Below are 57,671 nucleotides of genomic sequence, written 5' to 3'. Positions count from 1 at the left end.
GAGACACCGAAATATTTCTTGAAGCTGGTGTAGAAGTAGTTCGATTTCTCTACGCCGCATCTCTCCAGAATTTCGTTGATCGGCACTTTCCTGTTTTCGAGATACTCTTTGATTTTCTCCATTCGGACCATCGTAATGTATTCGGCTACGGATCTGCCGGTTGCGTTCTTGAACAGCTTCCCGAGATAGACAGACGATAAGGAAAGCGATTCGGCGCAGCTGTTCAATGAGAGATTCTTGTCTGCAAAGGCGGCGTGGATATGGTCGATGGCGGCGTTCACGATGTCGTTCTTTTTCCGGTCCTTCGCGCTATCCTTCAGCGCGATGATCTCGTCAATCAGCTCGAAGAACGTGCGCTCGATTTCTTCGAACGTCTCGAATCCGGACACTTTGTTGAAGAAGCTGATTGAAATCGAATTGAATTTGGATTCCGAGCCTTCGACGATCCGGTTAAGGGAGTTGTAAATCGAGAAAAACAAATAAATGACCGACGTCAGGATATTGTCGTAGGAAGAATGCTCGATGGCCTTGATGATTTCCCGATAGTTATCCTTGGCAGCTTCGCCGCTTCCCAGCTTCAGGGAATCGATAAGCTGCTTTTCTTTGGACATCGGGAAGATGAAAGAGCCCGTATCCGTTTCTTTTAGCGTCTCCGGCGAAATGATGCTGCAGTGGCCCGTCTTGATTCGATACATAGACAGGTTGAACGCTTCGTCGTATGCGCCTTTAATGCGATCGGGTGATTCGATGACGAAACCGAGCGTTCCGGTTAACGAGAGGTTCAGAAGCTCCAGGACGCTCGCTTGGATTTTGCCGACGATGCCGTGGAATATATCCGACAGCTGCGACAACTGTTCCGGGGCTCCGCCGATATCCGCCAGAACGGTGAACTGATCGTGCGCCGTCTCGACGACTTCATTTCTGAAACGCTCCCCCGTAATTTCCCGCGCAATATTCGTAATTGCGTATTGATAGAGGGAACGGTCTTTATCGCTGTGCCGATCTACGTAGTCTTTATAGAAGTCGATTTTCAAGATGAACAAGTAAAGGCGATTTTGAAAATCCAAATCGATTTGAAGCTCTTGCTGTTTAGCGATCAGTTTGTCGGTAGACAAGTGAGCGCGGCCGGTTACGACGGTTTTCAAAAATTCGTTTTTTATGACGGGCGTCGTGTTCCTCTTCATATTTTCCAGTACTTGCGTTTTATCGATCATCCCCGTGAACGCCGTGGACAAGTAGCCCAATTCATCCATGTTTTTGGAAGGCGCGCTATCCGGTCCCAGCTTCTGGATGATACCCTTCGTAAGCGCTCCGATCGGCCTGTACAGTTTCTTTGAAGCGAGTACGGCGAACAATAGGCCAAGCAGCAAGACGATCAAACAAAAGATAAGGGTGATGATTCCGTTCTTCTTGGCGGCTGAGAATGCGGTGTCATACGGCGTCAGGCTAATGAATTTCCATTTAAGAACGTCGGAAGAAACATAAGAAATGACGTGTTTCTCCCGATTCATCCGATCGATGTACGTGCCCGTCGGCGCGGACGCGGTAAACACTTCTTGGAGGTAGTCCTCTTTCGAAACGTTTCTCATGAACATGTCGGATGAAGAGTGGCTGACGATATCTCCTTGATCGTCCAAAACGATAATTTCGTTGCCGAGCTTGTTCAGGGAAGAGATGGTCAGCCTGAGCCATTCGGCATCCACGTTTAACACGATGGCGCTGTCGAAATTCCCTTTGTAATCGTTGTTATCGAACAAAATATACGTGTACACGTTGGCGGTTCTCTTATCGGAGCCGCGCGGCACCGGAATTTTTCTCGGGATCGGGTTCAGGTTAAGCGAAGCAACTGTTCCTGCGTCGTTAATGAGTCGAATGATTTCCTTATCGTAGAAATTGGAGGCATCATAGAAAGAACTTGAATCGATAACGGTATTGATGTGGCGGTTATACACGTAGGTCGAGTAGATGTAAGTGTTGGGAATCGTGAACTCCTTCAACGTACGAATGGCGCCCAGAATGTTTAAGAAGTCTTCGTCTTGATTGTCGTTGCTGTAAGCGAAAGCTTTAATGGCATTGTTCAGCATCAACGATTGGCAAAACTTTTTCGAAATATTGTCCATATAGACGGAGCTGTAGCTGATATTCGATAAGAGGGTTTCGTTCATTCCTTTAACAGTGCTTACGATAGAAGAATTGTAGTTGTAATAGAGCAAAGATGAAAGCACCAAGATCAGCGACGTGATGCTGGCAACGAAGGTGAGAAGTAATTTTTTGTACATGCAGTCAGGGCCACCTTTGCCTAAAGTAAACGCTTTCTAAATTGTATCAAAACTGGGTTGGCCGAAACAGGTTTACAATTGGATTTCCCTCCGTTTCTTGTTTATTTAGAGAAAAACCCATTTTTCGTAGTTCGGACGGGCGGCGTTTGATGCGGCGGACGAAGCGGTTTTCGTTGACCTCCCCTTTTTTCTTTGTGGCTCTTATCTATAAATCGTTGTTTTGATCATTATTCATTGTTTTCAATAGCAGCGCGGAGAATTTATGATTGGGCTACAAAAAAGAAACGGAGGAGAAATGGCGATGGAAAGAGTTGCGAAGGCCTTGCAGCCGTCAAAAACAAAAACCGATAGAATAAGTCTAAATCGATGGCCGGTCATTGGTGAACTCATCAAAAACAAAACGATTTATATCATGATGCTTCCGGGGTTACTGTTTATCCTGCTTTTCTTCTACCTCCCGATGTTCGGAGCCGTGATCGCGTTTAAAGAATTCGATCCGATCAAAGGAATATGGGGCAGCAAGTGGGTCGGGTTAAGCAATTTCAAGTTCTTCTTTCAATCGGACGCGTTTTTTCAAGTGACGTTTAACACGCTCTTCTATAATGGGATTTTCCTCGTAACGGGGATCGGTCTCGGGTTAGTGGCCGCGATTCTGCTTAACGAAATCGGCAATCGGCATTTTGCCGGCGCGTACAAAAGCGCGATCTTGCTTCCCTTCTTCTTATCCTGGGTGGTCGGCAGCTATTTACTGTATGCGTTTCTGAGCACGGATAACGGAATTCTTAATAAAATGATCGTTCATTTTAGCGGGGAACCGATCGATTGGTATTTTGAACCGTCGTATTGGAGGTTTATCCTGCCGGCCGCTTATATTTGGAAGAACGTGGGGTATTTCGCGGTTTTCTTCGCAGCGGGGATTACGACGATCTCTCCGGAGTATTATGAGGCCGCTAAGATCGATGGCGCCAACAGATTTCAGCAAGCGCTTAAGATTACGGTACCCATGCTGACTCCGATTACGATTATTTTGGTGCTCCTGCAGGCGGGGAAAATCTTTTACGCGGCCTTTGGGGATTGGGGAATGTTTTATACCCTTCCGAAGGACCAGGGGATCTTGTTCAGCGCGACCAATGTCATCGATACTTACGTCTATCGCGCTTTGCGAGGGATGAATGACTTCGGCATGTCTTCCGCGATCGGATTCTATCAGAATTGCGTCGGATTTGTTCTCATTATGGTATCGAACTGGATCATTCGAATCTACGACCGCGACAGCGCTTTGTTCTAGGAGGCCAAAGATGAAGCAGCCCATTCTATTTAAATTATCCGTGAACGCGATCTTTCTGATCTACTCCGCCTTGTGCGTCATTCCGCTGATTGTCGTTCTTTCCATCTCGTTGTCTGATGAAGAGTCTATCTTTAGGACCGGCTATCACATTCTTCCGGTGGATTTCAGCTTCCAAGCTTATGAATATATCCTGTTCGGTTCATCGCCCATCTTGCAGGCGTACGGGGTCACGACGATCGCCACTTTGGCGGGAACGATTCTGCATCTGATCCTCTCGTCCATGCTTGCTTACGGACTCTCGCGAAAAGAAGTCAAGTATCGGCATATCGTCGCTTTTCTTGTGGTGTTCTGCATGCTGTTTAGCGGCGGACTTGTGCCCTGGTACATCCTGATCACGAAATACCTTCATCTCAAAAACACGTTGTTCGTGTTATTCGTCCCGTATCTCGTCTCTTCAATAAACGTGCTCATCATGAGGAATTTCTTCATCGGGATTCCGGATTCGATCATAGAGTCGGCTAGGATTGACGGGTCGGGCGAGTTTAACACGTTTATCAAGATGGTTGTCCCTTTATCGACGCCTGTATTCGCTACGATCGGGCTTATGACTGCGGTGTTTTTCTGGAACGATTGGTTTACGAGCGCTCTCTTCATCGAGGATGGCAGGCTGTATTCGCTCCAGTATCTCCTTCAGTCCATCATGAATAATATCGCATATTTGCAAGGTACTGCGTTCGGCGAGAAAATGGCAGTCACGATACCGAGCGAGACGGCCAGAATGGCCACATGCATCATGGCAGTAGGACCGATCGTGGTGGCATACCCCTTATTGCAGAGATATTTCGTCAAAGGGTTGACGCTAGGCGCCGTTAAAGCCTAAAGCGAGGCTATGCCGGGCATAGCGCCCGTTTAGCATACACATAAAAAAATGGAGGTCAGATCAGCAATGACGATTAAAAAGAAAGTGGCAGGCACAGTTCTAACGTCGCTTATATCCCTGGCTATTGTACTTACCGGATGCGGCAGCAACGGCGGCAACGGCACCAACGGCGGCAATTCGACGAATCAAGGCGCTAGCACGAACACAAGCGAAAATGCTGCGGAGCCGGCAGCTTCGGATTCCGCGTCGACTTCCGAGAACACGACGACTTCCGATAACGCAACGACGGAACCGGCGAAAGAGCTGGAGCCCGTTGAGCTGACTTATTATTTCCCGAATACGCCTCAGAAGGATATTCAATTGGTGGAAGATGAACTGAACCGCCTCGTGAAGCCAAAGATAAACGCAACGATCCATCTTAAACTCATCGATTGGGCTGCGTACGACGAGAAAATGAACGTCATGATGGCGTCAGGCGAACCGTACGACCTTGCCTTCACCGCTACATGGAGCAACAACTACTTCCAGAACGTCGCCAAGAACGCGTTCGTTCCGATGAATGATCTCATCGACCAATATGCGCCGGATCTTAGAACAGTCGTGCCGGATATTTTCTGGAAAGCGGTCACTGTCAAAGGCGAAGTGTACGCTGTACCGAACTTCCAACAAGCTACTGCCGGATATGGCTACCAGATTAAAAAATCGCTTGCGGACAAGTACAACCTCGATTGGAAGTCCGTGAAGAGCTTATCTGACCTGACTCCGTTTCTTGACGTCATCAAGAAAAACGAACCCGATCAAATCCCTTGGAACTGGTCAGACGCTTTCATGACAGGGCCTCCGATCTTCGGCATGGAAGCGCTCGGCGATGCGAAAACGCCAGGCTATATTTATTTGAACGATGGCGGCATGAAGGTCGTTAACCAGTACGAAACGCCGGAATTCAAAGCATACGTCACGCTGATGCGCGATTGGTTTAAGAAGGGCTATATCATGAAAGACGCGGCGACGAGGGACGCAAACGCGGACCTAAAAGCAGGCAAAGTCGCCATGCAGCTCGGTCAGATCGATCTGGACTCTCTCGACTTCCAAGAGGCTTACGGCTCCATGCCTGCGGGAAGGATGGCCATTCAGAATCCTGCAGCGGAATCCTACGACTTCAAATTCGTTCAACCGCTGCTTACGACGGATAAAGCAGCCGCGACCAATACGGCGATTTCCGTGACGTCCAAAAACAAAGAAAGAGCGATGATGTTCATCAATCTTCTGAACACCGACAAAGAAATCTATAACGTCTTGGATTGGGGCGTCGAAGGCAAGCACTACACGAAAATCGGCGATAACCAAATCGAATTGGCCAAAGACAGCGGCTACCTCCTATGGGCCGGTTGGGAGTTCGGCTATATGGGCAATGCCTATTACCTGTCGACCGATAAGCCTGAAGCTATTAAAGACGATAAAGGCAATCAATTGTGGATTAATCTGAACAAAAACGCGACTCCTTCCAATGCTCTAGGCTTCGTGTTCGACTTCACGCCGGTCAAGTCCGAGAAAGCGAACGTCGACGCGGTCATCGAAGAAATGTACAAAGCCTTGTCTTCGGGCTCCGTCGATCCGGACAAATATTTGCCTAAGTTCATCGATAAGCTCAAAGGCGCAGGCGCGGACAAAATCATTGCCGAGAAGCAGAAGCAGCTGGACGAATGGAAAGCGGCCAATAAGTAAGTGGAATAGGACGGAGAAAGGGAGCTTCCGCTCGGGAAGTTCCCTTTTTTACTACGAAAACAATGGCAGAATAGTCATCTTGGAGGAGAGGTTATCTCAATGAAGCCCATTACAGCGGTTTTGATCGGAGCCGGACAAAGAGGCGCAGGAGCTTATGCTCCCTATGCATTGAACCATTCTGAGGAAATAAAGTTCGTTGCCGTCGCGGACGCGGATACCGGGCGCCGGGAACGTTTTCGGCAAGAGCATAACCTCCCGGAACAAAGCTGTTACTCGGGCTGGGAAGAGCTGCTCGCGGGACCTCGACTCGCGGACGCCATTCTGATCTGTACGCAAGACAAAATGCACTTCGAGCCTACGCTTCAGGCTCTTGAGAAGGGATATCACGTCCTGCTGGAAAAGCCGATGTCGCCGGACCCGCTGGAGTGCTTCATTATGGGCGAATATGCCGAGCGGTTTAACCGGGTGCTTTCGATCTGCCATGTGCTCCGGTATACGGACTTTTTCGCGGAGATCAAGAAGCTCATTTCAGATGGCCGGATTGGCAAGCTCGTCTCGATCCAGCATACCGAAAACGTCGAACACCGGCACCAAGCACACAGCTTCGTAAGAGGCAATTGGAGCAACTCCGACGTTTCCAGCCCAATGATATTAGCTAAAAGCTGCCACGATATGGACATCTTGCAATGGTTGGTCGACGAGGAATGCGACAAAGTGTCTTCCTTCGGCTCGTTAACCTACTTCCGCGAAGAGAATGCGCCTGAAGGCGCGCCGTTACGCTGCTTGGACGGTTGCCCCGTACAAGATTCCTGCCCCTATTACGCACCTAAAATGTACATTGAAAGGGATGACTGGGCCGCCGCAATTCTACGTTCTATCGTCAGCAACGATACGAGTGACGAAGGCGTACTCGAAGCTTTAAAGGGGGGTCCTTACGGCCGATGCGTCTACCATTGCGATAACAATGTGGTCGACCATCAAGTCGTAAACCTGGAGTTTGCCAGCGGCGTAACCGTCGCGTTCACCATGAGTGCCTTCACGTTCGAAGGAGGCCGTTCGGTGAAGCTGATGGGGACGCTTGGGCAAATTCGGGCGGACATGGCGAAGAACGTCATCGAAGTGACGAGCTTCGTAACCCGGGAGACGGAAACGATTCGCCTCGATACCGAAATCACGGGGCATGGCGGGGGAGACACGAACATTATGCGCGATTTCGTCCGACTCGTTCAAAGCGACGGCAAGGAGAAAGGACGCACGGGTGCGAAGGAATCCGTGCAAAGCCATCTGATCGCCTTCGCCGCGGAGAAATCGAGGGTGGAAGGCCGTACGATAGCGATGAGCGACTATATTGCGGAGTTGAAAACGTTGGCAGTAACAAAAGTTTGACGCGTTAAGGAGCCCTCATATGAGGGCTCCTTGTTTCAAATCAATCGACTCTGCTTTCGATAATCCGTTGGAGAGACGCCGACGATCTGGCGGAACAGCTTGGTGAAGGCGTGAACGGAAGAAAAACCGTATCGTTCGGCGATCACCGTGACGGAATCGTTCGTACCGCTAAGATCGTTCCGGGCTTTATCGAGGCGCCGCCGGTTCCAATACCGCTTCGGCGTAAAGCCGGTGTGGGTGCTGAATAACGCATGGAAGTGGCCGCGGCTCAGACCGAGCGTCTCTGCCCACAGGTCGATATCGCCGTATTCTCCCCCGGCATTCATGTCCATGTATGCCTTAATCTTTGCGATACGCGGATCGGTTGCATCGTTCTTGCGCCGTGCGAGCTGATAGAGCTGATGAAGCAGCAATTGAAAATGGCCGTTAATGGCGAGACTCTCCGGGTAATTCTCGTGATGGAGTACGTTGTAATCGGTGGATACGGCTTCAAACAGTCCTTTCCAGTAGCCGTGCGCGTCCACGGTGAGACATTCGGGAATGCCCATGTCAAGCGGCTCATCAAGCATCTCGGGATCGTGTTTCTCAGCACTCAGGCACAGAAGGTCTCCGGTAACCATAGCCAGCGGCTTTGGCCGATACGACCATTCGAAGAACACGCACAGGAACGCAAAAGGAGGGCTGTCCGGATCGACTTCCCACGTATGCGAAATACCCGGCTTTAATGAGAACAGCGTGCCGGCCGGCAACCGGATACATGTGCCATCCTCGTAAAGCACGCGGGCACTGCCGGATTCGATAAAATAAAGGGAAGGGACGTAACAGATCCGGTAAGCAAACCTAGTTTCCGGCCGTATCGGTACCCGAATGGCGAATCGTACAAAAGGATAAATAGATGTCATTTCATTCATCCTGTTCAACTTTTATTTGTAATAAATCGTACAAACGGATCAATATCATACTTCTAGCTAAAGACGGAAAGTCCTCTTTCAGACATAATGAATCCAAGGAAGCGATTTCAATTCTAGGAGGGCAAATAAGAATGCCGGATACGAATTTCATCCCAACGCAGGAAGATGTAGATTTCTTCAAGACAAATGGATATTGGATCTCGCCGAAGATCATTGATGATGAGCGATTGGAGAGACTGCGCGATAGAATGGAGCGGGTGTATCAGGGGGAATTCGAAACCGGAACTGCGCCGGATGCCGTCTGGCGCCGCGAGACAAGTCGTCCCAACTCCCTTCGCAAGACCGACAATGCGAGCTTGGCCGACTTGACGATCCGTGCGTTAGCCCATGACTCGCAAATCGGACAAATTGCCGCAGCTCTGAAAGGAACGAATACGATTCGTTTCTGGGAGGATCAACTGTTGCTTAAACCGGCGCAATCCAGCGGAAACGCGGCGAACGTCGGCTGGCATCAGGATTATCATTACTGGGGCTGTTTTCAAAACCCGGAAACGATGATCACCGCATGGGTAGCTTACGATGATGTTGACGAGGAGAACGGCTGCATGCAAATGGTGCCGGGCAGCCACTATTGGGGGATTTTGAACGGAAACGACTTTTACGAGCAAAACATGCAAAAGCAGCTGCAGGATATGGCACCGGAAGGGCAAATCGCTCGAACCGTACCTATTATCATGAAAGCAGGTCAAATAAGCTTCCATCATAGTTTAACGATTCATGGAAGCGGTCCTAATGTATCCGACCGGGTACGCCGTTCGTCGGCACTTCATTATCTTACGGCAGAGACGCGCTATCGGGCGGGATTCGCCGATGAATACTCGGAAATCAAGAAATTCATCGCTGCCGGCGGAGTAGACGGAGACATCGTGCAAGGGGAGATGTTCCCGGTCGTTTATAGTAAAGCTTAGGCAGCAATCCAGGATAGAATTTGCCTCCGTCCAATCGGGGGCATTTTTATCTTCCTTTCTATAGCTTTGAAGCTATATCATATGACGATTTATATATTATACATGCTTGCTTTTACTCCCTATAATTAGTTCCAATCTGAGACTAGAGCTAAGAGGGGAATAGATATGAGCAGTACATTTTCCGAAAATAGAGTATTCGATGTTATAAGGCAAGCTCGCATCTTAGTCGTTGACGATAACGAGATTAGTTATATGCATGCTAAAACCATCCTCATGGAGATGGAAATGACGATTGATCCGGCGAAAAGTGAAGCTGAGGCCATAGAAATGGCTCTTCAGAAGCGCTATGATGCCATTCTGTTGGATTTGGACATGCCCGCCTTGGACGCGGGGACTGCTGCTAATCAATTACGACAACTGGATAACGGAAGACGAGTCCCTATTATCGCGATGACAACGAATCCAATAAGAGGAAAAGATAAACAGACGGAGAATATGGAGATGGATGCTTATCTATCGAAACCAATCGAGCCCATTAGGCTATTATGTGTGCTGCGGCGGGTGATTTTAAGCTCGAATTATCATCACTCGTATCATTCGGACGGGATTTTTGATCTATAGTTGATCGAGCGATATCGATTGAATACTACTCATGGGGGCAGTTGGTCAGGGTGCTTATTAACTGGTATATCCATTTACAAACAGGGGATTTGTGCAAAGTGATTTCCGCCACTAACCACATTTACAACGGGGAGATCGCAGTATTTAAAGGCGTGGAGTATTACTTTCAGTTGCCTTGCTATGTGTTTGAAAACGCTAAGTCGGACAAAATTATCGTTTCAAGTGGAAATGGCTTTGAAGTGCTGCCCTACAAAGGTAGTTTGCTGTTCTTGATTGACTTGGCATTGGATTTAAAAGATGAGAAATGGGTCGAGGAATTAGTTTATAAATTACAATATGAATCACAGCTTTAAAGGCACTGTCCCATAGGGACGGTGCTTTTTTCAATGATGGACACCGAAGGGTATTACGGACGAAAATACATACCTTCTAGGCTATAACATATAACGATTTAAGTATTATACAGGACTGAGCTTCATCACTATACTTAGGTAAAATCTTAAGACAGTCAGTCTCCATCACATCAGAGAAGCACTACACAGATAGAGGAGCAGATCACAATGCGCAGCTTGTTTAAGGCGGAAGACAAGGTATCCCGGTACAAGGTTGTTTTTGACCGGCCTCCACAGCAAGTGCCGGATGACAACATCGTCGATGGTCCGATCATCGGGAATGGAGAAGTGCGCGTCGTTGTCAGCGGCGAGCCGGAGCGACAGCGATTCTGGGTATCCCGCAACGATTTGCTGAAGTCGAAACGAATGATTCTCTCCGGAAGTGCTTGTTTGGTGGGTGGTGTGGATGACATCGAGTTATGGGCGCAATCCTGTCATGAATCGAATACGCAGCAAGGACTGGCAAACCGAGTCGACTGGGTTTCCCGGCAATATTCGGGTTGGGATCCGAATGGGTCTACTCAAGGCTGCCTAGCGGTACATGCTTTGACGGATACAGGCAATGCATTCATTCTACGGGAGAGGCGTCCTGCGATGATTGTCCTTTCCGCGCGCACCAACCATGATTCGGAGGATTGTTTGAACGAAGCGATTAGGTATGTGTCGAGAGCAAGCCAAGCATCTATCGCTTCTGCTCGAGAGGTGCACAATCAATGGTGGAGTGCGTTTTGGGAGAAATCCGCGACGGATATCGAGGACGTGCAGTTGGATCGACTTTGGTATGGATCCCATTACACAGCCGCTCAATTCGAGCACCTTCGTGCTTCCGGTGCGTTTCTTGTTTCCGGCGAATAGGCTCATGGAGAAATCCTTAATTGCCCTGAACTTGCGCTAAAAAAATGCTAACGAATCGCAGCGGCCTTATTTGATGTTTTATGCGTATATTGGAGCCGATTACTTCAATATAAGACCTCTGCGATTCGTTAGATTATCGAAGAGCCGAATTCATGCCCAATAAGGCCTCCTTGATTCGTTAGAATCAAGTAGACCGACCAGACCGAACCGAAATCCGATCGACAACAGCTGCAAAAGGATATGGCAGAGAATCGCAAGCGAGAAGGGGAAGAAGAACGAAAATAAGTCTGCAGCTTCATCAGCCGCAGACTTATTTTCGTTATCCCAGAACGCCGGTGTTCAGAATCTTAACCTTCACGTTCGGCTTAATGGTAAACTTCGGATACTGTTCTCGAAAATTCACCTCTTTATACAGGTTCGGATGATAGGCTGCCAGCTCGTGACTAATCTGAAAGTAATCGCAATTCGCCTTTTGCAATGTGGCAATGATGGCAGCTGCCTTCGAGGTGAGATCCGCGGCGATTGCTTTCTCCAGATCTGCGAGCATCTTGTTTGTATGTTTCTTGTCGTTAAATCCATCTTCGGCTAATGTGACGTCGAGCTTGAGCGAGATGTCAATCTCGCGAATGTCTTTCTCATTGTGAATCACATGGAGATCGTGCTTAATGTCCTGAACGAAAACCGTATAGACCTTACCTTCGATATGTCCGATGAGCGGCTGGTTTTTGCCCTTTGCTTCATGCATGAGGCAAGCTAATAGCGTTTCCTCGTTATTCAGATTAACCCCGGTATACTTCCCATCGCGAAACAGGGCGGTACCTGCAATACGTGCCTCGTCCCCGCTCGGTTCAAACAGGTTCAGAACGAAATCGTTTAAGAACCCCTCTCCTCCAAGGATATAGCGAAGCAGTTTGTTGGAAGGGATTCTTCCACGTTTCAGTTCACTGTCCAATAAGCCAACCAAATATTCCGGTACGGTCTGTTCTTTGATTTTCTTCTTCGACAACAACTTTGACAGGTCGCCGTTATACACCGCTAAATAGGCATATAACGGATTGGTTATAAATTGGCCGGTGGCATTCAAATAGTCAAGCGGTCGATCTTTGGCAAAGCGGGACGTGATGAGATAGAGCCTGGTCTCCTGTACAGTTAGGACACCTGGCATTTTGTGGTTGGTTTGTGTTACCGCGTCATAGAGGCTGTCGCCTGTAGAACTGACATAGATGCCGGATGGTTTGCCTCCTCCAAGATTGGCTTCCTTAAGCTTCGCAATAATAAAGCTCACATCGAGTTTTTTGCTATCCCCTACGTAATCGACTCCGACAACATCGACGAACAGCTGCTTCTTCAGCTGCACCTGATCCCAGCATCCCGTAAGCAGCAGGCAGATCATCAGTGCCGCAATCCCTTTCTTCATAGTTTGCTCCTCCCAACGCCCCGCAGCCCGGAAATAATGAGCAGAATGACGGGCAAAGCGACGACCATGATGACGGACAGTTGGTCTTGTATCGTTGCGAGCTGGCTAATAGCACTGCTTCTCTTCAAGAAAAAGCTGCCGATGAAACAGGCGCCGGTTATAACCAAGATCCAAACCTTCTGTTTGCCCAAGCCCCGTCCGCGAAGATGCATAAACGCTTTCGCCGCCATGAAGAAATATACATACACCGTATCCGAAACCATACACAAATAGAAGATCAGAAACAAGATATCTATGCTTTGCAAAATCTCAATCCGGTAGTTCTTGAGGATAAAAACGATCGGTTCGGGAATGAGCGTGAGCTGCTTTAAGCTGAACATCGTGGAGCAGATCAGGGAGACGGCAACATAATACAGGATTGTGCATGCGTTCGCGAGCGTCATCGTTAGAAGCAGCCTCTTCTTGCTCTTCGTCTTTACGTACGGGTAAGCGTAAAGTAACAGATCATAGCCGACATAGGCGGTGAATGCGGTGTACACGCCTTTCATAATCGGAGACCAGCCGCTGGGCAGAACGGGGAACAGGTTTCTTACGTCCATCCCGTAGAGCCCGCTAAAACCAATGAGCAGAAGACCTATGACAGGAATGATCATGAAAGATTGAGTGAGATTCGCCAGCCTCAGCAGCGAGGAAGTCGCCGCATAACCGGTGACGATCAGCAGCATCAGGACCAGCACCCACTTCGGCGTGAGTATAAACAGCCAGCGACTTAAAATCTCGACATAAAGCATGATCAGCAAATAGCCGGAAAGCGTGTAGTAGCATCCATATATCAGATTGACGCAAGCTCCAAGCGGTCTGCCGATAATGGAAGACGAATAAGCAAAGAAATTCCGCTTCGGATATCGGCTGCCGAGCCACCAAATCAGTATAATGCCGATCTGTGCAGTTAGTCCGGATAATAATACAGCTAACCAAGTATCATGCCCGGCAATGCTTGCTTCCACATGCGGCAAGGACAGCACTTCAAGCCCGATCTGGGTCATAAAGATGAGCGTGAACAGCTGTCTTCCGCTGATGGCTTCTTCTTTCATCATCGTTTCCATCCCCTTGGATTCCGCAACCTGACCGGGTTACCCGGCGCCGTATCTGCAGGCCTTTTGCGTAAATTCCAAATCGGCGCTCGAATCAATGTATCTTTGGCATCGCCAAAGGAGAACGGAGGCGTATAGTAAGGGTGGCCCATCGTTCCCAAGTGACAGAGGTGGATACAAATCAAGAAGAAGAAGAAGGCGAGCCCAAACAAGCCGAACTGCGCAGATATGAGCAGTGCCGGATAACTCAGCAGACGCATCGCGCTGCTCATTTCGTACGACGGTACGATAAAGGAGGCCAAGCCTGTTAAAGCTGCAACGATGACCATCGTATTGGAGACAAGATTGGATTGCACGACAACGGTCCCGATCACGATACCGCCAACGACGCCGATGGTTTGGCCGACGGGACTGGCCAAGCGAATCGTCGCCTCTCGTAATATTTCGAGCAAGAGCATCATGGCAAGCGCCTCGAATGCCGGAGGGAAGGCAACGTATTGCAGCGAGCTCTGCAGCGTATTGACGAAATTAATCGGCAGCAGCTGCGAATTAAAGGCACTGACTGATACATAAAAGCCAGGCAAACCAATGGCAATAAAGAAGCAGCAAATGCGCAATAGTCGAAAGATGGAGCCCAGTAACCAGCCAATTTGATAATCGTCCGCGCTTTGGAAGAACGACCAGAACGTTACCGGCAGAATAATCGTATCCGGTGAACCGGAGGCTGCGATAACTGCTTTGCCTTCCATGAGATATGCCCGTGCGCGGTCAGGCCGTTCCGTAATGAGCAGTTGAGGAAATACGCTGTACTTCGTATCCCGGACCAGCTCATCGAGGAATCCCGGCACTTCGACATAGTCGATGTCAATGCTTTGAAGTCTTCTGTCCAGCTCTTCTATAATCGCAGGTTTCGCAATGGATTTGATGTACATAACGGCTACTTTTGTCTGCGAAATCCGTCCCAGCGTATAGGTTTTGACGATAAAGTCCGTAGAGTTGATCAGCTTGCGCATGAGGTTCAGATTCGTATCTAAATTCTCAATGAAAGCTTCGTTCGCGCCGCGAAGAACCCGCTCATTGGTCGGAATATTGATGGAGCGCTCCTTCTTGAGATCCGCGCCGAGCAGATAAAGCTTGTCCTCTCCATTACGCTGCATCACGGTTTTACCATATATGATCGCTTGAACCGCATCCTCGAATTGCTCGGTTTCGGCATAATCGAGAATGGACACGACATCCTGAATCTTATCCTGTGGACGGAGGAGCAACGGTTTCAGTATAAATTCTTGAACGACGCCGGAATCAATTAACGTATCGAAATAAAACAACCGAAACTCCGATTTCCCGACGAACAACCGCTTTGATTGAAAGTCGCTTTGTTCGGCGAAGAGCTGCTTGAGATAGTTCTCGGTTTCTTCAACGGATGGGCTTAGCTTCACGAATTCCCCTCCTCACGCATCTTTTTTTCATAATTTCACCTACAAGTGGTAAAAGTATGCAATCGACAGGATTTGCGAAAGGGTATTTCGCCCTGTTTATCGAATTAACTCGTAATAGGGAAAAATTAACAACGGGCGCAAGGGTGACATGAATATGGCGAACAGCATTCTGTTTAAGATATTGCTTCCTGTTCTACTCGGCATTATTTCGTTTTCATCCATCTATTTAGAGCGGACGGACTACCCCCTGTTCATGATTGCTGCGGGTATTGCCGTGTTCCTATCCATTAATCTCATGCGGAATTCTACGAAGCAAATCTACATCCAATTGGCATGCTTAATTGTTTTTCATTGGTTGAGCGAGCTGAATTGGTGCTTGACTCTCTATGTGATCGAACTCATCCGACTTCTAACACGCAGTGAAAATATGAAAAGGAGTTACTTCCATGCGCTTCTGTTGATGGGCTTATATAGTCTGGTACGCTACACGTATTCGGAAATCAATGATTACTCCGTGTTAGTTACGTTATCTGACATTGCAAGCTCATTAGTGCTCGTGGCCATGGTTTGGATCATAAAAAGCAAACAAAAGGAAAAAGAGGAGCTGCAGAAAAAGAACGATGAGCTATTGCGAAGGGATGTTCTTACCGGGCTGCTTAATTACCATGAATTTCGCAATGCATTAAACCGAATGAAAGAGAACGGCGAATATTGCTTAATCATTATGAACTGTCAGGATTTGAGAGTCGTCAACATCCAGCACGGGTTTGAGAAAGCCAACAATGGGCTGAAGGATATTGCGGGGCAGTTAACCGTACATTTCGGTGCTTCGTGCGTATCCCGTTACGGCGGGAGTGAATTCGCAATCGCGATGGAGTTTGCCAATCGACAAGCAGCTGAAGATTACGTGAAGCATGTAATCGAAACGATAATCGAACATTCAACCCACTTAGATATCATTTACGCGTATGCTTTTTCGAATGGACGTTCGACGAACGAAACGATAGAGGATGTAGAAGATCAGCTGTTTCTTCAGAAGAAAGAGGCTTGGTTGAAAAGAGATGAACACTTTTTCCGTTCGGACAAGTTAAAGGTGATTGGCGAGCTGGCGGCGGGAATGGCCCACGAAATTCGTAACCCTCTGACAACGATAAAAGGGTTTCTGCAGCTGGCTTATCAGCACGGCTATAAGGATATCGATAAATACCACCCGATGATTATGGATGAAATCACGAGGGTTAGCGAGCTGACATCGGAGTTTCTGCAATTCTCCAAACCCAATCTCTCCCAAATGAAAACCGAATCGATCCGCTCCTGTATGGAAAGGGCGCTATCCATCATGGGAACGGAAATCGAGAGAGAGGGGCATGACCTCAGTGTCGATTATCCCGAACCTCCCTTATATGTGTTGATAGACAAAGATAAAATCGTGCAGGTACTCGTTAATTTGTTCAAAAACGCAATTGACGCGATGGACGATATCGGGAAGATCGGCGTTAAGATTTACGGAAGAGACAACGGCGTATTCATCGAATTGTCCGACACGGGAAAAGGGATGTCCGCAGATACAAGAGCAAAGCTGTTTGAACCATTCTATACGACAAAAGCCCACGGGACGGGGCTTGGTTTGTCCATATCGCATAAGATTGTCCAAGATCATGGCGGACGAATGGAAGTGGCGGAGACGAGCGCAGCGGGGACGGTATTTGCCATCATGCTGCCGGCCGCTTCGATTGAAACCGAATAATCGATACCAAAGTAACAGCTTCCGGTCATACCTGGAAGCTGTTACTTTGGTTTGTAAGCGATAGAATGTTTTCCAATCTAGAATAGAGGTAAACGGCAAGTATTGTCGTATTTTCAGATATGAAAGTTCGCAAGCTCTCACCTTCAAGCAAAGGCGGTCAAACATATGCTTCGCATGATGATTGTAGATGACGATCAATTTGAGCGAGATGGCGTTAAATTTCTTATTGAAGAATATGGACTGGATCTGGAAGTTTACGAAGCGAAGAGCGGGGAGCAAGCGCTGGCGTTCCTAACAGAGAATCCTATAGACATCTTGCTTACCGACATTAGGATGCATGAAATGGACGGGCTGCAGCTGGCGGAGAAAATCCGCGAGTTGAACCTGCCGATTAAAGTGATCTTTCTAAGCGCTTATGGGGAGTTTGAATATGCGCAGAAGGCCATTGATCTTAAAGCGAATAAGTACATTCTTAAACCGGTGCAGATCAGCGGTTTTCTGAAAGAGATATCGAAAGTGATGCAGCTCTGCGAGGAAGAGCGCAGGCTGTCGGAGCATCAAGAGCGTATTCTGGAGGTTCAGTCCAATGGCATGCGTTATGAAAGACAACGGTTGATTTCGAATTTGCTTAGATCTGACTCTGCCGAAGTTGGAGACTTATCGCTCATTAAGCTGGATGGAAGCAGTCAGCTGCGATTGATTCTAATCGACTCGAATACTCGAGTCTTTGACTTGCCTGATACGGAAGATTTTGAGAGAAGCCTGGCAGAGTTCCTGCCGCCGGCTTATGATGTCGTGCAGCTGAATGAATTTCAATGCTTGGTTTTTATTTCGGCGATCATGCCCGCAGATGAATCGAAGAATCATCTACTTGAGATCGGACAGCAAATCAGAAACCATATTAAAGCTCGGTTTAAGCAGGATGTTTTCATCATATTCAGCGGTGCAGTTGATGGCTTCGAACAGCTCCGCAGCGAATATAACCAGATGGAATCCATATTGGAAAACAAGTTTTTTCTGGCGCCGGGCAGCATCCAATTTACAAGTCATGCGTCGATTGAACGGGATACCATTATTGAGTTCTCCGACCAGATGCTCGAAGATATGACTGGTCATATCGGCCGGCAGGAGTTTACCGCGCTTCGGATGAAATTCGAACAATTTATTGAGGCGATGCAGTCAGGCGGGCATTTCTCAGCCGTCTACGTGAAATACATTTGTTCGGAGATTATGAAGAAGATTTATGATCTGGGCACGAAGAAATCGATTGCCGAGTTCCAAGAGAAGCTGGAGCAAATTTATCGGACGCCGCAACTCAATGAATTGAAAGCAATCGTAGACTCCTTTATCGATCAACAGGAGCAGCAGCATGTCCCTCCTGTAGACAACGTACGGAAGGTCATCGAGAATGTGATAGGCATTATCGAACAAGAGTATCACACCGATATTGCGCTTGAAGATTTAGCGGAGCGCGTGTTTTTGAATCCGAGTTACCTGAGTCATCTATTTAAAAAACATAAAGGGGTCAGCATTATCAAATACGTGACCGAGCATCGTCTCGAGGTAGCGAGTGACCTGATTAAGGATACGAACCGGAAGATGATTGAAATCAGCCAACAAGTAGGATACCCGAATTTCCCTTATTTCTGCACGTTGTTTAAAAACTATTATGGCGTAACGCCATCCCAATTTAGAGAGAGGTTAGGCTCATGAGCAACTATATATACCGCTCATTCAATAAATTGAGGTTTAAGCAAAAACTGTTTATGTCGTACCTGATCGTGATCTTAATACCGATCTCGATATTAGGGTTCTATTCTTACCATCAAAGCCGTTCGCTGCTCAATGACCAATCGATGGAAAGCATCAACAAGAACGTAAGCACCATCGCAGACAGCATCAACTATAAATTTGATCGCTACAATATGATGGTCAACCATATCATGTTCAACAATGTCATTCAGAAGATTCTGGAGAACAAGTATTATGAATTATCCAATCTCCGATCCGATTTAATCAACTACTTTAACCCGTACATCAATATGATTATGGCGCTGAACAAGGAGATTGAGCAGATTACGATTTATTCCGGAAATAAGATTCCGGAGTATGGCAACTACATCAGCTCGATTGAGAGGGTCAAAGATAAGGCTTGGTATCCGAAGGTAATGGAGCAGTCGAAGCCCCTGTGGCAGCTGGAGGGTAAGAGCTTGTACGTCGTCTCCAGATTCAACCAATTCGCCAATCATACTCAGGACAGTGTCGTGTACATGAAGGTGGCCAGCCAGGATCTGCAAGACAATTTGAAAGATTTAACGAACGACTTTGGCGTATTGCTTACGGACGCCAAGGAAAACGTACTATTCTACGACTATCATTCCATCTCGGATAAGGAAATAAGCACGGCGTCGATCCTCAAACAATCCGGGGAAATTGTGGACATCGACGGCATGAAGATGATCATGATCAAGAAGAAAATCCCGCAAATGGAGTGGGTTCTGCACGTATTCGTACCGGTGGAGGCCGTGACGAAGAAAGCCAACTCTATTCTTAACGCGACACTAATTGTCATTCTTGTTTGTTTAATCCTGCTCTTGTTTATCATTTATATGTTCTCGAATACGATGATTAAGCGAATTCTCATCCTCAATGGATTGATGAAGCGTGTGGAGATGGGAGATTTAGAGGTCGTGGTGAAGAATAACTACGGCGACGAAATCGGAGAGCTGACGAGCCGGTTTGGCCTTATGCTGCGCCAAATCCGGGAGCTCATTCAGGAGGCTTATAATAATAAGCTAATTCAGAAGGAAGCGGAATTAAAGGCGCTGCAGTACCAGATGAATCCGCATTTCTTATATAACACGCTCTCGTTTATCAATTGGAAGGCGATTCGAAGCAAATCGCACGAGATCAGCCATATGGTGACAACGCTCTCTACGTTCTACCGAACAGCACTGAATAAAGGCGATAAGCTCATCTCCATTCGCGACGAAATCACCAATATCAAGTCGTACATCGAAATCTTACAAGTGATGTACAACAATCGGTTCGATGTTCAATATGACATTGATGAAGAAGTGCATGCCTTCGAGATGATCAATTTGATCCTGCAGCCGCTCGCGGAGAATGCCATTATGCATGGCTTGAACAAGAGAAAATCGAGCGATGGTGGGCTGCTGCAGGTTGGTGCAAGACTGGGGAATGGGATTATTGTATTGACGGTAACCGATAATGGCCAGGGAATGTCGGAAGAGAAGAGGGAGCAGGTGTTTTCCATTCAGTCCGGCGGCTATGGGCTGCGAAATGTGAATGACCGGTTAAAGATGTTCTTCGGAGCAGAATATGGATTGTCGATCGAAAGCACAGAAGGACAAGGCACAACGATGATGGTTACGATTCCCATGTATCGAAGCGAGGCACCCGAATTGTTAGCTTAGTTTGAAGAAGCCTGTTCTCTATGGAGAGCAGGCTTTTTTATTTTCGGAAAGTGAAGTTCTCCAAAAAAAGTGAAGCATTTCAAAGATATTTGAAAATTACCGTTTTCCACGCAGATGATATAGTTAGTACATCGAAATGAAAGCGCTTCATGAGAGCGGAGAGGAGGCAGGTAGTGAACGATACTGTAGCAGCGGTCACAAGGCCGGAAGCCATAGAAACAGTGAAGAGAACTAAACGTGCGAGCAGGTTTAAAGGATACGGCGGTTTATTGATTATGATGATTCCGGGGATGCTGTATTTCTTAATCTTTCATTACTTACCCATGTATGGCGTAATTCTGGCCTTTAAAGATTTTAAAATGCTCGAAGGGATTCTGAACAGCCCATGGGTCGGGTTTAAACATTTTGATAAGGCTCTATCGGATGCGAACTTCTACAAGGTTCTCAAAAATACATTGATCATCAGCGTGTATAAATTGGTGTTTGGTTTCCCCGTGCCGATCGTATTCGCATTATTAGTCAATGAAATTCGAAGTGCCAGATTCAAGAAGATCGTACAAACCATCTCGTATTTGCCGCATTTTATCTCCTGGGTCGTATTATCGGGGATTTTCATTATGATTTTCTCCCTGGATGGTCCGGTCAATTTGATTATGAAGCTGCTGGGCATGGATCCGGTACTCTTCATGGCAGATGTCTCGTATTTCCGTACTATCCTAGTGATCACCTCCATATTCCAAGGCTTCGGATGGGGCTCTATCATTTATTTCGCGGCCATCTCGGGTATCGATCCGCAGCTCTATGAAGCTGCCATCATGGACGGAGCAGGCAGATTGAAGAGAATGATCTACATCACGATTCCGATGCTGATCCCGGTCATTTCGATTCTTCTCATCTTATCGATGGCGGGCATCCTGGATGCAGGCTTTGACCAAATCTTTAACATGTACAACGCGAAGGTATACGGAGTTGCCGACATTATTGATACATTCGTCTATCGCAAAGGATTAATTGATATGAACTACAGCTACTCTACGGCAGTCGGACTGTTCAAATCCGTTGTGGCGCTTATCCTCATCGTGAGTGTGAACTGGATCGTGAAGATGATTGGGGGCAAGGAGCACACGTTATGGTAAAACTATCCAAAAAGCGGGGATCCTTCGGCGATCAAGTGTTCAATGTCTCTTTGTACGTGATGATGTCTATCCTCATGCTCGTTACGCTATATCCGTTCTGGAGCCAAGTCGTTCTATCGTTTGAAGCCGGTTCGGCGGCTTATTCCACAGGGTTTCTATTGATTCCCTCCAAATTCACATTCGAGAGCTACAAGCTGGCTTTAGAATACAAGATGCTGTGGATCGGCTACGGGAATACCATTCTCCGGACAGTCAGTGCGGTCATCATTAGTATCACGGTCACATCGCTTACAGCCTACCCCTTATCGAAGAAGGGGCTTCCCTACAATCAGCTGTTTACATTAATCATCTTGTTCACCATGCTGTTTGGCGGCGGTTTAATTCCGAATTATTTGCTCATTAAGAAGCTGGGCTTGTACGACACCATGTGGGCGCTTATTCTGCCGGGCACGGTAAGTGCATTCAACGTTCTGATCATGAGAAACTTCTTCCGGTCGATTCCAGAGAGCTTGGAGGAATCTGCGAAGGTTGACGGTGCAGGCCATTTCCGCATCTTCAGCACCATTATTCTTCCACTATCTACGCCGGTGCTTGCGACGGTTGCGCTGTGGGTAGGCGTCGCACACTGGAATGCATGGTTCGACGGCATGATCTACATCTCTGATCCGAATAAGCAGGTGCTGCAGGTCATTCTCAGACGAATTATCGTAGAGAACAATGTGACCGACCTCAATGCGCTATTGCTCAAAATGCAGAATAAAACCTCGTTTACCGGTCGCCAGCTGCAAGCGACGATGATTATGTTCTCGATCATTCCGATGTTGATTGTGTATCCGTTCGTTCAGAAGTACTTTGCAAAAGGAATTATGATCGGTGCTATAAAAGGCTAAGGGCGGATCCCCCTTCAGCCTTCCTATAGATGACAAAATCATGAAAGGGCGGTCTAAATATGAACAAGAAACAAAAACGTATGATGACAGCTGTTTTCTGTGCGGCATTCTCCGTTTCGATGCTGGCAGGCTGCGGCAGCAATGCCAACAATACATCTTCAGGAGCGAATGAAGAAACGAACACATCGGCAGGAGCGGCCACGAATACAACCAACAATGATTCAACGAATGCTTCGACAACAACATCCGATGAGAAAATGAAATTGATGTTCTGGTCCTTCTATGCGGATAAGAACAATCTGAATGGATTTGCCATGAATACGCTTCGCGAGAAATTCAATATCGATGCCGATTTCTATACGACAACGGGCGAGGCGTACAAAGAAAAGCTGCAGCTCATGCTGGCTTCCGGCGAAGTGCCGGATTGGTGGAAAATGAACTGGTGGGAGGATTACGACAAATTCGTCGATCAAGGCGTAGGTGCGGAAATTCCCGAAGAGCTACTCAATGATTATGCACCGCACTATGTCGCTTGGCTGAAGAAAAATGCCGGTGAAGGCGATCCGTTCCGCTATGTCCGCCGCAATGGGAAGATCTACTCCATGCAGGATATGTGGACGCTTGGTTCCAAATACAAAGTGCTTGGATTCCGCGAGGATTGGCTGAATAAAGTGGGCATAACGAAGACGCCTGAAACGTTGGATGAAATGGAAGCGGCTTTGACGAAATTCCGCAATGATGATCCGGACGGCAATGGCAAGAAGGATACTTATGGCATTACAGGCACGGCTGAATCGATTTCGTCGATCTTCTCCTCCGTATTTGGTGCGTTTGGCGTTTACCCGGGAGCCTTTGTCGAAGAGAATGGCAAAGTCGTACGCGGAGAGATCAGTCCGAAAGCGAAGGATGCCCTTACAGTACTCAACAGCTGGTACAAGAAAGATCTGATCGATCCGGAGTTTATCGTCAATAAATCCAGCAACGTAGACGATAAAGTGGTTTCCCAGAAGGTCGGAGCGGTTGAGAATGCATGGTGGGCATTCATTCCGAAGGATGCGTTCTACGAAGGTCTCTACTATGAGAAGATTCGCGAAACGAATCCGGATGCGAACTGGTCCATTACCGGAGGCCCTAAAGGACCGGATGGAACATTTGGCATGACGCAGGACAATCCGTTCAACGCACCCGGTATCCAATTCGGCAAGCAATTAGAGAAAGACCAACCGAAGCTGATCAAATACTTGCAAGTATTCGATGATACGATTTCGAACATCGATACGTGGGAGAAAACAAACTACGGGGAGAAAGGCAAGACGTTCCAAGTTACGGCAGACGGTTCCTATGAATTCCTAGCACCTTACGACAAAGAAGACGAACAGATTAAGTTCGGCGTAGGTCCTTATTACTCGATCCCAAGATCATTCAACGATTACGACATGCAAGCGCCTTTCATGACGAAAAAAGCGTTAATGCCTATTCGCCAAGAAGCGGAGAGCAAGGGTACTGGCAAGTACGATATTCTGCAGCCGCTGCAGAAGCCGGTGTACAACGAATTTGTAGAACCGTTGAAACAATTGACGATCCAGAACTTTATTGACTTTATTACCGGCAAGCGTCCAATTAACGAATTCGACAAATTCGTCGAGGAATGGAATGCAGCGGGCGGCACGCAAGTCATGGAGGAAGCACAGCAGAAATTTGATGAAATGAAATAATTGGTTGGTCAAGAGTTCAATGCGGATAGTCATGTGCTGAGAAGCCATCATTATCCGCATTTTCTTTCATTCCCTATCGGATAGGACAATAAGGAGGATCATATGTCAGTTTTCATTCCCGCAGTTCATGAATTAGTAGCTAGGTTGCTGCCAAAGCATGCCGATCAGTTTGATATCGAAGAGATCGCGCAAGAGAACGGGTCAGATGTATTTGAAATTGAAAGCATGGATGGGAAAGTCAGACTCCGTGGATCGAGCGGAACAAGCATCGGCTCCGCGCTTCACTGGTATTTAAAATATGCGTGCCATTGCCATGTTTCTTGGTCCGGCGATCAATTGGCGCTGCCTGAACGGCTGCCGCGAGTAGAGGCGCTGATCAGACAGTCAACGCCGTACGCCTACCGCTATCACTTGAATTTCTGTACGTTCAACTACAGTATGACCTGGTGGACTTGGGAGCGTTGGGAGCGGGAAATCGATTGGATGGCGCTTCACGGCATCAATATGCCGCTTGCGATGACAGGCCAAGAAGCCGTGTGGATGAATGTAGGTCGAAGACTTGGTTTATCGACGGAACAAATGCTGGACTATTTGCCGGGCCCGGCTTACTTGGCATGGCATTACATGGGGAATGTGGACGGTATGGCGGGACCGCTTCCGCAGAGCTGGATCGAAGGTCAGCAGAAGCTGCAACTGCAAATCCTTAAGCGCCAGCGCGAGCTTGGGATGACACCGGTTCTGGCCGGTTTCTATGGACATGTCCCGGCAGCTCTTCGAAGTCTCTATCCGGAGGCGAACATTACGCAGCTTGACGCTTGGTTTGGCATGCCGGGCATTCACTTCTTGGATCCAAGCGATCCCGCATTCGCAGAAATTGCACAGGTGTTCTATGAAGAGCAGGAGAAGCTCTATGGGACGAACCATTTCTACGCTATGGATTTATTCCATGAAGGAAGCTCGCCGGATTCCTCGCCGGCTTATATGGCACAAGCAGCAATGAAGGTTTGCGATACGATGACCGCTAACGATGCTGACGCAATTTGGGTGATGCAGAGCTGGTCGATGTCGGAGCCAATTGTAAACGCGCTGCCGGATCAGCGTGTCTTTCTGCTGGATTTATATGCGGAGAAACAGCCGAGATGGAAGAAAACCGATGCTTTCTACGGCAAGCCATGGATTTGGTGCATGCTGCATAATTTCGGCGGCCGCAACGGTATGCATGGGGATCTGAATGGCATGGCCGGAAGCATCGCGGAGGCACAGCGGTCGGCAGAGAAGGGGCAAATGCGCGGGATCGGATTCGCCCCTGAAGCGATCGAAGAAAATCCGGTCTTCTACGATCTGGTGAGCGAAATGGTATGGCGCACAGAAGCGCCCGATATGGATGAATGGACAGCGCAGTATGTCCGACGCAGATACGGCGCGCAATCAGATACAGCCGTGGAAGCTTGGAAGCTTCTTCGGCAATCGGTTTATTCGGAGAATGCGAATCCTGAAGCGCTACTATGCGCGCGTCCGAAGCTTGAGCTAGATCGCGTATGCAACGGGTCGATTGTTCCGTTCTACAACATGGACGTACTATTTGCCGCTTGGGAGCTGATGGTAACCTGTGGGGATGCACTTGGTGCATCTGAGAACTACCAATACGACTTGATTAATGTAGGGCGAGAAGTGATGTCGCATCAGTCATACCACATCTACATGCGATGGATGGAAGCCTTTAAGGCAAGGGATCGCAGCGCCTTCTATGAACAAGGAGCAAACATGCAGGAGCTGATTACGGATCTTGATAAGCTGGCAGGGACGAACCGATATTTCTTAACCGGTCCTTGGCTTGCTCAAGCTGCCGCATGGGGCTATACAGACAAGGAGAAGGCGCTTTACGAATTCAACGCGCGGACGCAGATTTCAACCTGGTGGCCTGAAGTGATGTTCGATGATTACGCGCATAAGCAGTGGTCTGGTATGCTGGCGGGGTTTTACTTGGAGCGCTGGAAGCGATTTGCCGCAAGCTTGGAAGAGGCCTTATATCAGCCAGAGAGCTTCGATGAGGCGAAATTCGATCAAGAGATTCGTCGGTGGGAGATCGAATGGATGAATCGATCCGGTAATGAGTTTGCGTGCAAGCCTACAGGAAACCCTGTTGAGGTATCGCGGACGATGATTGAGAAGTATAAAGTTATGGTGAATCAAGCACGTGTTAACTCGGAGGTGTGAGAAGTGACGATGGCCGCTAGGAATGATAAGTTGCGAAAATTGATAGAGACGTACTCGGATTCGAGATTTGTGCTGTTCGCTGCAGAGCGGGAACATCCTATACTGACTTGGGACGATGTTCCGGAGCAATGGGTAAGCAGCTCCGCATCTGTGCAGGGACCCTTTACGGTAGAGGCGCGTCCGGGAGAATTTTACCCGCTGCAGTTGGTTGTAGCTGCGACAGGAGCACAATTGGACGATGTCGAAGTCCGCTTCGGCGATTTGATTTCAGAGAGGCAGGATGCAATAAAGGCCGAAGCCATGACTTGTTTTCTTGCGGAAGGAACCGATTACGTAGGACGGCCCTTTCATAAGAAGGTAGCTGTGGCCGAAGGTGCGGTTCAATCCTTGTGGGTCGGCGTGAGGATTTCTGTACAGGCTGCTGCTGGCATTTATACCGGCGAATGGGCGATTAGCGCCGGATCTGAAGAGAAGCGAATTCAGGTTTCTCTTCACGTATCGGGGCTGCCGATTGAGAATGGTGGAGATGGAGAGTTATGGAGGCTTTCTCGTCTGCGCCATTTGAACTCTCGGATCGCATTGGATGACGAGGTTGCAGCTCCGTTTGTCCCTGTAAGCGTAGAAGGGCAAACCGTGTCCTTGCTAGGAAGGAAAATAACCTTAAACAATCAAGGGATGCCAGCTTCGATCGTAAGCTATTTCTCTCCTTCCGTTACGGAAGTTTTGGAGCACGGGCGGGAGGTGCTTGCATCTCCGATGAAGCTCGCTGTCTCTGTCCATGGACAAGAGCTTGTGTGGGAGAACGGCGGCTGCAAGTTTGTCAGCCAATCGGACAGCCGCATAGAATGGCAGGCCGACAGCGAGAACGATCGCTTCGAAATGAACATGGCGGGAGCACTCGAATTCGACGGTATGCTGCAGTGCCGCATAACGCTGAAAGCCAAAACAGCCGGAGCTGTCGATGATATCCGACTAGAAGTGCCTTATTCGGCTGATGTGGCCCGTTATTCGATGGGGATGGGGCGCAAAGGAGGAACTAGGCCGGAGACAATCGAATGGAAGTGGGATGCGGCGCTAAACCAGGATTCCATCTGGATCGGTGACGTGAATGCGGGACTCCGCTGCTTGTTGAAAGACCGGGATTACGTGAAACCGTTCGTCAACATTTACTATCGCCATCGTCCACTGCAAATTCCCGTGAGCTGGGGGAATGAGGGGAAAGGAGGAGCAAGGGTTCATAGCGCGGGAGACGCCGTAATCTTGAATGCTTACTCAGGGGAGCGCGTCGTAGAAGCAGGGCAAGAGTTATATTTTGACTTCGAGCTCTTGATTACACCGCTTAAATCCATTGCCATAGAAGAGCATTGGAACCGCCGCTTCTACCATAGACCGCCTGAAACAGCCGTTATCTCTGCCCTGCAAGACGAAGCTGTTGCCAGCGGCGCGAACGTCATTAACATCCATCACGGGACAGATCTGCACCCGTACATTAACTATCCTTTCTTTGAAACCGAAGCGCTTGCGGGGTTTATCAGCGATGCTCACGAGAGGGATATTCGCGTAAATGTGTACTATACGGTTCGCGAGATGACGGATCGGATGAAAGAGATGAAGGCACTCCGCAGTTTGGGCGAAGAACTATTTCCAGCCCCGAACGGTTCAGCCGAAAGTATTCTCTGGCAAGGCGATGCAGCCGCATGGGTTCGACAGCATCTTGGCGATGATGTCATTCCGGCATGGAAGCAGACGCTTATAACGCCCAAGTATGCCGGTGAAATAGACGCAGCGATTATTTCCGACGGAACCTCGCGAATGGTTAACTATTATCTTGAAGGCTTACAGTGGTTGATCGTTCATGCCGGCATAGACGGTATTTATATCGATGACGTTGCCTACGATCGCACAACGATAAGAAGAGCCCGCAAACTTCTAGATCGGGCTAAGTCGAACGCGACCATTGATTTTCACACTTGGAATCATATGAATGATTTGGCTGGTTATTGCAACAATTTGAATATGTACATGGAGCTGCTGCCGTATATCGATAGTCTGTGGATTGGCGAGGCTTTCGAATATGACAAAGAAAGCGCAGATTACTGGCTGATCGAGATTAGCGGCATACCATTCGGGCTGATGGGGGATATGCTGCAAGACGGCGGTAATCCGTGGAGAGGTATGGTCTATGGCATGACCAATCGTCTGGGCTGGCATGGCCATACGCCTGAGTTCCTCTGGCAGCTGTGGGATGAATTTGGCATGGAGCAAGCTAGTATGCTCGGTTATTGGCATCAGGATAACCCCGTTCGCACGGGATCTGATGAAGTACTGGCGACCGTGTACCGCAAAGAAGATCGATTGCTTATTGCAGTTGCGAGCTGGGCGAAGGAAATGGTGAAGATTTCTCTTGCTGTTTCATGGGACCGGCTAGGTTGGGATCCGAATCGTATGAAGTTGACCATTCCAGCTATTCCACAGCTTCAGGAGATGGATGATAGAGCAGGACTAACCGATTTGCAAGTGGAGCCGGGAAAAGGAAAGCTGCTCATACTTATTAATCAATAGAACCAGAGGAGATGTATCCGATTATGGCAATGCCGATTCCGTCACCGCGCGTGGCGAAGTTCGAGAAGCAGGCTTTCGGTATGTTTATTCATTGGGGGCTTTATTCCCAGCTCGGTCAGGGAGAATGGGTGCAGCATCTGCGGAAAATTCCGATGGAAGAGTACGCTGCATTGAAAGATACGTTTACCGCCAGCGATTTCGATGCACGGCATATAGCGAAGACAGCCAAGCGGGCCGGCATGAATTATATCGTCTTGACTACAAGACACCATGACGGATTCTCGCTGTATGACACGCGCGGATTATCGGATTATGATGCACCGCACAGCGCAGCCAGGAGGGATCTGATTGCCGAATTTGTTCAGGGCTGCAGGGAAGAGGGCATTACGCCATTCTTCTACCATACCACTTTGGATTGGTACCAGCCGAGCTTTAAAGACGATTTCGACAGCTACCTAGAATACTTGCGCTCATCCGTTGAGGTACTGTGTACGCATTACGGACCGATCGGCGGCTTCTGGTTTGACGGGAATTGGAGTAAGCCGGATGCCGATTGGAAGCTCGATGAATTATACGGAACGATCCGCCGCTTACAGCCGGAAGCGATGATTATCAACAATACCGGATTGGATCTTCGCGGAGAGATTGGGCATCATGAGGTAGACAGCGTGACCTTCGAGCAGGGACGACCTGAACCGATGAACCGCGAAGGGATGAGCAAGTACGTTTCCGCCGAGATGTGCCAAACCATTAACGGGCATTGGGGCTTCGGACGCCATGATTTCTCTAATAAATCAACGGGCGAGCTCATCGCGAATCTGCTTGCCTGCCGCAAGGTAGGCGCGAATTACTTGCTCAATGTCGGTCCTCAGGCCGGTGGGAGAATATCGAAGCTGCAGGAAGCTACGCTTGAGGTCATCGGAGATTGGATTGAGATGCATGGCAATCTCATTTATGAAGGGAAACCGAGCCCGATTAAAGGCCAAGGACATGACTTCGCGCTGGAAACGGATGAGGGAACCGCATATCTGTTTGTGCATGATTTAACGATTGACGGCCATGCGAACGTGACAACCGCGGTTGGTGGAACCGGACCTAGAGTGTTTACGAACGTTACCGGCCATGTTTCCGGCGTGCGGTGGCTCGATAACGATGAAGAGTTGGCTTTCACGCATGATGCGGCGTCCGGTTTGTTATGTTTCTATGCAACAGGCTACCCATACGGAGATAACTTTGTTGTGCGGGTAGCGGTAATTTCTTGATTTGCAAAACGTATCGTGACTTGTTCGTTCTAATTCATGATAGGTTGTGACCATCTTCAATAAAGTATGTGTCAAGAGCCGCCGATTGTTTTGGCGGCTTTTTGTCGTTCCCGTACCACCATCTGTTTACACGCTGTGCGTAACCTTCAAAATTAATATAAATAGTTACTTGCTATTCGTTTAGGGTCATGATATAGTATCAAATGTAACTAGTAAAACTAATTTAGATAGTTACTTTGTAGGCATTCAAGTCGCTGCTTTCATGCACCTACAGATTACGGGAGGGTTTCGGATGAGTGATAAGAAGATCGACAATGTACAAATGAATCAGCCTTTAGAAACCGCTGTTTTTGCAGGTGGCTGTTTCTGGCACATGGAAGATGCTTTTCAAAAGCTTGATGGCGTCTCAACGGTGTACGCCGGGTATACGGGCGGATTAATGAAAAATCCGACGTATCAACAAGTTGTATCTCACGCAACGGACCATCTCGAAGCGGTCGAGGTGCATTATAATCCGGATGAGATTACGTATAACGAGCTGCTGGAACATTTCTGGAAAAACACTAGCCCTGCGGAGTCCGCCATTTATTATACAAGCAATGAACAAAAGGAACTGGCTGAATTATCCCGAACGTACATCGACAAACGTATTGGCAATGCAACGAAGATTGCCGCTGCGACAACGTTCTACAAGGCTGAGGAAGAACATCAGGATTATTACCAAAAAAACGGTATCGCTTGTCTGGTCAACAAAGTCTGGAGGTTGGGAAAATGACAATCAGCTCCAAGCAAGGCTTTAGCGGAAGCTTCAACAAAAAGGAAAAGCTGAAATCGCTGACTGAACTCCAATATAACGTCACTCAGAAGGGTACTGACGAGCCGCCGTTTCATAACGAATACTGGAATAACACAGAAGAAGGGATCTACGTAGACATTGTTTCAGGGGAGCCGCTGTTTAGCTCGAAGGACAAATACGATGCGCAGACAGGCTGGCCGAGTTTCACAAAACCTTTGGAGTCTCATAGCGTCGTGCTTAAAGAAGGTTTTTTCGGCACGGCAGTCAGAAGCAAGCATGCGGATTCCTTCCTTGGCCATGTGTTCAACGATGGACCTCCATCAACGGGACTGCGTTTCTGCATGAACTCCGCCGCCATGGTATTTATTCCGAAAGCGGATCTTGAACAAAGAGGCTATGGCGCTTATGCCACGTTATTTGAATAAGGAGTGGATAGGCGTACATTTGGAGAATTCAGGAAATAAAAGGTTGACGGCGAAAAGACGGCATGGTAGTATAACCACATAATAACAAAGTAATCTCATCGGAATAATAAAATATCAACCGGACAACCGGAGACCACGTCTTACTTAGGCGCTGAGTCTCCTTTTTTTGTCCGGCAAACGACTGGATCGCCAGAGATTAAAACTGCTCATTTACTTGATTGCAGGATGAGATGAATACGAAGTCTACCGTTCAACCGGAGACACAACAGGCACCCCTATGTTGTGTCTTTCTTCATTTTATCGTAAGGGAGCATTCACGGATGGCATACGTTGACGGCGAGGCCGCTCTGGAAGAGGTCAGAGTTCTGCCTCCAAAGCCAATTAGGCGCAAATTAAAGCTTTTGAGGTACATCTGGTTTAATCGATATCTGTATTTAATGCTGGTTCCGGCACTCGTCTATTACTTGATTTTTCATTACATCCCCATGTACGGGGCGGTCGTTGCCTTCAAGGATTTCAGCATTATGAAAGGGATCTTGGGCAGTGATTGGGCAGGCATGAAGCATTTCGAGTACTTGTTCTCACAGGATAAATTCTGGCAGGTCATCAAGAACACGGTGATCATTTCGCTTTACCGGCTTACCTTTGGATTTCCGGCACCTATTATTGCGGCTCTGCTATTGAACGAGGTCAGGGCGAAGGCGTTCAAACAGACGATACAGACGATCATTTACCTGCCTCACTTTATTTCCTGGGTTATTCTTGGCGGCATTCTGATTAATTTGCTTTCCACGGACAGCGGCATCGTGAATAACTTGATCAAGCTGTTTGGGGGTACGCCTATCGGATTTTTGAGCGATGAATCTTATTTTCGCAGCACGCTTGTATTCTCGATGATTTGGAAAGAGTTCGGCTGGAACACGATCATCTACATGGCAGCTTTGTCCGGGATCAGCCCGCATCTGTACGAAGCGGCGGTCATCGACGGGGCAAATCGGTTGCAGCGGCTTGCGTATCTCACGATCCCGCTGATCCGGAGTACTATTGTGCTCATTCTCATACTTCGTCTGGGCGGTATTATGGAAGCCGGCTTCGAGCAAATCTTCGTGCTCTATAATCCGGGGGTATACCGTGTCTCGGATATTATCGATACGTATGTCTACCGAATCGGCTTAACGGATGGAAGGTTCAGCCTTGCAGCAGCGGTAGGATTGTTTAAATCCCTGATCAATTTTGCTCTGCTCGTTATAGCAAATTGGCTTTCCAGGAAGATGGGAGAACAGGGTGTTTACTGATACGGGAGGTGGACTATGCATTATACCAGCAGGGCAGGGAAGCTATTCAACTCGTTCAATATCGTATTTCTGGCTATCGTAGCCATCGTTACGGTGTATCCATTCTGGGATACGCTCGTCGTATCCGTCATTCCGCTCGAGGAGTACCTCGGTTCCAGCATTCATCTCTTCCCCAAGCAGATCACGTTCGAAGCTTATACGTACTTGTTCTCGATGAATGAATTATGGAAGTCTTACGGCGTGACGCTGTTCATCACGGTTGTCGGGACGGCGCTTAATATGATCCTCACGGTGCTGGCGGCCTACGCGCTTTCAAGGCCCGGACTTAAGGGGCAGCGCGTAATCATGTTTCTTCTCGTATTTACGATGATGTTCAGCGGCGGTATTATTCCCACCTATCTATTGGTTAAAGACCTCGGCATGATGAACTCCGTCTGGGCGCTGATCATCCCGAGTGCTCTCAATACTTACAACCTGATTATTATGAAAAGCTTCTTCTCTTCGATGCCGGATGGTTTGGTTGAAGCAGCCAAGATCGATGGCAGTAACGACCTGGGGATCCTGTTTAAGATTGTAATCCCATTATCATTGCCGGCGATTTCCACCATCACGCTCTTCTATGCCGTAACCCGGTGGAATGATTTCTTCAACGCGATATTCTTCATCAGCGACAAGGAGCTTTGGCCCTTGCAGCTATTCTTGAGAAGCATGCTGTTCGAGAATGAATCGTCCTACTCGGGAGGCGGCGATAGTCTATTCCTCCTTGGGCCATCCATCAAGATGGCGACGGTTATGGCGGCTTCCATTCCGGTTATGCTCATTTACCCTTTTTTCCAGAAGTATTTTATCAATGGCGTGTTGATTGGCGGGGTCAAGGAGTAACTCCTTCACTATAAAAAATAATCAAATGGGAGGAAAGAGAAATGGGATATGGGAAAGGATTAAAAATGAAGAAATGGGTGATCGGCCTAGCGGCAGCGGCACTGATCATAACGGCGGGCTGCTCGAATAAGCCGGACTCCACCGAAGCGAGTACGAACAGCTCCGGTACCCATTCGGGTTCCGCTACGGAAGAACCGTACGAACTCGTTTATTTGACCACCGGCGACCAAGGAGCAAAGCCGCTGGTGCCGAACGATCGCATTATTGCCGAGATTAATAAGCGGCTGAACATCAAGCTGACGATCAAGATATCACCGGAGTTTTCGTATGACAAAATTAACGTGGCGATTGCAAGCGGGGATCTTCCCGATGTCGTGACCACGCAGTATCCGTCCTCATCCGTTTCCCAGTGGATCAAAGAAGGCATTCTGGTTCCGCTCAATGATTATTTCGACAAAACCCCGACACTTAAAGCCAAGCTCGACAACGGTTTGCAATGGACGGCCGTAGACGGAAAATATTACGGGTATCCCTTCGTGAGCGGCATGGAAAAGTCGAATTACACCGTTCAATTTCGCCAGGATTGGCTGGATAAGCTGAACCTGCCATATCCGAAAACGCTAGATGAGTTTCACAGCACGCTGAAAGCCATCGTGGAGAAAGACCCGGATGGCAACGGGAAGGCCGACACCTTCGGTTTTATCACGAACAAGCCGGTTGCCGGGGACGCGCTCACCGCATTCGATTTTGTTCTATATGCGTACGGACTGCCATACGCTGACTATGCCTTGAACGATAAAGGCGAAGTCATCCCGCGGTTCGAAGATCCTGCCTTCAAGAAAGGGATTCTGGAGCTGCGGAAATGGTACGAGGAGAAACTGATCGATCCGGAATATATCATTTACGACCGGCCTACTAAGGAACAAAAGTTTTTCCAAAGCAAGGCAGGCGTGATGGATGGTCCGTTATTCCGCCACGTGAGCCGCATCGAAGGCAGCCTGCAGCAGGTCAATCCCGATGGGAAGCTCGGTTTCGCAGCACCGCCGGCAGGACCTGATGGTAAACAAGGCATGGCTACGCGTCCGAAGACGGCATTGTTCACAGCTGTTACCAATAAGGCTAAGAACCCCGAGAAGGCGGCTGAGTTCATCGAATTCATGCTATCCAAGGAAGGCCGCGAGCTGCTGCAGCTCGGCATTGAAGGGGTCCACTACACGAAGCAAGGAGATAAAATCACTTACAACGAGGCGGAACGCGAGAAAGACGGGTTTGCTCCGAACGGCTGGAGCCATCCGCTTGCATGGGGGAACGTGACTTGGCCAATCGACGAGAACTACTTGCCGCAGACGGAGAAGAACATCGATCGCGCCATAGAATCGGTCAAAATCGCATCCCAATATTTTGTGCCGAATCTCATTACCCGCAGGACGGATTCTGAGATTGAATATGGAAAAGCGGTTAATGAAGTGTATAACCAATATTTCGTAAACCTGTTGAACGGCAAGCTTGACGTGGATCAGGGGATCGAAGAGCTCGACAAAGAATGGCGTCAAGCCGGCGGCGATGACATCCTGAAGGAAATCAACGAGGAGTATAAGAAGCAAGGTGCCGGCAAATAAGCGGAGAAAGTGGCAATTGCAATCATTTCAACTATACGAATAGTGAGGAGAATGTGCTATGGCTAAAACGATTACGACTGAGGAACGTCCGCGGCAAATTCCGGACCGAGGTCTTAAAGGCGGCCCTCGTAGTATTAACCGACTGCCGGAAGGAGTAGAAGAGCAGCCGTATACGCTGTTTCGCGTAAAGCCTTACGGCCCGCTGATCGGCGCGGAAATCGAAGGAGTCGACCTGCGCAATCCGGTCTCGCCGGAGCTGCAGAAGGAGCTGAACCGTGCCTTACTGGAATGGAAAGTGATTTTCTTCCGTGATCAGGACATTACCAGCGAGCAGCAGCAAGCGTTCGCCCGTTTATGGGGGGAGCTGGAAACCCATCCTTTCCTGCCCCAAGGCAGTTCAAATGAGGTCGTTCGCTTCGCGAAGAATGATAAAAAGCCCGGACATGAGAATAACTGGCATTCGGATGTCAGCTGGAGGCTGACGCCTGCGCTTGGATCGGTCCTGCGCCTGACGGAGGTCCCGCCACTAGGAGGAGATACGCTGTGGTCGGATCAAGCGGCTGCTTATGACAATCTGCCTGATGACGTGAAGCAGCGAATCGACGGACTTACGGCGATTCATGATTTCACGCATGTCTTCGGAGTGAATCTTCCTCCCGAGGAATTGCTGCTCAAGCAGGAGGAATTCCCGGCTGCCGAGCATCCGGTCGTACGCATCCACCCTGAAACGGGACGAAAAACGCTGTTCGTCAATCCGAACTTTACGGTGCGGATCGTAGATCTGGAAGCGGATGAAAGCGAAACGCTCCTGTCGTATTTGTTCCGCCATTCGCAGCTGCCCGAGTTTCAAGTCCGCTTCCGCTGGGAAGCGAACTCCATTGCGTTCTGGGACAATCGCGCCACGCAGCATTACGCGAATTCCGACTATTTCCCGAACCGCCGCGTAGCGGAGCGGGTGGCCATTGTAGGCGATCGGCCTTATTAAGAGAAGAGCCCGCGGGTGACGCGGGCTCTCTTCCATATTCTTAGATTGGGGGAAGAACAAAGGTGAGCTATTCGAAGGAGAAGCCAAATCTGCTGTTTATATTAATCGACGACATGGGCTGGATGGACCTCGGATGCTATGGTAGCATCTTCTATGAAACGCCTAACTTGGACCGGCTTGCCGCAGAGGGGGTGCGATTTACCGACGCTTACGCCGCCGCTCCGGTCTGTTCGCCTACCCGGGCCAGCATCATGAGCGGTAAATATCCGGCGCATGTTGGCGTAACGAACTGGATTGGCGGCCATACGACAGGGAAACTAATCGATGCCCCTTACATCCGGCATCTTCCGCTGCAGGAGAAAAGCGTGGCAGCCGCATTGAAGGAACAAGGCTACCGGACATGGCATGTGGGCAAATGGCATCTTGGCGGACGCGAGCATTATCCGGACCGGCACGGTTTCGATGTCAATATCGGCGGCTGCAGCTGGGGAATGCCGATGAATGGCTTTTTTAGCCCGTATGGCATTGAGACGCTCGAGGAAGGGCCTGACGGAGAATATTTAACCGACAGGCTTACGGATGAGGCAATAGCGCTGATCCGGCAAAATGATGGGACGCCATTCTTTCTGAATTTATGGCATTATGCCGTGCACATCCCGATTGAGGTCAGTGCGAAGCTCACCAAGCGTTTTGCGGAAAAGGCGAAAGCACTTGGACTGGATCGGGTGGAAGCGTTTGTGGAAGGAGAGCCCTTCCCGTGCGAACACAAGAAACATTTGCGGGTACAGAGGCGCATCGTGCAGTCGGACTCTGCATACGCGGCGATGATTTATAATCTCGATTGGAATATCGGTCGATTGCTAGAAGCCTTGGACGAAACGGGCCAGCTCGATAACACCGTGATCGTGTTTACTTCCGACAATGGCGGTCTGGCAACAGCCGAAGGTTCGCCCACCTGCAATAGTCCCCTTCAAGAAGGCAAAGGCTGGATGTACGAAGGCGGCGTGCGGGAGCCTCTCATCATCCGTTGGCCCGGCGTCACGAAGCCGGGCAGCGTCAGTGAGGTGCCGGTAACGAGCCCGGATTTCTATCCGACGCTGCTGGAGATGGCGGGGCTGGACCTGCTGCCGGAGCAGCATCGGGACGGCGTAAGTTTAGTTCCCGTACTCAAAGGCGAGGAGAGCTTAAGCCGGGAGGCTATATTCTGGCATTACCCCCACTATGGCAATCAAGGGGGAACGCCGGGGTCGTCGGTGAGAGAGGGCGATTACAAGCTCATCGAGTTTTTCGAAGACGGGCGTTTGGAGCTGTACAACTTAAGAACCGATCTATCGGAAGAGCACAATATTGCAGAGCAGCATCCTGAACGGACCGAACGGCTGCGTCAGAAGCTTCACCGCTGGCGAGAGCAGATTCATGCCATTATTCCCGAGGAGAATCCTGAAGGAGGAGCCGCAGTTTATGGTTAGAAGGCCTAATATCTTGCTAATTACAAGCGATCAGCAGCACTGGAATACCATTGGGGCATTTAACCCCGAGATTTCCACACCGAATCTGGACCGTCTGGTCCGAGAGGGCACCACCTTCACGAGGGCTTACTGCCCGAACCCGACATGTACACCGACGCGAAGCTCCCTAATCACAGGACTTTATCCAAGCCAGCATGGGGCGTGGACCTTGGGAACGAAGCTGTCCGAGAAGGTACATACGGTCGGCGAGGATTTCCTCGAGGCCGGGTATGCAACGGCTTTGGTAGGGAAAGCACACTTCCAGCCGCTCATTTCTACGCCGGAGTATGCTTCCCTGGAATCCTATCCGGTGCTTCAGGATTTGGATTTCTGGAAAGCGTTCGATGAGACTTATTACGGTTTCCGCCATGTGGAGCTGGCCCGAAACCACGCGAACGAAGCCCACGTCGGCCAGCATTATGCCATTTGGCTGGAGGAGCAGGGCTGTCCGAACTGGAGAGATTACTTCGTAGGTCCGACCGGTACGATGGATAAGTCAGTTGCCCACAAATGGGACATTCCGGAGCAGTACCATTATGATACTTGGATTGCAGAACGGACGAATGCACTGTTAGAGCAGTACAAACAGGAGGATGCGCCGTTCTTCCTGTGGTCCAGTTTCTTCGATCCTCATCCGCCCTATCTGGTTCCAGAGCCTTGGGATACGATGTACGACCCGGACAAGCTGACGGTTCCGCGGGCTGCAGCCCATGAACATGAGGCTAACCCGCCGCATTTCCGGATGGTGCAGGAGGAGAATCCGGATTTCAGCAGCTATAAAGAAACGGGCTTCGGTATCCATGGCATGCATTCGCACAGGCATGACGAAGGCGAGCTTCGGAAGGATATTGCAACCTACTACGCCATGACGAGCTTAATGGACAAATACATCGGACGTATTCTCGACAAATTGGATGAGCTTGGACTTACGGAGAATACGCTGGTCGTGTTCACGTCCGATCACGGCCATTTCTATGGTCATCACGGCTTGACGGCAAAGGGGCCATTCCATTATGAGGATCTCATCCGCGTACCGATGCTGGCCCGTTATCCGGGACAGGTTCCTGCAGGTGCAGTGAACAACGCCATGCAATCCTTAGTGGACTATGCGCCAACTTTTCTCCGATATGCCGGACTTCAGGTGCCTTATTCGATGTCTGGGAAGGATCAATCTCAGGTATGGAACGGTCTGGAGTCTGCCGCGAGGGATCATATTCTGTGCGAGAACCACCATGAGCCGACGACCATTCATCTGAAGACTTACGTGGACGAACGCTATAAGCTTACGGTTTATTACAAGCAAGAATACGGGGAGCTCTTCGATCTGGCCGAAGACCCGGAGGAACGGCATAACAGATGGGATGATCCGGATTACGCGGAGATCAAATCGAAGCTGCTGCTCAAGTATGCCTGGGCCGGATTGGAACAGGAGCCGCTGTTTATGCCGCGGATTGCTCATGCTTAGCGGTTTTATCTATATTGGTTTGAGTGCTGAGAGTTCGATTTTGGAACTCTCAGCTTTATTTTGGCATTATTTGTCGCTGAGAGTCCGATTTTCGCACTCTCAGCAGCAGAGCACTCCGGGAAATCAAATGCCGGGTGCTCTGCTGAATGTTTATTGGAATGTTGTCCTTAGACGCTCCCCCATCCAAAGGCAAGTGTCCCATAAATCGGATACCGGCTGGCGGGTGAAAGGGAGCGTATGCATATATCCTGGCGGCCCGAATTCCGGGGTCACGGTTGTTGATGGGAATCCCTGCTTCTCTCGCTGTGCGAGAATGCTGCTCCACCACATTTCATGCCTCTGCAGTTCAGGCGCATACTCAGGGGCGGCAGGATGGGGAACTTGCGGTCCTTGCGCGTAGCCGACGCGTGCGTGGATATGAATCGTACGTTCAAAGGCGATCCTCAGTGCCTCTGCTTGATCCTCGAGCAACGTTTCGCAGACGCAGCACCAATGGCTGAAATCCGCCGTAATGCGCAAATCCGGCAGCTCTTGGAGCAGCTTGGCCGTGTTCCAAGGCGTGTACATGGCGCGGTGGCGATGCGTTTCGTGCCCCACGCGTACACCGGCAGACTGCTCTGCGCGAAGCGCCGAACGGAAGAAGCGGACTTGATCCTCAAAGGACCAGCAGTCCCTGGCACTATGGGAAATCGCGAGCAGCGGGCGGAATGCTGCCGCTCTCTCTATTCCGGCGGCAAATACTTCTTCATGAGCGCTGACTGTCGCGCCGCTTGAGCCGATAAGGGCGATGAAATCCAATTGATGCTCCTGCAGCAGCTCCATAAATTCATTCATATGCTCAGGAGCAGGCAGTGTCGACTCCACGCCATCGTAACCGGCTGCTGCGATCTGCTCAATACTGTCCCGATAGGACAAATGCTCCATGCCCCATAGCGATTTAAACAATTGAATGCTCATCGGTGATGTGCTCCTTTACGTGTATTTATAGGTTCTATATCGTTTCATGGTAGCATCAGCCCGAGTACCGCACCATTTCTAATCGTCCAGCATGTTTATAGATTTGTAGATAAAAAACCAAGCCATTGGCAGCACCATAGAGGGCTGGTTTGCTCGGTTCGTTTAGTCGGTAGTTTTGCCATTGAAATGACGGAATTGCTGAGGTGAGACGCCCATAGCCGTCCGAAACGCATGGCTGAAATGGCTGGTCGAAGAATAGCACAAGGAATGAGCGATCTCTTCTACGCTGATCGACTGGTTTTGCAGCATTTTTTTGGCCTCGCGAATTCGGATGCGCTGCAGGTACACAGAAGGTGAGATCCCGTAGACGAGCTTGAAGCATTCATGTAAGTAAGTCCGGTGAACATTCAATTGTGTCGATAGAGTCGAGATGTTCATCGGCGTATGGAGATGATATTCCATCCAATAGGCTGCCTCCCGTGCAAGCTTCATCTGCGAAGGCTTAATGCCGGAAGCGGGGAGCTGGCGATTTTGCGTGGAAACAAGCTCGGATGCCAGGTTCCCGATAAAATCCAAAATGCTGGAATGAATCTGCAGCTGCTTAACGGAGGCAGCCATTTCGTCTATGATCGACAATTTCTTATCATCGCGAGCCATCATCTGCTGCATGTGCTCACCGAAACGAGTAATGAACTGTGTCACCCATTCCGAAACATTTCCATGCGATTCGCTGCGGAATACGGGATCGGAGGTGAGTTGAAAGATCATATTGATGGCATTGATTTCGACTTCAAAATGAAAATCGAAATAGCTGCAAGCTACCCGGGTTTCGGTACGATGAAGCATTTCCGATTGGATGATAATCGCATCGCCCGGATACAGATGATACAGACGGCCATTGACCCATTGCTCGATCTCGCCGGATATACAGAACAGGAATTCGAAGAAAGGATGCCGGTGATCGGGGTACGACCATCCGGCTTCTTGTTTGGCGTATTCGATGCCGGGAATGCGTATGGCATTGTACAAATCAGGCAATTGAAACATATGATCCATCGTAATCGACCTCTGTTATAGATGGTTTTCCTACAAATATATCAATATTTGCAGAGTGCGATTAATTATAGACTACATTTATGCAACAAATCCATACCGTTCTGAATGGTTGGCTGCGATATCGGGTGTTAAGATTCGGTTATCAAGAAGAAACCACTCAATCGGGAGGAATTACGAATGAAAATTAGGATGGGAAATGCGGAACTCGAGATGGGCAGCAAGTATTTGACGGAGCTTCGCAGTGCGAACGATTTGCTGCACGATATTGATGCTTTGAGACAACGCCTGGAAGAAGATGGCTATTTGCTTATTCGCGGTTTCCATGATCGCGAGGATGTTATGAAGGCGCGCAGCGGAATCTTGCACAAGCTCCATGGCATGGATAAATTGGATGCCGGCTTCCCGATCGAAGAAGGTGTTATTGCTGCAGGCGCAAAAGGCGCGATGTTCGGCGGCGCCGTAAATGAGGAAGATGCGAACATGAAGGCGTTCTATCATCTTGTTAATAGCGAGAAAGTGATGAGCTTCTTCGATCGACTGCTCGGCGGGGAAGCGATGACCTACGATTACAAATGGCCGCGCGCGGTAGGAAACGGCGACTTTACCGGAGCCCATTATGACATTGTCTACATGGGACGCGGCACCAAACAAGTGTATACGATGTGGACGCCGCTGGGCGATGTTCCATACGAGCAGGGGCCGCTATCGATCTGCCTAGGATCGCAAAACTTCGAGAAAATTAAAGCGACTTACGGACAAATGGATGTCGATCGTGACAATATCGAGCTTGGCTGGATTTCCAAAGATCCGATCGAATGCGTGGACAAGTTCGGCGGCCAATGGGCAACGACGCCGTTTGAGGCTGGCGACATTATTATCTTCGGCATGTTCCTGCTGCATGGCTCGGTCAATAATACGACCAACAGATTCCGGATCAGCTCCGATACGCGCTATCAGCTTCGCTCTGAGCCCGTTGATGAGCGTTGGGTAGGCGTTAAGCCGAAGGGCCATTATGCGTGGGGCAAAGAAAAGTCGAAGACGATGGAAGAAGCACGAAAAGAATGGTCGATATAAGTTAAACCATGAGAGAAACGAGCGGCGATCGCTTTCCGGAATACAACGGAGAGAGATCGCCTTGATGTGCCCTACTCCATGATCCCGCTCTTTTCGATGCTGACTTTAATGCGGGGTTCAATATCGATCTCGGGATAGACGTCTTCCCACGAAATCGATTTCCAATAGCGGTTATGATGCGCTTTGATGTGAAGTCCGATGCCCAGGGCATCGCAATTGGCTTGCTGAAGCTGCTTGATGACTTCGTTCGCTTTATCGTTCAACAGCTTCTCCAGCTCTGAAGCAACCTTCTTCAGCATTTCCTCATTCATGTGAACCGTTTTGGGAATTTCCACCAGATTGCATGTGAAATCGGCGCTGATGACGGCCTTAACGGTCCCCTTATTGGTCGTGACGGCAATATTTCGCTTATCTCGGGACATGAATAGGGAAACATTTGCGCTTAGCGCATCGATATATTCCGTGACGGTGAAGTATTCGGGATTGAATTTGGAAAGCATGACGAAATTCGCGGATGTTTTGTCGTCCAACTCTCCGGTCATCCGCTTCCCATGCATGAGCGCGAGTCCCTCTAGTTTTACACGGTCTTTTCCTAGTGGATTAATGATCGGGAGCACGGCGTCGGTACCGTTATTGGTGAACAAGGAAGAAATGAGATACGGCGAAACTTTTGGAATCAAGCCGTTCTCTTCGCTGCTCTGAAGCAAATCGTAGAGGTAATCGCTGATCATTAAGCGATCCGCGACTTTCATCTTCAAGACTAGCCCTGCGGAATCGTTCACGATAGCCATCTTGACATTGATCGGGCTGCGGGCTTCCCGGTAGTATGATTCCAGCGCAGGGTAGAAACCTTTCTTTGCGAATCGCTTATTGATTAGAATCACGCGAGCTTTGCCAAAGTCTAACTCCTGCGAAACCGCCTTTTTCATTTCCAGGTAGGCTTCATTGACGGTTCTTCCATCCCCAGAAAAGCTTGGCGAGACGATGGAGGATTTGGATTGAATGGCGGACTTAATGGTTGGAATGGTAATCGTGAAGCGAATGTTGCCGTTATCGAGTAAGTCGAAGGCTTCAGCCTGTTCGATTCGGATCTCCTTCAATTCGCGACTGTCCCAGCACCCGGTTAATAAGGGCAGGAGGAGGATCAAGAGGAAGGTTCTTTCTGCCTGCGGTTTCATGCTCGAGCCCCCTTCTTGCCCGAAAGCCATTTGTGTAGATAAACGATAATGAGCATCATCAAAACCATCCCGATTGCCGCCGTCGGCACGTAAAGCGCGATGAAATCTTGAAGTTTCGTTAACTGCGAGACAGACAGCTTCCACGCTCCAACGCCAATTAAGACAAGGGCAACCGCAAGCAGAGACGGAAGCCGGACTCCATTCCGGGCATTGGCCAGCGCAGTCACTGCGGATATGAATAGCAGCAGATAGGTGGATAAGGAAGTCATGATAAACAGAATCCATATGGTCTGTACCATGAGATCCGTGCGTTCCATGATCTTGAACGAAACCGTTTTGAACTGAAATAGCAGCGGTTCGCGGATAAAGCCAATCATCTCGGTACTGAAGATGGCCGTGGTCGAGAATGCACAAAGCATATAAATGGCCGTGATCGCGATATTGGCTGATATGGCAATGCGCAGAACCGATTTGGACGGCAACTGAATATGAGGAGACAGTACCATCAGAATGCCAATGCCGGCATACGACATCATCCCACTCCAAGCCCCAAGGCTGATTTTTGCCAGCCCCGTCGAAAAAACCGGCAATATATAATCCAGATTTGCGTCCTTAAGCGTGTAACAGATTAGCGTGATGAACAGCGGGACGAACGCCATGGCGAATACGGCGAAACGGGCGAAAACGCGGACCGGATGCGACACGAGAAAGGCGCATCCCCCAACCAGCAGCAGGGACAGCAACCATGCGGGAGTATTCTCGTACGCCCAAAGATTCGAGATGAAGACCCAGTTCGCAAGGGTTTCATAGCTTACGGTAATGGAGTATGCGGCTATGGCCAAGTTGAATAATCCGCCTATCCAAGGGCCAAGCCGCTGTCGCAGCATCTGGAATACGGTTATGCTCCTGTTCTGCTTGCTTAGTTTCCAAATCACGAGCAATAGAATCAAATTAATTAAACCGCAGAAAAGGCAGGCAATCCAACCGTCTTGTCCGGCATCGGCATCGACCGCATGCGGAAGAGATAAGACGCCTAGGCCGAACTGGGCTTGGAACAGCAGGCAGAATAGTTGGATGGGACCGATCGGGAGAGTCGTGGTTTTCATCGCTTGATGCTCCTAACCGGCAGACAGTAAGGAACGCCGAAAGGTTCCAGGGCAAGGGCGTGGATTAGGACGCCGATAAACGCGAACGCGATACCGTAAAAGCCCAGGGTCGTTGCTCCAAAAATAAGGATAAACTGCGCAATCGTCGTGGTCGATCGGAGTTCCATAGACGGTATGGTAAATTTACTGATGGTCGTCAGCGCGATAACCACGATTAGAATATTGGACACGAACCCGATTTGAACGAGCGACTCGCTGATAATGATACCGCCGACGATACCTGTCATTTGGGCGAGTGCTGAGGGCAGACGCAGCGTGGCTTCGGCAATGAGCTGGAATATGAATATCATCAGCATCGTTTCAAAGATCGGAGGGTAGGGAACGCTCTCCAGGGAACTTTTGATGCTGAACGCCATTTTGAACGGCAGAACTTCATAATTAAAGCCGACAATCGAGATGTAAAGGCTGGGCAGAACGAGGCCGAACAACAAACCGACAATCCTGACCATCCGCATGAGCAACGAAGACCAAGTGCCTTGGATCAGGTCGTCCACCGTCAGCATGAACGTATAGATAGAAACAGGAAGAATCAGGCAGGAACTGCTTTGATCGCAAAGCACGCCGATCCTTCCGCGAGCCAACAGGGCTGAAGCGAAATCGACCCTTTCCGTATTGAAAATTTGCGGGAAAATGGAAAAATTGTTCTCACGCAACAGCTTGCGAAGAAGACCGGGATGCAAGTCGTGCTTGGATGTCAAGGCGGAAATACGTTTAGCAGCTTCATCGACCATGCTTTTGTCGGCGGTTCCATCAAGCCATACCAAAGCAACCCGCCGATTCGCCTTCTTACCAAGCATGAAATAACGCACTCTTAGCTCTCCGGTGGACAGATGCTTGCGAATCAAATTCAAATTGCTCTGCAGATGCTCCACGAAACCGTCCCGATTGCCGGCCAAGGAGCGTTCATTCTCAGGCTCTGTAGGAGAGCGCCTGTATTGCTTGCTTACATCAAAGCTGTAGCAGCGATTCGCCTCTGCCTCGCAGATCAGGGCACGGCCGTGAATGAGATCATCGACAGCCTTCTGAATGGAGGGACAAAGATCTACTTTGGTTGCGGTAAGCAGTTCTTCTAGAGGCGCGGAGGTGTTCCCATCTGCCGTTTCACGCCGCAGCTGCTTGAACAGGCTTAGTTCGATTTTGGCGGACTCGCACATCGTTTCCAAATAGATTAGCACGGCTTTGGCTTCGCCGACATTCAGCTCGCGCATCACTAAATCATCGGTATGAAAAAGGGCCTCTTGAATCGAAGCGATTGTAATGGTTGCCACTGGTCGCCACTCCTTCCCAATGTTAGAGTGGCCAAATTTTACAAATGCATGCGAAGAATGGATATCGTATCCGTTATGCTTCACAGCTGCTGAATGAAATAACAGTCCTGATCATCAAGGGTTCTTGATGGTCAGGACTGTTTTTGTTGATGCGGCGGCGGGTTACTTGCCCGCAAGCTTATTCTCTTTGGTTTCGAATATCTCTACCGCGCGGTCAGCGCCATACATCTCGTTCAAATGCTGCACATGCTCCATTCCCCAATTGCCGATCGCTTGCAGCAATGGCGTCATTTTGGCACCGTATTCGGTAATGGAATATTCCACTTTCGGGGGAATCTGGCGGTAGACCTCCCGGTGAACGATATCGTGATATTCCAATTCCCGGAGCTGCGAGGTGAGCATTTTTTTGGAGATGTCGGGCATGGCACGCTGCAGCTCGCTAAATCTCATCGTACCGTTGCCGAAAAGATGAAAGAGTATAACGGGTTTCCATTTGCCGACTAGAATTTCTAACGCCGTTTCGATTTTGCACCCACCATCGTTCATCATTGTAATTCCTCCAGTGTTTATCTATGGTTACTTTTTAGATACTAGGTTATTTGAATGTGCCTACTTCCCGAAAATGCAGCTAGAATATATTATAAGCCTATAGTTCTATTCATTCAAGGGGATAGGTATGTCTCTACTCAGGAGGTCACAATATGCTTTCGCCCGTCTTTTTGGCGCATGGCTCGCCATTTACGATTTTCGAGAAGTCCGAATTTACCGCTTTCTTGAATCGCTTCGGTAAATCAGTCCGTCCCAAAGCGATCGTTATCTTCTCCGCCCATTTCGAGAGCCAAATTACAACAATCGCGGCCACGGACGACATTCATGAAATGGAATACGATTATTACGGTTTTCCGCCCGAGTACTACCAGGTACAGTATCCGGCAAGAGGGTCCAATATCGTCGCGTCCATGGTGGAAGAACGGTTGCGCAAGCATAACATTCCGGTTCAGCGTAAATATCGGGGTCTCGACCACGGAGTATTTCCGATTATGCGGCATGCTTACCCGGAAGCCGATATACCCCTTGTTCCTGTTTCCGTAAATGCTTTCTTGCCTGCCAGACAGCAGATTGCGATCGGGGAAGCGCTGCAGGGACTTGAGAAGGATGGCATCCTCGTAATCGGCAGCGGCTTCTTAACGCACAACTTCAATGAGTTCGATCGGAACATGGATGCTCCGCCTCGCGCATGGGCCGTAGAATTCACGGATTGGATTACCGAGAAAGTGCTGGCAAGAGACATCGAGGCACTGAGTAATTATGAAACATTAGCCCCGCATGCCAAGAAAGCAGTACCTCGTGCCGAACATTTCGTACCTTTGCTCATCGCGCTTGGGAGCGGAATGCCGGGACAGCAAGCTCGGGTCTTATTCGATGAGCCAATCAAATATGGCTCCATGAGCAATCTCAGCTATCAGTTCTAGTTAATAAGGAATGCCCACTCGTCGATAGGACGGTGGGCATTTTTTATTAGAGTGGAATACTTAAACATTATAATGTTTGTTGACGCTAAACTTGTTTCCATGTAGATTAAACATTATAACGTTATAATCTAAACACGATTGGCTAGTCGTTTCGGAAAAATAAAGGTGGGCTTACGATGACTGATCATTTGGTTTTACGCGGGGCAACACTCATGGATGGTCGGCAAGTCGATATTGTGATCGTGGCTGGCGTCATAGCGGAAATAACGGCAGCGGGGGCAGGCAATGCCTCCATTGCCGGGCGAGTCATAGATTGTTCCGGCTTGTATGTATCGAGCGGTTGGATCGATCTTCATGTTCATGCATTCCCGGAGCTTGACCCGTATGGGGATGACATTGACGAGATCGGCGTAAAACAAGGCGTTGCGGTCATTGTTGACGCCGGGAGCTGCGGCGCGGATCGAATCGGCGAATTGGCCGCAAGCCGCGAGAGAGCGATGACGACCATGTTCGCGCTGCTGAACGTATCGAGGATTGGCTTGCAGCGGATCGACGAGCTGTCCGATCTGGCTTGGCTCGATAGAGCAGCTGCATTGCAAGCCGTTCAAACTTATCCCGACTTCATCGTAGGCTGGAAGGCCAGAATGAGCGGCAGCGTCGTTCGCGACAACGGTATTCGGCCTTTGAATATGGCCAGGGAGCTGGCTGTAGAAACCGGTTTGCCCTTGATGGTTCATATCGGTTCCGCTCCTCCTAGAATCGAAGAGATTCTACCGCTGCTCGCGAGAAATGATGTTGTCACGCACTTTTTGAACGGGAAAAGCAACAATTTGTTCAGCGACGACGGAAGTCCGATTCCGGAGCTGAATGCGGCTATCGCGAGAGGCGTTCGAATGGACGTCGGACACGGCACAGCCAGCTTTTCCTTCAAGGCGGCAGAGGCGGCGAAGCGAAACGGAATTCGTTTCGATACGATCAGCTCGGACATTTATCGCGGGAACAGGCAGCAGGGGCCAGTTTATAGTTTGGCGCATGTCATGTCGAAGTTTCTCTGTCTGGGTTATTCGCTAAACGAAGTGATTGAAGCGGTAACGGTGAATGCAGCCGAATGGCTCGGGAAACCGGAGCTGGGCCGCATACAAGCAGGAGACCGGGCGAACCTGACTTTGTTCTCCACCTTGGATGATGAGTTTCTGACGTTCATGGATTCCGAAGGAGATACGCGCGAAGGTGAGCATCAAATTATAGCTAGAGGAGTATGTGCGAATGGGCGATTCATTGAATGCTAAATATGGGTTGAAGCGTGTTATTAACGCCAGCGGGCGAATGAGTATTCTCGGTGTGTCGGCACCTTCCGATACGGTTATGGAGGCGATGAAGCTGGGCGGACAGCGCTATGTGGAAATCGCCGAATTGGTGGATAAGGCGGGCGACCATATCGCGGACGTGCTCGGTTCCGAAGCTGCGGTCGTCGTCAATTCAGCGTCGAGCGGCATTGCATTGTCAGTCGCGGGTATCGTTACGCAAGGCAATCTGCGCCTGAGTGAACGGCTTCATCAAGAGCCAATCGCCAAGAATGAGATCCTTATTCTCAAAGGACATAATGTTCAGTACGGCGCGCCGGTGGAGACGATGGTGTTTCTGGGCGGAGGCAAGCTTGTCGAAGTCGGGTATGCGAATGAAGGCAAATCCGAGCATATCGAAGACGCGATCGGCGAGCGCACAGCAGCGATTCTGTACGTCAAGTCCCATCACGCGGTGCAGAAGAACATGATCAGCGTTGAGGAAGCTTGGGAAGTGGCGCAGCGCAAAGGAGTCCCGCTTATCGTGGATGCGGCTGCGGAAGAGGATGTCCGTAAATACGTGCAGGTCTCGGACCTCGCCATATATAGCGGCTCCAAGGCAATCGAAGGGCCGACCTCCGGTATCGTCGGAGGTAAACGAGCCTATATTGAGATGGTCAAAGTGCAGCTGCACGGGATTGGCCGCAGCATGAAAGTCGGCAAGGAAACGACATTCGGGCTGCTCCAAGCACTTGAGGAATATATGGTCAAGCAAGATAACAGCGAGCAGGAGAAGGCGTCTCTGCAAATGCTTATGCCGCTGAACGGGCAGCCGGGCGTCAACGTGACGATTGTCCAGGATGAAGCGGGACGCGCGATATTCCGTGCGCGCATTCAGATCGATCCGGCGTTATCCGGCATGACGGCCAAGGCAGTTGTAGCAGGGCTGCAAGGCGGCGACATCGCGATCTACACACGGGATTATGGCGTGAAGCAGGGTTATTTCGATATCGATCCGCGTCCGCTGCTAGGTGACGACATGGACGTCATCGCAGCCAGAATTCGTACGCTTACGGGAGGCAATTAACATGTCCAACATGACGAAACGATTGTATAATGGACGCACGGCCCTCAATGTGCTGGCTAACAGCGTCGAGAACGCGAAAGAAGTGTTCGATGCAGCGGAGGGCCATGTGCTTGTAGGCGTCCTCTCGAAGGACTACCCCACGGTCGAAGCAGCCGTTACGGCGATGAAGCAATATGGCGAAGCGATCGATGACGCGGTCTCGATCGGACTCGGCGCCGGGGATAATCGGCAGGCGGCGGTTGTTGCGCAGATCGCGAAGTTTTATCCTGGAACGCATATTAATCAGGTTTTCCCTGCTGTAGGCGCTACCCGTGCGAATTTAGGTGAGAGAGACGGCTGGATCAACAGCCTTGTTTCGCCTACCGGCCAAGTTGGCTTCGTAAATATTTCAACGGGTCCATTCAGCGCTGCGCAGCCGGAGCAGGCAATCGTGCCGGTGAAGACGGCAATCGCGCTCGTTCGCGATATGGGCGGGAAAGCGCTCAAATATTTTCCGATGAATGGCTTGAAATGCGAGGATGAGCTGCGAGCGGTTGCGAAGGCTTGCGGAGAAGAAGGGTTCGCTCTCGAACCGACGGGCGGTATCGATATGGACAATTTCGAGCCCATTCTGCGCATCGCTCTTGAAGCCGGCGTACCGCAAGTGATTCCGCATGTTTATTCTTCTATCGTCGACAAAGCAACCGGAAAAACGAATGTTCGGGATGTGCGGGTTCTGCTCGAGCTGATGAAGAAGCTGGTTGACCGCCATGGCTAATCGCATACGTATCGCCGCTTTCGGCGAAGTTATGATGCGTCTGCAGGTGCCGGGCTACGAACTGTTGTCCCAAGCAGACAGCCTGCGCTATTCATTCTCCGGTACCGGCGTGAATATAGCTTCGGCACTCGCGCGTTTCGGTCATGAAGGGTTTCTCATATCGAGGCTGCCTGATAACGCTCTTGGAGAAGCGGCTGCGGCGAACCTGCGTAAACTGGGCTTATCGATGGATTTCGTTGTTCATGGCGGTAATAACCTCGGCATGTATTTTCTCGAGAATGGATTCGGCGCGAGGCCCGGCCGTGTGACGTATGCCAATCGGCTGGGGAGCAGTTTCAATACGGCTCCATCCGGTGCATATGATTATGAGGCGATTGCGACATCGGGTATCGAGCTTTTTCATTTCTGCGGGATTACGCTGGCGATGAACGACGAAGTCAGGCAGCATATGTTTCAGCTGGCTGAAGCAGTGAAGCGGAACGGCGGGACGGTCGTCTTCGACTGTAATTACAGGCCGACCCATTGGGGCGATGGCGACGGTTATGCCAAAGCGAAGCCCCATTACGAACAGATGCTGGCGCTAGCGGATATCGTCATGATGAATGAGCGGGATATGATCCACATTCTCGGCATGTCGACGGACAAGACGGATCGTATGGAGCAGCTAACGGAACTGCTGCCGAAGGTGGCTCAGCGATTCGCAGGCCTATCCGTAATCGCGGGCACGCATCGGTCCATTAACAGTGACAACACGCATTCGCTGCGCGGATTTATGTTCAAGAACGGCACTTTGACGGTTGCCCCCGAGCCCCTCACATTCGCCGTCTACGATAGAATCGGAGCAGGCGACGCATTCGCCAGCGGCATCATCCATGGCGAGCTCTCCGCCTTCGAGCCGGAGCGGACGGTTCGCTTCGCGTCCGCCGCCGCTATGCTCGCCCATACGGTTGCGGGAGATACGCCGATGTCGTCGGCGCGCGAAATTGAGCGCGCGATGACGGAGCTTGCGAACGGAGATGTGATCCGCTAATGAAACTATCGCGAAGCAAGAAGCCGTTATACGCGCAAATCGCGAACATCGTGAAAGATCGGATTTTACATGGCGTCTATGCGGTTGGGACGAACATCCCCTCGGAGCCGCAGCTGGAGCAAGAATTCCAAGTCAGCAAGGTTACTGTGCGAAACGCCATCAAGGAGCTGGCGCAGGACGGTTACGTAGAGACGGGCAGCGGCAAAGGGACGAAGGTCATCCGCAATACATCCGCGTCCAAGCTGTCTAAGCTGAAGCGGTTTACAGAGGTATTGGTGGAGGATGGGCATCAGATTAGCAAGCAATTGCTCGTTGCGAAGGTTGTCACGAACGATCAAGGAACGATGGCGCATCAGCTGTTCGGCGAGCAATGCTTGCGGGTAGAGCGGTTGTACCAGCTGAACGGCGAACCCTACATACATTACACCCACTATTTATCGAGCCGGGCTGCGAGCATGGAACTGTCTGATCTAGGCGGGCAGTCGCTGTACGACTTACTGGAAGAACAGAGTATTACGATTAGCAAGTACCGCGATGAATTTTCCGTATCGGCTGCGGCACCTGCCTCCGTCTTGGCGGCGCTGCACATCGAGGGGGGGACGCCGCTGCTCAAACGGTCGCGTTATGCGTACGACGAGAGCGGACAGTTGATCGAATACAGTGAAGGTTACTACCACACCGAACGGCATCACTACGTCGTCAATTACGACGTGTAAACGTAAAAGTCCTGAACAATCCACTTGTTCAGGACTTTTTGCTATCTATTCGCAACGGGAACTTTTCGAAGTACTCGATAAACCGAGTGGCAGTTATGGATAGCGGCATGTTGCGCATAATCATAATTCCCACTTGGGATGGCGGCAGCTGCACGTCGAGCTTAATTTCGAAGAGCGATCCCTCTTCGAGCTCTTTTTTCACAAATTCTCTTGTGACGTAAGAGATGCCAAGTCCGCGCTTCGCAAACTCGATCAGAAGGTCCACGCTGCCGACTTCGATTTCAGGCTTAAGGGTGTAGCCATAGTTTTGGAATAATTCCGTTATCGCCATTCGTGCCCGGCTATTGCGCGAGAACAGGATGAGATGGTGCTGAAGCAGCATCTCCAGGGAAAGTACCGTCTCTTTAAGCTCCGCGTAACGTGCCCCGGCTACGAAACAATCCTGCAGCTGAATACTCTCCCTTACCTCAAGCTGAGGATCGACGATCGGCATCCGCACAACGCCCAGATCTATTTTGCCCTCCTTGAGAAAAGAAATAACCTCAGGCGTCGTGCCATGATTTAGGTGAAGCCGGATGCCGGGATGTTTGCGATTGAAGTCCTCCAAATACGGAAGCATATAGTGCTTAAACAGTGAATCGCTGCCGCCAATCCGGAGTTCGCCGCTGTCGAGATTTTTAAGTGCGGCCATTTTCTCTTCCGCTAATGAGATCAAGATATGGGACTGCTCGATATAGGAATAAAGCAAATTGCCTTCCTGCGTAAGCGCAACCCCTTTGGAATTTCTGTAAAACAGCGTGATCCCAAAGCTGTCTTCCAGCTGTTTGATGGCATGACTAACGCTAGGCTGGGTAATATAAAGTGCCTTAGCGGCCTGAGTTAAGCTGCCCGTCTTCGCGGCCCAATAAAAAACTTTATATAACTCATAATTGTTGGTCATAGACGTGGTCTATAGCTCCTCTGAAATATATGTATTACTTGTATAGATGCAATTCGTATTATAGTGGAAGTACAGAAGAGATACCAGCGTTTTAACTGGAAGGAGTATGGAAAAATGGAACCGACCACGTTTGTACTGTTTGGCGCAACAGGAGACCTAGCGAAACGAAAAATATATCCGGCCTTATATAACTTATTTATCGATGGAAAGCTGCCGGAGGCCTTCACATTAATTGGTCTTGGCCGAAGAGAGCTGTCTAACGAAACTTTCCGTTCGAATGTCGAGCAGTCGCTTCGTACGTATTCGAGACGTGATGTTCAAGATCCGGCTGGGCTTGAACGTTTTCTGCAGGCATTCCGCTACAATGTGCTGGATGTAGGCCGAATTGAGGATTACCGGAAGCTGCTGCAGGTGATCGAGCAGCGGGAACAAGAGCTTTGCATTTCGAAACCGAATCGAATGTTTTATTTGTCGGTGGGACCTGAGCATTTCGAAACCATCGCCGCTAATATCCAGGCAAGCGGGCTTGGCTCTGCCCAGAAGCGTCTCGTGATCGAGAAGCCTTTCGGCTATGATTTGCAATCCGCACGGGATTTAAATCAGAAATTGAGCAAAGCTTTCTCCGAAGAAGAAATTTTCCGTATTGATCATTATCTCGGCAAGCCGATGGTGCAGAAGCTTGAAATTCTGCAGCAGTCGAATCCGGTTCTTCAGGCATTATGGACCAATCGCTACATTGCGAATGTGCAAATTACGGCCAATGAAACGGTCGGCGTGGAGGAAAGAGCAGGTTATTACGATCATGTTGGCGCTGTTCGCGACATGTTCCAGAACCATATGCTGCAGCTTCTGATGATGCTGGCAAGCCATCTTCCTAATCATAGCGACTCGGAAATGGTCCGTTTCAAGAAGAAGAAAGTCATGGAAGCACTCGAGCCGGTGCAGAAACAGGAAATCAGCGCGAGTATTATCCGGGGTCAGTACAAAGCCGGAACGATCCAAGGGAAGCCTGTTGTCGGTTACCTAGAAGAGCCTGGCATTTCCAGCACATCCATGAATGATACGTTCATTGCGGCTCGATTGCAGATCGATGATTACTTCTGGCGCGGCGTTCCTTTCTATATAAGAACAGGCAAACGAATGAAAGAGAAATCGACTCGGATTGTCATTGAGTTCAAGGAGCCGTTGAAGGAGACGTCCAAGGATGCCCAAGCGCAGGACCATACTCAAGCGCCGAATCTTCTGGTGTTTGAGATCAGTCCTGACGAAGGGATTATGCTGCAGCTAAACACAAGGGATCCGAAGCATAAAGGGGAGTTCAAGCCGATTCATATCGACTTCCATGAAAGCCATGAAGATACTCCGGAAGCCTATGAGAACTTGATCCATGATGCTTTGAACGGAGATCCTAAATTCTTCGCGCATTGGGATGAAGTAGAGCTGTCCTGGCAGTGGGTGCAACCGATCTTGGATGCTTTCCAAGCGAACACAGTTCCGCTTTATCCTTACGAAGCAGGCACTTACGGACCAGCCGCATCCGATGCGTTATTGGCAGAGGACGGCTATCACTGGTGGTTCGATGAGTATACAGCAAATGAAAATGAAACACAGGAAGAGGAAGGGGAACATTATGCTTACATCACAAACAATTGAACAACTCGCCATCGATACCATTCGTACCTTATCCATTGACGCGATCAACAGCGCCAATTCCGGTCATCCGGGATTGCCAATGGGCGCTGCTCCGATGGCCTATGCGCTATGGTCCAAATCGTTAAATCATAATCCAAGCCATGCAAAATGGTTTAACCGCGATCGTTTCGTATTATCGGCGGGCCACGGCTCCGCCTTGCTATATAGTCTGCTGCATCTGTCCGGCTATCAGGTTTCGATCGATGATCTCAAAAAGTTCCGCAAGCTGAACAGCAAGACGCCGGGTCATCCCGAATACGGCCATACAGATGGCGTTGATGCAACGACAGGACCGCTTGGACAAGGAATTTCGATGGCAGTCGGAATGGCGATGGCTGAAGCGCATCTTGCTTCCAAATATAATCAAGAGGGTTTCCCGGTTGTCGATCATCATACGTATGCACTGGTTGGCGACGGTGATTTAATGGAAGGAATTTCTTATGAGGCCATGTCGATGGCCGGACATATGAAACTGGGCAAGCTAGTCGTATTGTATGATTCCAACGACATCTCCTTGGATGGAGCGTTAAATCTTTCATTTGGAGAAAATATTCAGAAGAGAGCAGAATCAGCTAATTGGCAGTATATCCGTGTCGAAGACGGCAATGATATTCCACGTATTACTGCGGCTATTGAAGCGGCGAAACAAAATGAAACGCAGCCGACACTGATTGAGGTTCGGACCATTATTGGTTACGGCAGTAAAGCAGCGGGTACTAACAAAGTACATGGTAATCCGCTTGGTAAAGAAGAAGCGCAGGCCACGAAGAAAGTATATGGCTGGGAATATGAGGAAGAGTTTACGGTTCCGCAAGACGTTAAAGCCCATTTCGAGCAGCTGAAACGTAACGGCGAAGCCAAAGAAGAAGCGTGGAACCAATTGCTTGCTGCCTATAAAGCGAAGTTCCCGGCACAAGGACAAGAACTCGAGCAAGTGATCGACGGCTCGGTGCTGATCGATGCAGCAGATATTCTTACATTCGATTCCTCCAAAACGGTATCCACCCGTGTTGCGAGCGGAAACGCGATTAATCATTTTGTGAAAACCGTACCTGCAATCTTCGGCGGCAGCGCGGATCTATCGCATTCGACGATGACAGATATCAGCGGAGAACAAACCTTCGCAGTGGGATCGTACTCAGGGCGCAATGTCTACTTTGGCGTACGCGAGCATGCGATGGGCGCAGCCGGCAACGGTATGGCCTTGCATGGAGGCGTGAAACCATTCGTCAGCACCTTCTTCGTATTCAGCGATTATTTACGCCCGGCGATTCGTCTGGCGGCGCTGCAGAAGCTGCCTTTGACTTATGTATTCACGCATGATTCCATCGCAGTCGGCGAAGACGGTCCTACGCATGAGCCTGTCGAGCACTTGGCTGCATTGCGCACGATTCCCGGGCTGACCGTCATCAGACCGTCGGATGCCAATGAAACAGCCAGTGCGTGGGCCTATGCGCTTCAACAGAAGGAAGGCCCGGTTGCGCTCATCCTGAGCAGACAGAATCTTCCGATCTATGAAGCGACCAAAGGCAATATTGATGCGGTAGCTAAAGGGGCTTACGTGCTGACTGAAACGAACGCCCAGCCGGATGTCATTCTGATCGCGACCGGGTCGGAAGTATCGCTGGCTGTGAACGCCAAAGCCGAGCTTGAGCAGGATAATCTGTCCGTTCGCGTAGTTGCCATGCCGAGCAGAGAGCTGTTCGATCGCCAGTCGGATGCCTACAAGGAAAGCGTGCTTCCTGCTTCCGTAACGAAGCGGGTTTCCATTGAAGCCGGCATATCGCTTGGCTGGGAGCGTTACACAGGACTTAGCGGCAAGAATATATCGATTGATACCTTCGGTGCATCTGGTCCTGGAACAGAAGTGTTGGAATACTTCGGTTTCTCTACGGCTAACGTAGTACGCGTCGCGAAAGAACTGCTGAGATAAGCTGCTACATCTATCTATACAATAATGGAGGTTAGTAACCATGAAATTTTTTATCGATACTGCCAATGTAGAAGATATCAAGAAAGCCTATAAAATCGGCGTCTTGTCCGGAGTAACGACCAACCCTTCCTTGGTTGCCAAAGAAGGCGTGAAATTCGAGGATCGCATTGAAGAAATTCTAAAATTAGTGCCTGAGGTTGAATCCGTTTCGGCCGAAGTTACGCCTGATGCGCTGACAGCCGAAGAAATGATCGCGCAAGCGAACGAACTGATTAAGATCAACAATCACGACAAGAACATCACCATCAAGCTTCCGATGACGCTGGCCGGCTTAGAGGCTTGCCGTTACCTCACTAAGAAAGGCGTCAAAACAAACGTAACGCTGATCTTCACCGTGAACCAAGCGCTGCTGGCCGCTCGTGCAGGCGCTACCTATGTATCGCCTTTCCTTGGCCGCTTGGATGATATCTCCGAAGACGGCGTTCTATTGGTCGCGAAGGTTGCTGAGTTGTTCCGTATTCACAACCTGGATGCGCAAATTATCGCTGCATCCGTTCGCCACCCGGATCACGTTACTCGCGTAGCGATGGCAGGCGCCCATATTGCAACGATACCGTTCTCGGTCATCGAGCAAATTTCCAAGCATCCGCTGACGGATCAAGGCATGGAGAAATTCGCTGCCGATTGGAAGAAGACCGTACAGGTCTAATCGAAGAAGACCGTACAGGTCTAATCGTTCGGAAGACCACTCCCCGTGAACTGCACCCCACTTGTTAGACTCATCTAACAAGTGGGGTGTTTTTTTGAGTAAGTTTACTGAAGATGAGAAGTATCAAGCCGTGAAGGCTTATTTAAATGGCGCAGAG

General features: G+C 49.5%; 47 protein-coding genes (1 of these 47 running past the window's edge). 35 read left to right on the top strand and 12 right to left on the bottom strand.

Translation table 11 applies throughout. From position 1 onward, the window contains the following. A protein-coding gene (locus tag AC6ESO_RS27480) for a helix-turn-helix domain-containing protein (protein WP_497094189.1) crosses the window boundary here: on the bottom strand, positions 1-2,279 show its 5' portion. Its footprint begins 43 nt before the window's first position; 2,279 of the gene's 2,322 nt are visible here — the first part of the coding sequence; its start codon is at positions 2,277-2,279; its stop codon lies off the left edge, out of view. Between the two features lie 301 nt (positions 2,280-2,580). Here AC6ESO_RS27480 and AC6ESO_RS27475 point away from each other — a divergent pair, with 301 nt between their 5' ends. From AC6ESO_RS27475 to AC6ESO_RS27460, 4 genes are all read left to right on the top strand, one after another. Continuing rightward, on the top strand, positions 2,581-3,567 hold the full coding sequence (locus AC6ESO_RS27475; RefSeq protein WP_497094188.1) for an ABC transporter permease subunit: 987 nt from the start codon (positions 2,581-2,583) through the stop codon (positions 3,565-3,567). 10 nt (positions 3,568-3,577) lie between these two features. Continuing rightward, positions 3,578-4,447 carry a carbohydrate ABC transporter permease gene (locus AC6ESO_RS27470; RefSeq protein ID WP_497094187.1) on the top strand — a complete coding sequence of 290 codons (870 nt, stop codon included), beginning with the start codon at positions 3,578-3,580 and terminating at the stop codon, positions 4,445-4,447. Positions 4,448-4,513: 66 nt separating this feature from the next. Then, positions 4,514-6,172, top strand: a complete 1,659-nt coding sequence (locus tag AC6ESO_RS27465) for an ABC transporter substrate-binding protein (protein ID WP_497094186.1) — start codon at positions 4,514-4,516, stop codon at positions 6,170-6,172. A gap of 99 nt (positions 6,173-6,271) precedes the next feature. Continuing rightward, on the top strand, positions 6,272-7,558 hold the full coding sequence (locus tag AC6ESO_RS27460) for a Gfo/Idh/MocA family protein (protein ID WP_497094185.1): 1,287 nt from the start codon (positions 6,272-6,274) through the stop codon (positions 7,556-7,558). Positions 7,559-7,593: 35 nt separating this feature from the next. Here the strand turns inward: AC6ESO_RS27460 and AC6ESO_RS27455 are convergent, their stop codons facing one another. After that, positions 7,594-8,460: a helix-turn-helix domain-containing protein gene (locus tag AC6ESO_RS27455; protein ID WP_497094184.1), complete on the bottom strand. Its 867-nt coding sequence runs from the start codon at positions 8,458-8,460 to the stop codon at positions 7,594-7,596. Between the two features lie 140 nt (positions 8,461-8,600). Between AC6ESO_RS27455 and AC6ESO_RS27450 the strand changes: the two genes are divergently transcribed. The 4 genes from AC6ESO_RS27450 to AC6ESO_RS27435 all read left to right on the top strand — a co-directional run bounded on the left by AC6ESO_RS27450 (position 8,601) and on the right by AC6ESO_RS27435 (position 11,305). Next, a complete protein-coding gene (locus tag AC6ESO_RS27450) occupies positions 8,601-9,437 on the top strand; it encodes a phytanoyl-CoA dioxygenase family protein (RefSeq protein ID WP_497094183.1) in 837 nt (278 codons plus the stop codon). Between the two features lie 165 nt (positions 9,438-9,602). Further along, on the top strand, positions 9,603-10,058 hold the full coding sequence (locus tag AC6ESO_RS27445) for a response regulator (RefSeq protein ID WP_497094182.1): 456 nt from the start codon (positions 9,603-9,605) through the stop codon (positions 10,056-10,058). A 50-nt stretch (positions 10,059-10,108) separates the two neighbouring features. Beyond that, a complete protein-coding gene (locus AC6ESO_RS27440) occupies positions 10,109-10,411 on the top strand; it encodes a hypothetical protein (RefSeq protein ID WP_497094181.1) in 303 nt (100 codons plus the stop codon). Positions 10,412-10,618: 207 nt separating this feature from the next. Beyond that, positions 10,619-11,305, top strand: a complete 687-nt coding sequence (locus AC6ESO_RS27435) for a hypothetical protein (RefSeq protein WP_497094180.1) — start codon at positions 10,619-10,621, stop codon at positions 11,303-11,305. Positions 11,306-11,624: 319 nt separating this feature from the next. Here AC6ESO_RS27435 and AC6ESO_RS27430 read toward each other — a convergent pair whose 3' ends face one another. Genes AC6ESO_RS27430 through AC6ESO_RS27420 form a run of 3 tightly spaced genes read right to left on the bottom strand, consistent with a single transcriptional unit; the run spans position 11,625 to position 15,255 of the window. Next, complete coding sequence (locus AC6ESO_RS27430) at positions 11,625-12,722, bottom strand: Ger(x)C family spore germination protein (protein WP_497094179.1); 1,098 nt, start codon at positions 12,720-12,722, stop codon at positions 11,625-11,627. Then, positions 12,719-13,819: a GerAB/ArcD/ProY family transporter gene (locus AC6ESO_RS27425; RefSeq protein ID WP_497094178.1), complete on the bottom strand. Its 1,101-nt coding sequence runs from the start codon at positions 13,817-13,819 to the stop codon at positions 12,719-12,721. The genes AC6ESO_RS27430 and AC6ESO_RS27425 overlap by 4 nt, the downstream gene beginning before the upstream one ends. Continuing rightward, positions 13,816-15,255 carry a spore germination protein gene (locus tag AC6ESO_RS27420; protein WP_497094177.1) on the bottom strand — a complete coding sequence of 480 codons (1,440 nt, stop codon included), beginning with the start codon at positions 15,253-15,255 and terminating at the stop codon, positions 13,816-13,818. Before AC6ESO_RS27420 ends, AC6ESO_RS27425 begins: the two co-directional genes overlap by 4 nt. A gap of 154 nt (positions 15,256-15,409) precedes the next feature. Between AC6ESO_RS27420 and AC6ESO_RS27415 the strand changes: the two genes are divergently transcribed. The 17 genes from AC6ESO_RS27415 to AC6ESO_RS27335 all read left to right on the top strand — a co-directional run bounded on the left by AC6ESO_RS27415 (position 15,410) and on the right by AC6ESO_RS27335 (position 39,196). Then, complete coding sequence (locus tag AC6ESO_RS27415; RefSeq protein WP_497094176.1) at positions 15,410-17,002, top strand: ATP-binding protein; 1,593 nt, start codon at positions 15,410-15,412, stop codon at positions 17,000-17,002. A gap of 165 nt (positions 17,003-17,167) precedes the next feature. Further along, positions 17,168-18,715 (top strand): response regulator, encoded by a 1,548-nt coding sequence (locus AC6ESO_RS27410; protein WP_497094175.1) that lies wholly within the window; start codon positions 17,168-17,170, stop codon positions 18,713-18,715. After that, positions 18,712-20,439, top strand: a complete 1,728-nt coding sequence (locus AC6ESO_RS27405) for a sensor histidine kinase (RefSeq protein ID WP_497094174.1) — start codon at positions 18,712-18,714, stop codon at positions 20,437-20,439. The genes AC6ESO_RS27410 and AC6ESO_RS27405 overlap by 4 nt, the downstream gene beginning before the upstream one ends. A gap of 173 nt (positions 20,440-20,612) precedes the next feature. Continuing rightward, positions 20,613-21,575 (top strand): ABC transporter permease, encoded by a 963-nt coding sequence (locus AC6ESO_RS27400; protein ID WP_497094173.1) that lies wholly within the window; start codon positions 20,613-20,615, stop codon positions 21,573-21,575. Beyond that, a complete protein-coding gene (locus AC6ESO_RS27395; protein WP_497094172.1) occupies positions 21,569-22,465 on the top strand; it encodes a carbohydrate ABC transporter permease in 897 nt (298 codons plus the stop codon). The genes AC6ESO_RS27400 and AC6ESO_RS27395 overlap by 7 nt, the downstream gene beginning before the upstream one ends. Positions 22,466-22,524: 59 nt before the next feature. After that, positions 22,525-24,180 (top strand): type 2 periplasmic-binding domain-containing protein, encoded by a 1,656-nt coding sequence (locus AC6ESO_RS27390; protein WP_497094171.1) that lies wholly within the window; start codon positions 22,525-22,527, stop codon positions 24,178-24,180. A 102-nt stretch (positions 24,181-24,282) separates the two neighbouring features. Further along, entirely contained in the window at positions 24,283-26,397 is a 2,115-nt protein-coding gene (locus AC6ESO_RS27385) for an alpha-N-acetylglucosaminidase (RefSeq protein ID WP_497094170.1), read from the top strand. Positions 26,398-26,427: 30 nt separating this feature from the next. Next, positions 26,428-28,959, top strand: a complete 2,532-nt coding sequence (locus AC6ESO_RS27380) for a hypothetical protein (RefSeq protein ID WP_497094169.1) — start codon at positions 26,428-26,430, stop codon at positions 28,957-28,959. Positions 28,960-28,982: 23 nt separating this feature from the next. Further along, a complete protein-coding gene (locus tag AC6ESO_RS27375) occupies positions 28,983-30,221 on the top strand; it encodes an alpha-L-fucosidase (RefSeq protein ID WP_497094168.1) in 1,239 nt (412 codons plus the stop codon). Positions 30,222-30,513: 292 nt separating this feature from the next. After that, the gene (gene msrA, locus AC6ESO_RS27370) at positions 30,514-30,996 is read left to right on the top strand and encodes a peptide-methionine (S)-S-oxide reductase MsrA (RefSeq protein WP_497094167.1); all 483 of its coding nucleotides are present in this window, start codon (positions 30,514-30,516) and stop codon (positions 30,994-30,996) included. Further along, positions 30,993-31,442, top strand: a complete 450-nt coding sequence (gene msrB, locus AC6ESO_RS27365; protein WP_497094166.1) for a peptide-methionine (R)-S-oxide reductase MsrB — start codon at positions 30,993-30,995, stop codon at positions 31,440-31,442. Before msrA ends, msrB begins: the two co-directional genes overlap by 4 nt. Before the next feature lie 320 nt (positions 31,443-31,762). Further along, positions 31,763-32,737: an ABC transporter permease gene (locus tag AC6ESO_RS27360; RefSeq protein ID WP_497094165.1), complete on the top strand. Its 975-nt coding sequence runs from the start codon at positions 31,763-31,765 to the stop codon at positions 32,735-32,737. Between the two features lie 15 nt (positions 32,738-32,752). Continuing rightward, positions 32,753-33,619, top strand: a complete 867-nt coding sequence (locus tag AC6ESO_RS27355; protein WP_497094164.1) for a carbohydrate ABC transporter permease — start codon at positions 32,753-32,755, stop codon at positions 33,617-33,619. A gap of 41 nt (positions 33,620-33,660) precedes the next feature. Next, the gene (locus AC6ESO_RS27350; protein WP_497094163.1) at positions 33,661-35,238 is read left to right on the top strand and encodes an extracellular solute-binding protein; all 1,578 of its coding nucleotides are present in this window, start codon (positions 33,661-33,663) and stop codon (positions 35,236-35,238) included. Positions 35,239-35,296: 58 nt separating this feature from the next. Next, the gene (locus AC6ESO_RS27345; RefSeq protein ID WP_497094162.1) at positions 35,297-36,223 is read left to right on the top strand and encodes a TauD/TfdA dioxygenase family protein; all 927 of its coding nucleotides are present in this window, start codon (positions 35,297-35,299) and stop codon (positions 36,221-36,223) included. Positions 36,224-36,285: 62 nt separating this feature from the next. Continuing rightward, positions 36,286-37,692, top strand: coding sequence for a sulfatase (locus AC6ESO_RS27340; protein WP_497094161.1), 1,407 nt, complete (start codon positions 36,286-36,288; stop codon positions 37,690-37,692). Continuing rightward, positions 37,685-39,196 carry a sulfatase family protein gene (locus AC6ESO_RS27335; protein ID WP_497094160.1) on the top strand — a complete coding sequence of 504 codons (1,512 nt, stop codon included), beginning with the start codon at positions 37,685-37,687 and terminating at the stop codon, positions 39,194-39,196. Before AC6ESO_RS27340 ends, AC6ESO_RS27335 begins: the two co-directional genes overlap by 8 nt. A 150-nt stretch (positions 39,197-39,346) precedes the next feature. On the opposite strand, the gene AC6ESO_RS27330 is transcribed toward AC6ESO_RS27335, so the two are convergent. Both AC6ESO_RS27330 and AC6ESO_RS27325 read right to left on the bottom strand, forming a co-directional pair. Continuing rightward, entirely contained in the window at positions 39,347-40,153 is an 807-nt protein-coding gene (locus AC6ESO_RS27330) for a sugar phosphate isomerase/epimerase family protein (RefSeq protein WP_497094159.1), read from the bottom strand. Between the two features lie 162 nt (positions 40,154-40,315). After that, positions 40,316-41,209, bottom strand: coding sequence for a helix-turn-helix domain-containing protein (locus tag AC6ESO_RS27325; protein ID WP_497094158.1), 894 nt, complete (start codon positions 41,207-41,209; stop codon positions 40,316-40,318). Between the two features lie 177 nt (positions 41,210-41,386). On the opposite strand from AC6ESO_RS27325, the gene AC6ESO_RS27320 reads away from it, so the two are divergent. Further along, positions 41,387-42,283: a phytanoyl-CoA dioxygenase family protein gene (locus tag AC6ESO_RS27320; RefSeq protein WP_497094157.1), complete on the top strand. Its 897-nt coding sequence runs from the start codon at positions 41,387-41,389 to the stop codon at positions 42,281-42,283. 71 nt (positions 42,284-42,354) lie between these two features. Here the strand turns inward: AC6ESO_RS27320 and AC6ESO_RS27315 are convergent, their stop codons facing one another. The 4 genes from AC6ESO_RS27315 to AC6ESO_RS27300 form a co-directional block, all read right to left on the bottom strand. Continuing rightward, entirely contained in the window at positions 42,355-43,461 is a 1,107-nt protein-coding gene (locus tag AC6ESO_RS27315; RefSeq protein ID WP_497094156.1) for a Ger(x)C family spore germination protein, read from the bottom strand. Continuing rightward, the gene (locus AC6ESO_RS27310; protein WP_497094155.1) at positions 43,458-44,567 is read right to left on the bottom strand and encodes a GerAB/ArcD/ProY family transporter; all 1,110 of its coding nucleotides are present in this window, start codon (positions 44,565-44,567) and stop codon (positions 43,458-43,460) included. Before AC6ESO_RS27310 ends, AC6ESO_RS27315 begins: the two co-directional genes overlap by 4 nt. Continuing rightward, the gene (locus AC6ESO_RS27305; RefSeq protein WP_497094154.1) at positions 44,564-45,895 is read right to left on the bottom strand and encodes a spore germination protein; all 1,332 of its coding nucleotides are present in this window, start codon (positions 45,893-45,895) and stop codon (positions 44,564-44,566) included. The genes AC6ESO_RS27310 and AC6ESO_RS27305 overlap by 4 nt, the downstream gene beginning before the upstream one ends. A gap of 162 nt (positions 45,896-46,057) precedes the next feature. Further along, positions 46,058-46,441: a winged helix-turn-helix transcriptional regulator gene (locus AC6ESO_RS27300; protein WP_475781864.1), complete on the bottom strand. Its 384-nt coding sequence runs from the start codon at positions 46,439-46,441 to the stop codon at positions 46,058-46,060. 155 nt (positions 46,442-46,596) lie between these two features. Between AC6ESO_RS27300 and AC6ESO_RS27295 the strand changes: the two genes are divergently transcribed. From AC6ESO_RS27295 to AC6ESO_RS27270, 6 genes are all read left to right on the top strand, one after another. After that, entirely contained in the window at positions 46,597-47,367 is a 771-nt protein-coding gene (locus tag AC6ESO_RS27295) for a DODA-type extradiol aromatic ring-opening family dioxygenase (protein ID WP_497094153.1), read from the top strand. Between the two features lie 176 nt (positions 47,368-47,543). Continuing rightward, on the top strand, positions 47,544-48,656 hold the full coding sequence (locus AC6ESO_RS27290) for an amidohydrolase/deacetylase family metallohydrolase (RefSeq protein ID WP_497094152.1): 1,113 nt from the start codon (positions 47,544-47,546) through the stop codon (positions 48,654-48,656). Continuing rightward, positions 48,634-49,737, top strand: a complete 1,104-nt coding sequence (locus AC6ESO_RS27285; protein WP_497094151.1) for a DgaE family pyridoxal phosphate-dependent ammonia lyase — start codon at positions 48,634-48,636, stop codon at positions 49,735-49,737. The genes AC6ESO_RS27290 and AC6ESO_RS27285 overlap by 23 nt, the downstream gene beginning before the upstream one ends. 1 nt (position 49,738) lies before the next feature. Continuing rightward, positions 49,739-50,494 (top strand): 2-dehydro-3-deoxy-phosphogluconate aldolase, encoded by a 756-nt coding sequence (dagF, locus tag AC6ESO_RS27280; protein WP_497094150.1) that lies wholly within the window; start codon positions 49,739-49,741, stop codon positions 50,492-50,494. Next, positions 50,487-51,524, top strand: coding sequence for a sugar kinase (locus tag AC6ESO_RS27275; RefSeq protein WP_497094149.1), 1,038 nt, complete (start codon positions 50,487-50,489; stop codon positions 51,522-51,524). The genes dagF and AC6ESO_RS27275 overlap by 8 nt, the downstream gene beginning before the upstream one ends. Then, on the top strand, positions 51,524-52,240 hold the full coding sequence (locus tag AC6ESO_RS27270) for a GntR family transcriptional regulator (RefSeq protein WP_497094148.1): 717 nt from the start codon (positions 51,524-51,526) through the stop codon (positions 52,238-52,240). Before AC6ESO_RS27275 ends, AC6ESO_RS27270 begins: the two co-directional genes overlap by 1 nt. A 28-nt stretch (positions 52,241-52,268) precedes the next feature. On the opposite strand, the gene AC6ESO_RS27265 is transcribed toward AC6ESO_RS27270, so the two are convergent. Beyond that, on the bottom strand, positions 52,269-53,180 hold the full coding sequence (locus AC6ESO_RS27265) for a LysR substrate-binding domain-containing protein (protein WP_494820240.1): 912 nt from the start codon (positions 53,178-53,180) through the stop codon (positions 52,269-52,271). 114 nt (positions 53,181-53,294) lie between these two features. Between AC6ESO_RS27265 and zwf the strand changes: the two genes are divergently transcribed. Genes zwf through fsa form a run of 3 tightly spaced genes read left to right on the top strand, consistent with a single transcriptional unit; the run spans position 53,295 to position 57,514 of the window. Then, positions 53,295-54,833, top strand: coding sequence for a glucose-6-phosphate dehydrogenase (gene zwf, locus AC6ESO_RS27260; RefSeq protein WP_497094147.1), 1,539 nt, complete (start codon positions 53,295-53,297; stop codon positions 54,831-54,833). Further along, complete coding sequence (tkt, locus tag AC6ESO_RS27255; RefSeq protein ID WP_497094146.1) at positions 54,811-56,805, top strand: transketolase; 1,995 nt, start codon at positions 54,811-54,813, stop codon at positions 56,803-56,805. The genes zwf and tkt overlap by 23 nt, the downstream gene beginning before the upstream one ends. Before the next feature lie 40 nt (positions 56,806-56,845). After that, positions 56,846-57,514, top strand: coding sequence for a fructose-6-phosphate aldolase (fsa, locus tag AC6ESO_RS27250; RefSeq protein ID WP_494820237.1), 669 nt, complete (start codon positions 56,846-56,848; stop codon positions 57,512-57,514). Positions 57,515-57,671: the final 157 nt, after the last annotated feature.

Source organism: Paenibacillus rhizoryzae, assembly GCF_059686995.1.
The sequence above is the reverse complement of the archived record's forward strand: the minus strand, read 5'-3'. Positions and strand labels throughout refer to the sequence as shown.

Coding starts and splice junctions, on each gene's coding strand:
- AC6ESO_RS27375 (WP_497094168.1), top strand. CDS start 28,983: ATGGCAATGCCGATTCCGTCACCGCGCGTGGCGAAGTTCGAGAAGCAG.
- AC6ESO_RS27385 (WP_497094170.1), top strand. CDS start 24,283: ATGTCAGTTTTCATTCCCGCAGTTCATGAATTAGTAGCTAGGTTGCTG.
- AC6ESO_RS27355 (WP_497094164.1), top strand. CDS start 32,753: ATGCATTATACCAGCAGGGCAGGGAAGCTATTCAACTCGTTCAATATC.
- AC6ESO_RS27445 (WP_497094182.1), top strand. CDS start 9,603: ATGAGCAGTACATTTTCCGAAAATAGAGTATTCGATGTTATAAGGCAA.
- AC6ESO_RS27315 (WP_497094156.1), bottom strand. CDS start 43,461: ATGAAACCGCAGGCAGAAAGAACCTTCCTCTTGATCCTCCTCCTGCCC.
- AC6ESO_RS27435 (WP_497094180.1), top strand. CDS start 10,619: ATGCGCAGCTTGTTTAAGGCGGAAGACAAGGTATCCCGGTACAAGGTT.
- AC6ESO_RS27415 (WP_497094176.1), top strand. CDS start 15,410: ATGGCGAACAGCATTCTGTTTAAGATATTGCTTCCTGTTCTACTCGGC.
- AC6ESO_RS27430 (WP_497094179.1), bottom strand. CDS start 12,722: ATGAAGAAAGGGATTGCGGCACTGATGATCTGCCTGCTGCTTACGGGA.
- AC6ESO_RS27275 (WP_497094149.1), top strand. CDS start 50,487: ATGGCTAATCGCATACGTATCGCCGCTTTCGGCGAAGTTATGATGCGT.
- AC6ESO_RS27265 (WP_494820240.1), bottom strand. CDS start 53,180: ATGACCAACAATTATGAGTTATATAAAGTTTTTTATTGGGCCGCGAAG.
- AC6ESO_RS27425 (WP_497094178.1), bottom strand. CDS start 13,819: ATGATGAAAGAAGAAGCCATCAGCGGAAGACAGCTGTTCACGCTCATC.
- AC6ESO_RS27300 (WP_475781864.1), bottom strand. CDS start 46,441: ATGAACGATGGTGGGTGCAAAATCGAAACGGCGTTAGAAATTCTAGTC.
- AC6ESO_RS27475 (WP_497094188.1), top strand. CDS start 2,581: ATGGAAAGAGTTGCGAAGGCCTTGCAGCCGTCAAAAACAAAAACCGAT.
- AC6ESO_RS27450 (WP_497094183.1), top strand. CDS start 8,601: ATGCCGGATACGAATTTCATCCCAACGCAGGAAGATGTAGATTTCTTC.
- msrA (WP_497094167.1), top strand. CDS start 30,514: ATGAGTGATAAGAAGATCGACAATGTACAAATGAATCAGCCTTTAGAA.
- zwf (WP_497094147.1), top strand. CDS start 53,295: ATGGAACCGACCACGTTTGTACTGTTTGGCGCAACAGGAGACCTAGCG.
- AC6ESO_RS27395 (WP_497094172.1), top strand. CDS start 21,569: ATGGTAAAACTATCCAAAAAGCGGGGATCCTTCGGCGATCAAGTGTTC.
- tkt (WP_497094146.1), top strand. CDS start 54,811: ATGCTTACATCACAAACAATTGAACAACTCGCCATCGATACCATTCGT.
- AC6ESO_RS27335 (WP_497094160.1), top strand. CDS start 37,685: ATGGTTAGAAGGCCTAATATCTTGCTAATTACAAGCGATCAGCAGCAC.
- AC6ESO_RS27310 (WP_497094155.1), bottom strand. CDS start 44,567: ATGAAAACCACGACTCTCCCGATCGGTCCCATCCAACTATTCTGCCTG.
- AC6ESO_RS27410 (WP_497094175.1), top strand. CDS start 17,168: ATGCTTCGCATGATGATTGTAGATGACGATCAATTTGAGCGAGATGGC.
- msrB (WP_497094166.1), top strand. CDS start 30,993: ATGACAATCAGCTCCAAGCAAGGCTTTAGCGGAAGCTTCAACAAAAAG.
- AC6ESO_RS27345 (WP_497094162.1), top strand. CDS start 35,297: ATGGCTAAAACGATTACGACTGAGGAACGTCCGCGGCAAATTCCGGAC.
- AC6ESO_RS27290 (WP_497094152.1), top strand. CDS start 47,544: ATGACTGATCATTTGGTTTTACGCGGGGCAACACTCATGGATGGTCGG.
- AC6ESO_RS27320 (WP_497094157.1), top strand. CDS start 41,387: ATGAAAATTAGGATGGGAAATGCGGAACTCGAGATGGGCAGCAAGTAT.
- AC6ESO_RS27455 (WP_497094184.1), bottom strand. CDS start 8,460: ATGACATCTATTTATCCTTTTGTACGATTCGCCATTCGGGTACCGATA.
- AC6ESO_RS27350 (WP_497094163.1), top strand. CDS start 33,661: ATGGGATATGGGAAAGGATTAAAAATGAAGAAATGGGTGATCGGCCTA.
- fsa (WP_494820237.1), top strand. CDS start 56,846: ATGAAATTTTTTATCGATACTGCCAATGTAGAAGATATCAAGAAAGCC.
- AC6ESO_RS27465 (WP_497094186.1), top strand. CDS start 4,514: ATGACGATTAAAAAGAAAGTGGCAGGCACAGTTCTAACGTCGCTTATA.
- AC6ESO_RS27270 (WP_497094148.1), top strand. CDS start 51,524: ATGAAACTATCGCGAAGCAAGAAGCCGTTATACGCGCAAATCGCGAAC.
- AC6ESO_RS27405 (WP_497094174.1), top strand. CDS start 18,712: ATGAGCAACTATATATACCGCTCATTCAATAAATTGAGGTTTAAGCAA.
- dagF (WP_497094150.1), top strand. CDS start 49,739: ATGTCCAACATGACGAAACGATTGTATAATGGACGCACGGCCCTCAAT.
- AC6ESO_RS27325 (WP_497094158.1), bottom strand. CDS start 41,209: ATGGATCATATGTTTCAATTGCCTGATTTGTACAATGCCATACGCATT.
- AC6ESO_RS27330 (WP_497094159.1), bottom strand. CDS start 40,153: ATGAGCATTCAATTGTTTAAATCGCTATGGGGCATGGAGCATTTGTCC.
- AC6ESO_RS27360 (WP_497094165.1), top strand. CDS start 31,763: ATGGCATACGTTGACGGCGAGGCCGCTCTGGAAGAGGTCAGAGTTCTG.
- AC6ESO_RS27285 (WP_497094151.1), top strand. CDS start 48,634: ATGGGCGATTCATTGAATGCTAAATATGGGTTGAAGCGTGTTATTAAC.
- AC6ESO_RS27390 (WP_497094171.1), top strand. CDS start 22,525: ATGAACAAGAAACAAAAACGTATGATGACAGCTGTTTTCTGTGCGGCA.
- AC6ESO_RS27460 (WP_497094185.1), top strand. CDS start 6,272: ATGAAGCCCATTACAGCGGTTTTGATCGGAGCCGGACAAAGAGGCGCA.
- AC6ESO_RS27470 (WP_497094187.1), top strand. CDS start 3,578: ATGAAGCAGCCCATTCTATTTAAATTATCCGTGAACGCGATCTTTCTG.
- AC6ESO_RS27295 (WP_497094153.1), top strand. CDS start 46,597: ATGCTTTCGCCCGTCTTTTTGGCGCATGGCTCGCCATTTACGATTTTC.